The following is a 55,805-nucleotide window of genomic DNA, read 5'->3' as shown; positions in this document are numbered from 1 at the left end:
ATATGTGTGGCGCGAGGAATCCGCCTTGGCCGGTGCGAGCAGGTCTTTACCTGGGCGTCGAGCACGATTCGCCATACGGGCCGCGAACGGCCCGACTTCCCCATTCTCGTGCGGTTCCCGTGAGCTCGCCGCGTCCGGTCGAAGCCGCGCCGCTCGACGGCTCGCTGCCCGCAACGCAAGGCAGATTCGAGTCGGCTCCGGTACGCAAGAGGGCGTTGCCGGTTGAGCTGAAAGAAGGTCCTGCATGTACGACGTGAGAGCATCGGCGCTCGCCGACACACAGGCGGGCGGATTCCCGGACGGCGGACCCCCGGACGGCGGAGCGCGATGAGCACCGCCGACAGAGCCATCACCTTGCGCACGATGCCTCGCTGGTACCTGACCTTGTTCACCAGCGACGCACTTGAGCGCTTCGGCTTCTACGGCCTGCAGGCCATCCTCGTGCTGTACGCGTCCGCTCCCGCCTCCCGCGGCGGCCTGGGCCTGCCGGCCACCGATGCCGCGACCTTGTTCGGCGCGTGGATCGGCTTCATGTTCATGCTGTCGATCGCGGGCGGCTGGCTCGGCGACCAGGTGCTGGGCAACTGGCGGGCGTTGGTCGTCGGCTGTGTGGCCGGCATGGCCGGTTACCTGTGTCTGGCCGTGCCCACGGGCTGGGGCGCCGCGGTCGGCCTGCCGCTGGTGGCCGTCGGCGGTGCCGTGTACAAGCCGAACCACCAGGCCATGATCAACCTGATGTTCGGCGGGAGCCGCGGCCGCGAGGCGGGCATCTCGCTCATGTACGTCGCGACGCAGGTCTCCGCGCTGGCGGCGCCGCTGCTGGTCGGCTACCTGGGAGAGCGCGTCAGCTGGAGCCTGGCCTTCGCGGTGGCCGCGCTGGTCATGCTGACCACCGCGATCCAGCTTCGGCTGAGCGCCGGGCGGTTCGGCGATGTGGGGAAGCGGCCGGTGCGGCCGCTGCCGGTCGACGAGCGTAGGGCCATCGCGCGGCGTTCCGGGCTGGCCATCGCGGTGGCCGTCGCGGTGGTGCTCGCGCTGGGGCTGGCCGGCCGGCTCAGCGTGGGTATGGCGATCGGTCTGGTCGGCGTGTTCAGCGTGATCGTCCCGATCGTGTGCTACATCGCGATCTACCGCAATTCGGGCCTCGGCCCGCACGACCGGCGCCGACTGCGTACCTTCCTCGCGGTCCTCCTGGGCTCCACGCTCTTCTGGATGATCATCGCGCACGCCGCGTCGCTGCTGAACCTGTTCGCCCGGGACCATGTGGACCGCGACGTGCTCGGCATGGAGATCCCGGCGAGCTGGCTGCAGGCCGCGACTCCGCTGTTCATCCTGCTGCTCGCGCCACTGATCGCGGTCGTGCTACCGGCGCTCGCCGGGCGGAACCACGTCCCGGTCAAGCTGGCCGTCGGCCTGCTCCTCGTCGGTGCGGGCTTCCTGATCATGTCGCTGACCACGGTGTTCGCCTCGTCGGGTGAGAAGGTGTCACCGCTGTGGCTGGTCATCGTCTACCTCACCCACGCCTGCGGCGAGATCATCGTCGCAGCGGTGATCATCTCGGCGGCGGCCGAAGTGCTCCCTCCGGGCTTCATGGGGCGCACGCTGGGGCTGATGTGGCTGTTCGCCGGGCTCGGCGGTGGGCTGGGCAGTGGTGTGATCAGGCTCGCCGAGGTGATTCCGGAGCCGCTGTACTACCTCGGGCTCGGAGCACTGGCGACGGTCTGCGGGCTCGCCTTCGCGCTCGGCCGCCGCGTCCTGGCCAACGGGCTGAGGTCCAGTCTTGATTCCCCCGCGCCGCGGCCCGCGGGCGACGCCGTCAGGGAGAGCAGCGCATGAACACAGCGCACATGGTGGACAGGCCGGTGGTGACGGGCATCGGGATCGTCGCGCCGACCGGGATCGGGACCGAGACACACTGGCAGGCCACACTGGCCGGAAAATCGGGGATCGGCAGCATCACGCGGTTCGACGCGACCGGCTACCCGGTGCGGCTGGCCGGGCAGGTGCCCGGATTCGTCGCCCGGGAGCAGCTGCCCAGCCGATTGATCCCGCAGACCGACCACTGGACGCACATGGGCATGGTGGCTGCCGAGGCGGCGCTGGCGGATGCCGGCGTGGTGCCCGCCGAGTTGCCCGAGTACGAGATGGCCGTGGTGACCGCCAGTTCGTCGGGCGGCACCGAGTTCGGCCAGCATGAGATGGAGCGGCTCTATCTCAACGGCCCGTCCTGGGTGGGCGCCTACCAGTCGATCGCCTGGTTCTACGCCGCCACCACCGGTCAGGTGTCGATCCGGCACGGCATGCGTGGTCCGTGCGGGGTGCTCTGCTGTGAGCAGGCCGGCGGCCTGGACGCCCTCGGGCAGGCGCGCCGGCTGATCCGGCGGGGGTCACGCATTGTGGTGGCCGGGGGCACCGACGCCTCGCTGTGCCCTTACGGCCTCGTCGCGCAGCTTTCCAGCGGCAGGTTGTCCACAGTGGACGACCCTGAGCGAGCGTACCTGCCGTTCGACGCGGCCGCCGCCGGCTACCTGCCCGGAGAGGGCGGCGCCATGCTCATCGTGGAGAACGCCGAGAGCGCCCGGGAACGCGGCGTCGGCACGATCTACGGTGCGATCGCGGGCTACGCGGCGGGCTTCGACCCCGCGCCTGGCTCGGACCGGCCGCCGGCCCTGCGCCGCACGATCGAGCGCGCGCTGGCCGACGCCGGAACGGCGCCGTCCGAGGTGGACGTCGTGTTCGCGGACGCCTGCGGCACGCCGGCCGACGACCTCGCCGAGGCACAGGCCATCACCGCGGTGTTCGGCCCGCGGGGCGTCCCGGTCACCGCGCCCAAGACGCTGACCGGCCGGCTCTACGGCGGTGGCGCCGCCCTCGACGTCGCGACGTCGCTGCTGGCGCTGCGCGACGGCGTCATCCCGGCCACCGTCGGCCCCACCAGGCTCGCTTCTGGATGTGACATCGACCTGGTCCTAGGCCAGCCGCGCGACGGCGGGCTGCGGACCGCGCTCACGCTGGCTCGGGGGCACGGCGGATTCACCGCCGCGCTCGTGCTCAAGAAGTGAAGGAAGGGAACACCATGGATCTCGGCTTGAGCGGCAAGCGGGCGCTCGTCACGGGCGGCACCCGCGGGATAGGCCGCGGCATCGTCCTCGCGCTCGCCGAAGCGGGAGTGGACGTCATCACCTGCTACCGGCAGGAGGGCGAGCACGTCGTCTCACTCGAGCACGAACTGAAAAAGATCGGCGGCCGGCACGCGCTGCTGCGTGCCGACCTGACTGATCCCCAGCAGATCGCCAACCTGCTGGAGCAGTGCGGTGACCGGTTCGACGGCCGGCTGGACCTGGTGGTGAACAACGCCGCCGCGATCACCCACGTCCCCTACGCGAAACTCGACCTCGCCGAGTGGCAGCGCATCGTCGACACCAACCTCACCGCCGTGCACCTGGTGATCCAGCACGCGCTGCCCATGCTGGGCGAGGGCTCCTCGGTCATCGGCATCAGCTCGAAGTCGATCGAAGTCGGCATCCCGCTGCGCGCGCACTACACCGCCACCAAGGCCGCGCTGCACGGGCTGTTCCGGAGCTTGGCGAGGGAGTTCGGCCCGAAGGGTATCCGGTTCAACGTGCTGGCCCTCGGCATGATCTACACCGAGGCGTTCGACCAGATGCCGGAGGAGCAGCGCGCGCAGATGGTCGAGCGGTACTCCGGCAAGACCTGTCTCGGCCGCCTGGGCACTCCCGCCGAGGTCGCGGATGCCGTGCAGTGGCTCGCCAGCGACCTGTCGCGGTACGTCACGGGCTCCGTCACGTCGGTGGACGGGGGCATCTCATGAGCGAGACCGTGTTCCGCGTCATGCTCCGCCTGCAGATCAAGCCGGGCATGGAGCGCGAGTTCGAGCGGGTGTGGCTGGAGGTCGGTGACTCCGTCACCACGCACCCGGCGAACCTCGGACAGTGGCTCGCCTCTGACGGCGAGGAGAAGGGGATCTACTACATCATGAGCGACTGGGTGGACGAGCCGCGCTTCCGCGAGTTCGAGACCAGCGACCGGCACCTGGATCACCGCAAGAAACTCCACCCCTACCGCGTGGGCGGGACCATGAGCACGATGCACATCGTCGCCCACCTGCCGGGGGCGGTCGGCTCCGCGCTCGTGGAGGCACCCACGCACCAGGCATGGGAGGCGCGGTGACGGACGAGGGCGTGCGGGTGCTGCTCTATCACGCGACGACCGACGTCGCCGGCATCGAAGCGGCCTATCACGAGGCGAGCAACCGGCTGGCCGGGGTGCCCGGCCTGTTGTCCAACGAGCTGCTGCGGTCGGTCACCGATGACGGCGACTTCGTGGTGGTGAGCGCGTGGCGCAGCCTGGCGGATTTCCTGGAATGGGAGCGGGGGCCCGATCACAAGCGCCAGACGGCGCCGCTGCGCCCGTTCAGGGATGACAGACTGCCCCGGCCGTTCGCCGTCTATCAGGTAACAGCGTCCTACTAGCCTAGGAGATCTGCTGGTGAAACCCGTTCCGAATGGGACCACGAAGACCACGAAGACCACGATGGATCTGACGGACTGGCTGTCCTGCGCGGGCTGCGGGATGCTTGTCTACCGCAAGCGGTTCGATCGCCTGTCCATGGTGTGCCCCGACTGCGGCCGGCACGGGCAGCTGACCGCCGAGCAGCGGCTGGAGCAGCTGCTCGACGCGGACTCCGGCACGCCGGTCGAGCCCGCCCCTTCGGTGCACGACCCGCTCCGGTTCGAGGACCTCGTCTCCTACGCCGACCGGCTGGACAAGGCGCGCTCACGTACCGGGATGGACTGCGCGATCCGCGCGGTGCGCGGCACCGTGCGCGGTCGCGGCGCGGTGGTGGCGGTCATGGACTTCCGCTTCCTCGGCGGGAGTATGGGCGCCGCCGAGGGCGAGGCGATCGTGACCGCGGCCGAGGAGGCGCTGAAGCACCGGTTACCGCTGCTGATCGTCACCGCGTCGGGCGGCGCGCGCATGCAGGAGGGCGCCTTCTCCCTCCTGCAGATGGCCAGGACGAGCAACGCGATGGCGGCCCTCGACGAGGCGGGCCTCCTGACGATCACCCTGGTGACCGACCCGACCTACGGTGGGGTGGCCGCGTCCTACGCGACGCTCTCGGACGTGATCCTCGCCGAGCCCGGAGCCAGGATGGGATTCGCGGGGCCGCGGGTGATCGAGCAGACCATCCGGCAACAGCTGCCGGAGGGCTTCCAGACCGCCGAGTTCCTGCTCGGTCAAGGCCTGCTCGATGGCGTCGTGCCGCGCGGGGAACTGCCGCAGGTCCTCCAGTCGCTGCTCGCCGTGGGAACGCCGCCGGACCCGGGCTGGGGCGCGGCCGTGACCGACCCGGTGATCCGCGATCCGGAGCTGCTGCCCGGCAGGTCGGCCGACCAGGTGGTCGGTCTCGCCCGCGACCTTGGCCGGCCGACCACGCTGGACCATGTCGTCGCCTGGGGCTCGGAGTTCGTCGAGCTGCGCGGCGACCGGGCCGGCACCGACTGCCCCGCCGTGGTGGGCGGGCTGGCCGACCTCGACGGCCTGCCGGTGATGCTGATCGGCCATCAGAAGGGCCACACCACCCAAGAGCTGGTACGGCGCGACTTCGGCATGCCGTCACCCGCGGGCTACCGCAAGGTGGTGCGCCTGATGCGGCTGGCCGCGAAGCTCCGGGTGCCGGTGGTCACGCTCATCGACACCCCGGGCGCCCACCCAGGCCTCGAAGCCGAGCGGCACGGCCAGGCGCATGCGATCGCCGAGTGCCTGCGGGTGATGGGTTCCCTCGACGTCCCGGTGGTCAGCGTGATCACAGGGGAGGGCGGTAGCGGCGGGGCGCTGGCCCTCGCGGTGGCAGACCGCCTGCTGCTGTGCGAGAACGCGATCTTCTCGGTGATCAGCCCGGAGGGCTGCGCGGCGATCCTCTGGCGCAGCTCGGAGGCCGCGTCCGCGGCCGCCTCCGCACTCGGCGTCGACGCGGCGACACTGCTCTCGCACGGCATCGTGGACGGGGTGGTGCCGGAGCCCGTGGGCGGTGCGCACCAGGACCCGGTGGTGGCGAGCGAACTGGTGCGCGACGCGGTGGTGTGCGCGCTTCGGGAGTTGCGCGAGCAGGATGGCGCCGCGCTGAGGGAGGCCCGGCGGCGGCGGCTTCGCTGGTTCGGGACCTACAGGGAGAAGGTGGCCATATGACGGAGGCGCAGCAATCGAGCGCGTGGGACGGAGCGCTGGCCGAGCTGGGCGTGCGGGACGCGGTGGCGGTCCTCTGCCAAGGGCTGGCCGACGCCGTCCACGCCGCGTCGCGGCCACCGAGCAGGGCATGCGTACGGCTGGGGGGCGCGAGCATCGAGGTCGAATGGCCGCCGTTCGCGGCGGCGGAGCCGGCCTACGCGCCGCCTGAGGAGCCCGCTCCGGAGACGACGGGTCACGTGCTGCGGGCCGAGCTGGTGGGCATGTTCTACCGGCAGCCCGAGCCGGGCGCGAAGCCGTTCGTGCAGGTCGGCGATTTCGTCGAGCCGGACCAGCAGGTGGCCATCGTCGAGGCGATGAAGCTGATGAACCCGGTCATCGCGGACGTCGGCGGTCGGGTTACGCAATTCCTGGTCGGCGACGCCGAGGGCGTCGAGTACGACCAACCGCTGATCGTGATCGAGCCGAGAGCTGAGGAATGACCGGGAACACGCGTCGGCCGTCACGGCCGTTCGACACCGTGCTGGTGGCCAACCGCGGCGAGATCGCGCTGCGCATCGTGCGGACCTGCCGCGAGATGGGGATCAGGACCGTCGTCGTCCACTCGTCAGTGGACGGCGACTCGGCCGCCGTGCGGGCCGCGGACGTCGCGGTGCGGATCGGCCCCGGCCCGGCGAAACGCAGCTACCTCTATCCACCGGCGATCATCGAGGCCGCGCTGCGCACCGGCGCGCAGGCCGTGCACCCCGGCTACGGATTCCTGTCGGAAGACCCCGACTTCGCGGAGATCTGCGCGAGCAACGGGCTGGTCTTCGTCGGCGCCAGGCCAGAGGTCATGGCCAGCCTCGGGGACAAGGCGCTGGCCAGGAGCATGATGGCGGACGCCGGCCTGCCGGTGCTGCCCGGCACGCCCGAGCCGGTGAGCGCCGCGGCCGACGTGCTCGCCGCCGGACAGCGGATCGGCTTCCCGTTGATCATCAAGGCGTCGGCCGGCGGCGGCGGGCGCGGCATGGCGGTGGTGCGCCGGATGGAGGACCTGGCGGCCACGTCCCGTGCCACCAGCGCGGCCGCGCGGGCGGTGTTCGGCGACGGCCGGGTCTACCTCGAACGGTTCATGGAGCAGGCCAAGCACGTGGAGGTCCAGGTGCTGGGCGACGAGCACGGCATGGTCGTGGCCCTCGGCAACCGGGACTGCTCGGTGCAGCGGCGGCATCAGAAGCTGATCGAGGAGACACCCGCCCCCAGCGTGTCACCGGCGCTGGCCGACCGGCTCGCCGAGGCCGCGATCGCCGGGGCGAAGGCTGCGGGTTTCACCGGCGCGGGGACGTTCGAGTTCCTGGTCAGCGGTGAGGAGTTCGCGTTCATCGAGGTGAACTCGCGCATCCAGGTGGAGCATCCGGTGACTGAGGCGGTGACCGGGATCGACCTTGTGCGCGAGCAGCTCTGCGTCGCCGCGGGCTGGCCGCTGTCCGTCAGGCAGGAGGACATCAGCCCGCGCGGCGTGGCCATGGAGTGCCGGATCAACGCTGAGGACCCAGATCGCGACTTCGTGCCATGCGCGGGAGAGCTGACCGAGTTCGTGCCGCCGGGCGGCGCGTTCCTACGTGTGGACACCCACGCGTACGCGGGCTACCGGGTACCGCCCGACTACGACTCGCTGCTGGCCAAGGTGATCGCCTGGGCGCCGGACCGCGAGCAGGCGATCGCCAGGATGGAGCGGGCGCTGGCGGAGTTCCGCATCGTGGGCCGCGGTATCCGCACGACCAAGGAACTGCTCCGGTCCGTGCTGGCCGATCCGGCCTTCCGCGAGGGCACGCACACCACGTCGTTGCTGACCGAGGGGGCTTCCCGCTGACTTGGATGTCGAGCGACCGTGCCACATTCTCGGAAGCACTCCGTAAGGCGTAACCGACGGAAGGCCGGACCAGCGGGGGCCGGATCAGTAGGACACCGGCGCCCGCCCGGCGCCCAGCTCATTGAGGAACCCATCGCCCCTGGCGCCACGCGACGCGGGGACGGCCTGGTAGACCGAGCTGAAAAGGGCGTCGCCCTCATCGGCGGGCAGCTGGCGGGCGGCGGCCCGCACGCTGGGCAGGAAGCGGTACTGGAGCACATCCGATTCCCCACCGGGCTCCGCCATCATGAGCTGGAACTCCACGAGCTCGTCCAACAGGCGCTCTGCCTGGATCTCGGAGATCCGCAGCAGGTGCGCGGTCAGGTGCGGCGAGAAGGTCGAGACGTCGAGCCGCGTGAGCATGCGGAAGGCGGACTGGACGGCCGACGGGGTGAGCCGGTAGCTCAGCTCCACGCTCGGGTAGAGGAACAGCTCGTGATGGCTGGTGCCCGGTTCGGCCGTCTCCCCTTTGATCCCCTTGACGAGCTTGCTGAGCGGCCAGTGCGGTCTGAGCTGAAGCCGCGCGGCGGCCGCCTGCAGCGCGGCGGGCAGGCCGTCGCACAGGCGGACGAGCTCGTGGGCGGCCGCCTCGTCCTGGGCGATGCGGTGCTTGCCGAGCACGTTGGTCAGCAGCCGCATCCCTTCCTCGACATTCAGCGGGCCCAACTCGACGGTCGCCGTGACCTCGGGCGCGGACAGCTGCCTGCGGGCAGTGACCAGGACGCCGCAGTCGGGGCTCGCGGGCATCAGCGGGAGCAGCTGGTCGGTCTGGACCACATCGTCGAGGGTCACCAGCACGTGCCGGTCCGCGGTCCAGGTGCGGAAGAGCCTTGAGCGCTCGCTCAGAGTGGCGGGGATGCGGTCCTCCGGCACATCCATGGCGCGTAGGAACTCGGCGAGGACGTCGCGGGGGTCGGCCGGGCGGCCATGGGCGTCCAGTAGGCGCGCGTAGAGCTGGCCGTCGGGATAGGGGCCGTTGGCCCGGTGCCCGACCTGCGCGCACAGCGCGGACTTGCCCGAACCGGGCGGGCCGGTGATGACGACGACCGGCGGCGCGTGGTGCTGCCGGGCTGACAGGGCGGCGAGCAGAGCGCCGACCTGCGGCTGCCGGCCCATGAGCGCGGAGCCCTCGGGTGGGAGCTGGCGCGGCGGACGACTGCGGTTCAGTCGAACCGGGGTCCGGGGGCGCGGCAGTGCGAGGCTCTCGTCCGCGTCCAGCACGGCGCGGTGTAGTTGCTCCAAGTCGTTGGACGGATCGAGGCCCAGCTCCGTGGCCAGAGTGCTCCGGGTGCGCTGGTAGATCTTCAGCGCCTCGGAGCGGCGGCCCGCGCGGTGCAGCGCCAGCATCAGCTTTGCTTGGAATCCTTCGTGGGTGGGCTGCTCGGCGGCCAGTCGGGTCAGCTCGCCAAGCAGCTCATGATGTCGGCCCAGGTGCAGGTCCGCCTCGATGCGGCGTTCCAGCGCGTTCTTGAGCATCTCCTCCAGCCGCAGGCTCTCCGCGCGCAGCACCGGCCCGTGGCCGACATCGACCAGCGCGGGCCCGCGCCAGAGCCGCAGGGCACGGGAGAGGGTCTCGGCGGCGGCGTTCGTGTCACCCGCCTCCAGCTCCCTCCTGCCTTGGTCGGACAGCCGCTCGAAACGAATGGTGTCGAGCATGTCCGGGTCGAGGACCAGCGCGTATCCGTAGGGAGAGGTGCGCAGGGCGGCGTCCGCCGGCGTGTCGCCGGCGCTGTCCACGTTCGGGGACGTGCCCAGCCGTAACAACTTGCGTAATTGGTAGATGTAGGTCTGCAAAGTGGTAGTGACACTCGCCGGTGGGTTGTCCTCCCAGAGCTCCTCAATGATCTTGTCGGTTCGGACGACTATCCTCGCTTGAACGGCCAGCAAACTGAGCACAGTGCGCAGTTTGGGAGCCGATGGCGTCAAAATAACGCCATGCCTGAACACTTCCATCGGACCGAGAAGGTTGATTTCCACCACGCACCCCGTCCCCAGCGTCCCTCGAGTCCCTTTCGTCCGCGTCGCGCCGGACGTCGGTCGTCATGCGTCGGCTTGTCCGAGAAATGGGCCGTCTGTGGCGACGAGAACTCACCCGGCGTCTCTTCGGCCATCATCGGACGATCGCCTCTAAAAGAACTTAGCAGACGCAGGTAATTGGATCTTGAAAATGACTCGAAGATCGCTGGGTCTACGGAGTATGACGAATGCTTGACTGACGGTATCACTCACTCCGGATACCACGCCTCAGGGAAAGCCCTGAATTAAACCCTTAGCCATCCGGCGTGGCTGATGGCTAAATATTCCATCGGCAAGAATGCTTTCCTGATTGACAGGCCGGTGATCTGCTAAGACGCCACCTGCCCGAACCCGGGTCCCCCTGGCGGGAGCGGAGCGCCCCTGATTTCATTGATCTACCTATCCGTAATCTTGACAGGATCCTGAAATTCTACTAGAGGTGTCAGATGGCATTCCTGAGTGATGAGTCAGGATGGATAAGCCGCTACGCGGGGCGCGCGAGAACCATGGCGCTCTGAAAGCCGCCGAAACCGCTGCCGACGCTGAGCACGACGTCCATCTCGTGCTCCCGGGCTGTGATCGGCACGTAGTCGAGGTCACATTCGGGGTCGCGGTGTCGCAGATTGGCCGTCGGCGGCACGACCTGCCGTTCCAGGGCCAGGGCGCACGCCGCGACCTCCAGGGAGCCGATCGCGCCGAGCGAGTGGCCGACCATCGACTTGATCGAACTGGCTGGGATCTCATAGGCGCGTTGACCGAGGCTGCGCTTGAACGCCGCCGTCTCGTGCCGGTCGTTCTGCCGGGTGCCCGAACCGTGCGCGTTGATGTAGTCGACGTCCGCCGGGTCGATCCTGGCCTGGTCCATCGCCACACGGATGGCCTCGGCCATCTCGCGCCCGTCGGGCTTGAGCCCCGTCATGTGGAAGGCGTTGCTGCGGCTGGCGAACCCGATGAGGCGGGCGTAAACCCGCGCGCCGCGCCGCCGCGCGCTCTCGGCCTCCTCCAGAACCATCACGGCGGCGCCTTCGCCGAGCACGAAGCCGTCCCGGGTCGCGTCGAACGGCCGCGAGGCGTGCTCGGGGTCGTCGTTGTTCGGGGAGGTGGCCCGGATCGCGTCGAAGCACGCGGAGGTGATGGGCGACAAAGGCGCGTCCGTCGCCCCCGCGATCACGACGTCCGCCGCGTTCTCCTCGATGAGCACGGCCCCGTGGCCGATCGCGTCGAGGCCCGACGTGCAGCCGGTCGAGATCAGCGCCGCCGGGCCCTCCGCGCCCGCCTCCCAGGCCACCTCGACGGCCAGCGTGCTGGGCACCATGTACCCGTACAGGTGGGGCACCCCGTAGGTGTGGTCCACCAGCCAGCGGCGACCCTCGTCGGCCAGGACCGTGTACTCCGCCTCCAGGCCCATCGTGCAGCCCACGGCGCTGCCGATCGCGACGCCGACTCGGTCGGGCTCGAAGGCCGCCAGGTCGATGCCGCTGTCGGCGACCGCCTCCCTTGTGCAGACCGTGGCGAACTGGGCGGCCCTGTCCATCCGCCGGATCTGCTGCGCCGACAGCCCCGCGGCCTTGGGGTCGAAGTCCACCTCGGCCGCGATCTGCGAGCGGAACTCGCTGGGGTCGAACAGCGTGATCCGCCGGGTGGCGGTGCGCCCGTCGGTGAGGAGCCGCCAGAACGCCTCGCGCCCGATGCCGCCGGGCGCGACGACGCCTATGCCGGTGATCACCGCCTCCCGGCTCACCTGGAGCCCCCGACCTGGGGGTTGGGCTCCTGCGGGGCCGGTAACTGCTCGGTGTCCACATGACCCAGGTCGGGGCGGGGAGCCAGCGGCGAGAGGTGGAACACCACGTGCGCCTCTTCCTCGCCGCCGTTCACCAGGCGATGGCGTACGCCGATCGGCACCAGCAGCGAGTCACCGGGCGAGAGCCGGACCGGCTCGCCGTCCAAGGTCATCTCCAGCTCGCCGGCGATCACGTGCAGGAACTCCTCGGAGTACGGGTGGTAGTGCTCGGCCACATGCTCGCCGGGCTTGAGGTACAGCACGCCGCCGAACCCAGAGGTGCAGCTGACCGTCTTCGGGCTGAGCGTGACCCGGATGTCGCCGCCGCGGCGGCGGTTGGGTGCCACGTCCGCGGCGTTCACCTTGACGGCCTTCACTTCGGCGGGGGCGCTCCCGCCGGATGTCTCGGCGGCGGTCACTGCAGCCTCCCCTCCTTGTCGCTCCACACGTAGAAGGGCGTGGCCATCGCGTCCTTCGGCTCCTGCCAGTTCGGGTCGTACGGTGCGACCAGCTTGGCCAGCCGGGCGTTGATGTCCTCGTAGAGCGGGTGGCTGCGTGCCTTGTACAAGTTGGGGGAGATGTCCTGGTCGGCCTCGACGAGGTGGAAGTAGAGGTCGTGGAAGTGGAACAGAGTTCGACGGCTCACGCCCACCATGTGGGGCAGTTCGGTCGCGTCGGACTCGGCGAACACCTCGGCTATCGGCCGGGTGTCGGCATTCCTCAGCTTGGCGACGATCAGAGTCCGGTGCACGTTTTCGCCTCCTGCGAATAAGTCGAAGGGCTGCTTCGATGGTTGCCGCGGTCGGTGGAAGGATGCTCGAAGTCAGCTCCAGCGCGGTTACCAGCCCATCTGACGGTCGCCGCGGAGGAACACGCCCGTCGGCCCATCGTCAGGGAGCGTGGCCGCGTCGGCGATGTCAGCGGCGGCCTCGTCCGGCGTCCGGCTGGCCGTGGGCACCATCCTGGTCCTCGTCTGTCCGGGGTTGACCGCGTTGACCAGGACGCCGGTTCCCTTGGTACAGGTGGCGAGCATGGTGGTCAGCCCGTTGACGGCGGTCTTGGACACCGAGTACGCGGGCGCCCCGGTCCACAGCCCGACGCTGAACGACCCGGTGCCGCTGGAGACGAAGAGCACCCGCCCCCAGCCCCGGGACACCATCCCCGGGACGAAAGCCTGGGCCACCCGCCACCCGCCGAGGAGGTTGACCCTCAGTGTGCGCTCCACCCGTTCCAGCGGCACCGACAACGGGTCGTCGCCGGCGTCGAGCAGCACGCCCGCGTTGCACACGAGCACGTCCACGGGCCCGAGCCGGGCTGCCGCCCGCTCGACGCCGCCGGGATCGGTGACGTCGAGCGGATGGGAGCGGACGTCCGGGCCGATCCGCGCGGCCGCCTCCGCGGCGTCGTCCGCGTCCCGCGCGGTCACGATGACACGGAGACCCCGGCGATGCAGCTCGGCGGCGGTCGCGTGTCCTAGTCCTCGGTTGGCCCCGGTGATCAGGGCGATGCGTGGTTCGCTCACACCGTCACGATGGTCGCTGCTGCTCGACGCGCGATCGAGACGGTGTCGCGCTCCAGCGATCCTCCAGGAGACGGTGCCATCGTCGGCGCAGGAAGGCGCGCCGACGAGCCGCGAGGCGTGCCGACGAGCAGCTGAGGAGGATACGCCCCATGCGTGTGCTGTTCACGACCTGGGCCTGGCCCTCGCATCTGTACGCACTGGTCCCCCTGGCGCGAGCCTGCCGCGCCGCCGGGCACGAGGTGGTGTTCGCCAGCGAGCCCGGCCTCACCCGCGACGTCATGCGGGCGGACCTGCCGGCCGCGGTCGTGGGGACGGACGTCGACACGCCCGGCATGGTCCGGGACTACCTGATCCCCCTGCCCGGCGCCGCCGGGCCGCCGCCCAGGCGTGACGGGAAGGGCCCCCGGGTGCTGCGGATGTTGCTGGCGCACGCGGAGTCGATGACCGCCGACCTGATCCACCTGATCAGGGACTGGCGGGCCGATCTTGTGGTCTACGACCAGACGACGCTGGCCGCCCCGCTCGCCGCCGCGGTCACGGGGATTCCGGCCGTGCGCCAGCTTTACGGCGTCGACCTGCTGCAACGGGCCCGCGCCGTGCTGCCGGACGCGCTGGCGCCACTGGCCGGCCGGTTCGGCGCGGGGCCGGTGGACCCGTTCGGCGCGGTGACCGTGGACCCGGTGCCGGCCAGTGTGCAACTGCCCGGCGACCACCGGCTGCTGCCGATGCGCTATCTGCCTTACAACGGCGCGGAGACCACGCCATGGCGGCCGGCCGAGCCATCCGCCCGGCGGGGCCGCCCCCGCGTGTGCGTGAGCTGGGGACACACCATCGCCAAGGTGGACCCGGTCCGCTTCATCGCCGGGCGGATCACCGCCGCCCTCGCCGAGACGGAGGCGGAGGTGGTGCTGGCGGTCTCGGCCACGCAGCGGGACCTGCTCGCCGAGCGGCGGGACCTGCCCGGCGAGCTGCCCGGCACACTGCCGGCCAACGTGCGCGTCGTGGTCGACGTGCCGCTGCGGCACGTGCTGCGCGACTGCGACGCCTTCATAGGGCACGGCGGCGCCGGCGGCATCCTCACCGCGCTCTCCTTCGGCCTGCCCATGCTGCTGGTGCCGCAACTGCCCGACCACGCCGGGCACACCGGGCGGGTTGCGGCCCGGGGTGCGGCGCAGGTGCTCAGCCTGGCCGAGCTGGCGCCGGCGGCGGTGCGGGAGGAGACGGCCAGGCTGCTGGCCGACCCGGGGCCCCGTCTGGTCGCCGGCGAGCTGCGGGAGGAAATGCGCGGCCAGGCCGCGCCGGCCGAGGTGGCGGGCGCGCTGGCCGAGCTACGTCCCTCCCTCGCCCGTCACTGACGCCCGTCACTGACGCCCGTCACCGGGGCCCGGCACGGACGCCGGTCGAGCCCGCCAGGTCGCTCACGCGCCGGTGATCTGGCGGACGGCGCCCAGCTCCAGGTTGAGCAGCGCGTCCGGACCGAACTTGGTGAACCGCTGCTCCGCGCGGCGCATGCTGCGCTCGGCGGCCTGCCGCAACGAGGGGTCGGCGCGCAGCCGGCTGTCCACCGCCTCGAACGCGGCCGCCGCCTCCTCCTCCACCCGCAGGTCGAACTTCTCGCTCAGGGAGAGGTCGAGGAACAACACGTGCAGGTACAGCTCGGGCAGGCCGTGCGGGTTCAGCTCGGCGTGCACGGCCTGGGCCCGGCTCTCCGTGATCTCGGTGAAGGGTTCCGTCGTACGCGGGTACGGCCCGTCCGCCGGGTAGGAGTCGAAGTTGCGGAAGGCCACCCTGCGGCCGTTGAAGTAGCCGACGCTGATCCTCCTGCGCAAGCAGAAGTTGATCGCCTCGCGGATCGTGTCGATGATCGGCTCGCCCTTGTCGTTCAGCGAGGTGTTGCAGAGCATCGGCACGCCGGTGTGCCCATGGAAGGCGGTCAGCAGCGCGTGCAGCCGCGGGTTCTGCTCGGCGTTGAGCGACTGGACCCTGGCGGAGTAGTCGAGGTGCGCGACCGCCGGGATGCGGGAGCGGCGGTCCTCACGGATCGTGAAGGTCTCCAGCATGTACGGCGAGGGCCTGCTGTCCTCGAACCACTTCTCGAGGTGGTCCTCCAGCACCACCGGCGCGACCGGCCGCCACCACTCGCGTAGCTTGAACTGGTTGAGCGCGTCCTTGGCCGCCCGCGAGGTCGGGTCGCCGATCAGGCTGCGGTTGCCCAGCGCCCGCGGCCCGATCTCCGAGCGCCCGTCGAACCAGGCCACGGGCTCGGCGAGGATGTCCCGCACCGCGGTGTCGTAGTCGAGGTCGGAGACGTCGGCCACGAACTCCTCGAACTCCGCCAGGGCGCCGTCGAGACCGTTGTCCGAGCGCCCGAGGTAGGCGCCGGGGAAGCGGAAGGAGAACCGCCGGCCTTCGCTCTTCTTGTGGAAGGCGGCCAGGCCGATGCCGACGGCCTGGCCGCCGTCGTCCACGCACGGCGGCGCGAGCAGCCCGCGAAAGCCGTACTTGGCCATCAGGTGACTGTTGGTCGGGCAGTTCAGGGCGTAGCCGCCGGCCAGCGCGAGGTGGGTCCCGGCCGGGTCGAGACGGAACTTCTCCAGAGCGGTGTCGATGTTCCGCTCCATGCTCATCACCGAGACCGCCTGGACCTCCTTCATCACGGCGCTGACGAAGCTCTCCTCCTCGGTGAAATCCGGGTCGACGGTCGACGTCGCGCGTACTTCGGAGACGATCTCGTCCAACGCGAGGGGCGCGTTCTCCAGCGCGGCCAGGCCGGTGAACTCGAACTTGTCGAGGATGCTCTCGCGGTCGCACTGCCCGGTCGCCGTGGTGGCCGTCGCCAGTGCCATCAGCGTGCCCTCGCGCATCTTGAACCGGTTCTTGGCGGTGCTGTAGAGCAGGCCGGGCGAGGCGACGGGGAAGGTCTCGACGACGCCGCGGCGGCTCACCGCGCCGGTGAACCAGAAGCGCTTGTACCGCTGGTCGAGCAGGCGGTCCGGCCCGCCGTCCACGGCGAGCCCGAGGATGTCGCCCTCGAAGAACGTCTCGCTGTCCAGGAGCATCGCGCTGTAGAGGTGCGCCACGCTGTGGAACGAGATATCCGGATATTCGGCGACAAAGTGGTAGTCGTCGGTGGTGGCGAGGCCCGGAGTGCCCCACACCTCGTTCATGTCGTCGAGCGACACCCCGAAGGCGCCGATCAGGCCGTTCACGAACCGGCGCAGATCCTCCATGCCGAGGAACGGTGTCCGATGATGTTTCAAGCCGCTCAGCCGCTCGAACTCCCAGTGACCGAGGAGCTTGATCTCCGATCCCTCCTTGTGCCACAGCGATACGTTGTTGTCGTGCCGGTAGGACACCATCGCCAGCCGGTGCAAGCCCGGGATGGTCAGATAGCTCGAAAGGTAGTAGCCGTCTCGCATTTTTCCTCCACTGGTCACCAGGTGACGGGAACCTCGACGAAGCCGAGTTCGAGTGGGTTGTCGTGGTGCCTGAGCTCGGCGGCGTCGACCGCGAGCCGCAGGTCCGGGAAGCGCTCGATCAGCGCGGCGAACGCGATCCGCAGTTCGAGCCTGGCCAGCGCCGCGCCCAGGCAGTAGTGCGGGCCGGCGCTGAAGGCGATCTGGTCCCGCGCGTCCCTGGTGATGTCGAGGCGCAGCGGGCTGGGGAAGACCGACTCGTCGAAGTTGGCGGACTCCAGCACCGGCACCACGCCGGAGCCAGCCGGTACGGTGACCCCGCCGATCTCGATGTCCTCCGTGACGTACCGCAGCATCGACAGCGAGTGGCCGGCCACCTGGAAGCGGAGCAACTCCTCCACCGCGTCAGGGATCCGCTCCGGCTCGGAGCGCAGCAGGGCGAGCTGGTCGGGGTGCCGCATGAGGAGCACCGCCCCGCTGCCGATCTGCGCCGCGGTCGTCTCGTGCCCGGCCATCAGCAGCACGGTGCACCAGACGTGCAGCTCGTGCGTGCTCAGCCGCCCGTCCTGGTCGTCGTGCACCCCGATCAGCTCGCTGATCAGATCGTCGCCCGGGTTCGCCCGCTTGACCTCGATCAGCTCGCCGATGTACTGCCACGCCTCGCCCAGCCCGGTGCGGAAGCGCTCCTGGTCGGCCACCGGGACGCCGAGCAGGCGGCAGATGACCCGCAGCGTCAGAGGGAGGGCGAACTCGGCGACGAGGTCCACCGGCGGCTTGCGCCAGCGGTCCAGCAGCTCCGCCACCACCTCCTCCACATAGGGGCCCAGCCGCTCGATCCGCGCCGGGGTGAACGCCTTGGTCATCAGCCGGCGCATGCGGGTGTGCTCGGGCGGATCCCGGTCGATCTTCGGGTTCTGGAACATCTTGGTCCGCGCCGCCGCGGTCATGCGCGGCGCGCCGGGGCGCTCCCGGTTGCGGCTCAGGCGCTGGTCCGACAGCACCGCCCGGACGTCCGCGTAGCGCGTCACCAGCCAGACCGGGTCGCCGCTCGGCATGACCGCCCGCACCACCGGCTCGTCCCGCAGCGTGGCGAGTTCCTCCGGCGGTTGTGCCCCGGGCGGCCAGTCGAACGGGAACTTGAGAGTCATCGGTGGTCTCCTGCTCTCCGAGATGTCGTCACCCATGACGATGGGCGGGGTGGCTCAAGGCGCCCGCAAGCGGCGCTGGACTCTCGTCCTGGTCTCGCTCCGCGCTCGAGCGGCCAAGCACAGCATGAGCGAGCACATCGACCACACCGGGTGGTGAGAGGAAGCGGAAATGAGCAGCAGCATGGAATCGTCTCCCGCGGCCAGGGTTCGCCGTCTGTCCAACTCGGTGCACGACGCCGCGATCGTGCGGGCAGCGGCGGAGCTGGGTCTGGCCGACGCGGTCGGCGACGGGCCCACGCCGGTAGTCGAGATCGCCGCGCGGGTCGCGGCCGAGCCGAAGGCACTGGCCCGCCTGCTGCGCGCGCTCGTCGCGTACGGCATCTTCGAGCAGGTGACTCCGGACACGTACGCGCACACGGACATGTCCCGCTCGATGCGCAGGGACGCCCCTGGCGGCCTGATCGACACCTTGCTCACCCCGTCCGACTGGGGCTGGGTGATGTGGGGCAAACTCGCCGACGCGGTCCGCGCCGGCAAGTGCCTGTTCCCCGACGTCTTCGGCACCGACTTCTTCGGCTATCTCAAGGACCACCCCGAGGCGCAGGCGAGGATGTTCCGCGGGATGACGTCCTGGTCGGACCAGATGAACCCGAAGCTGGTGCGCGCGCTGCCCCTGGAGGAGGCCCATACCGTCGCCGACATGGGCGCGGGGGAGGGGACGCTGCTGCGCGCGATCCTGGAGCACGCCCCGCGCCTGTCCGGAGTCTGGTTCGACACCGAGGCCACGCTGGCCGTGGTCGACGACGAACTGCTGTCCGGCCCGTTCTCCGACCGCTGCGCGCTGGTGACCGGCGACTACTTCCGCGAGGTGCCCTTCAGCGCCGACCTGTACGTGTTCAAGCTGACGCTGCACATGTACGAGGACGACGACTGCGAGCAGATCCTTCGCAACGTGGCGGCCTCGGCGAAGCCGGGGGCGCGGATCGTCATTGCCGACCCGTTGCTGCAGGACCCGCCGGAGAGCAAGTTCGTGCCGTCGATGGACCTGCACATGCTGCTGGTCATGGGCGGCAAGGAGCGCACCGAGCAGGACTACGCCGCCCTGTTCAAGCGAGCCGGCCTGGAGTTCGCCGGCATCACGCCGACGGGGACCGACTTGCATCTGGCTGTGGGGCGGGTTCCGCACTGATGGCCCGGGCCCGCCCGTTCAGGTAGGAGCCCAGCGCCGCGAGCACCACGCTCGCGGCGCAGACCAGCAGCGTGAACCTGACCGCCGAGCCGAACGCGGCCCCGTACGCGGCCTCGGCGAGCGTCCGCATCCGCTCCGCCGTCTCGCCGGGCACGCCGGGCGGCACCACGATCGCGGCTCCCTCGCCGCGGGCGGCCGCCCCGGCCACCGCCTCGGCGAACGGGCCGCGGTACTGGGCGGGCAACGGCCCGGCGGCCTGCCTGACCGCCTCCCCGATGCCGCCGTTCAGCCGGGCCTGCAGCACCGTGCCCAGCACGGAGACCCCGATCAGCGTCCCGGTCTGGCGGATCGTGTTGAACACCCCGGAGGCGGCCCCCGCCAGGTCGGCGCCGACATCCCGCATCGCTAGCGAGGTGATCGGGCCGAACGCCGCGGACTGCGACAGGCCGGCGACCGCCAGCGGCACCATGAGCAGGTGCCCGCCCACGCCCGGCCGGCAGAGCAGCCCGACGGCGGTGAGGGCGGCGGCGTACACGGTCAGCCCGCCCAGCAGCACCCGCTCGCCGCCGAACCGGTCGACCAGGCGGCTCGTGACGGGGAACCCGAACGTCATGCCCAGCGCCCACGGCGCCAGCGTGAGCCCGGCCTGCGCGGCCGGCATGCCGAGCACCGTCTGCAAGTAGAGCGTCATGGTCAGCGAGAGCGTGATCACGCACATCGAGACGGCCGCCATGGAGACGGTCATCAGCGTGAACGTCCGGTCGGCGAACAACCTCGTCGGCACCAGCGGCTCCCGCGCCCGGTGCTGGTGGATCACGAACCCGGCCAGGAGCAGGCATCCCACCACGATGACCATCGGCACGGTCACGAACGACACGACCGTGCCCCAGCCGTAGTTCCTGCCCTCCAGCAGACCGAACGTGATCGCGCCCAGCCCCGCGCCGGCCAGGGCCGCCCCCATCGCGTTCAGCCGCCTGGCCCGCCGGGCGTGCCCGGGCGGGACCACCAGCAGGGTGAGCACCACGATCAGCACGCCGACCGGCAGGTTCACGGCGAAGACCGAGCGCCAGCCGGCGGTGGAGACCAGCAGGCCGCCGAGCGTCGGACCCGCCACGCCGGCCAGCCCGGCGGTCACACCCCACACCGCGCTGGCCCGCCCCCGCCGCTCCGGCGGGAAGACGAGGGTCATCATCGTGAGCGTCTGCGGGATGATCAGCGCGGCGCCGACGCCCTGAAGCAGGCGGGCGGCGATGAGCTGCCACGGCGACTGGGCGAACCCGCACAGTGCCGAGGCGATGGCGAACACCACCATCCCGGCCAGGAACACGTTCCGAGGGCCGGCCACGTCTCCCAGCCGGCCGGCGGTGACGGTCAGCACCGCGAGGGCCAGCACGTAGCCGCCGACCACCCACAGCACCTCGCTGAGACTCGCACCGAGGCCGGTCTGGATCTCCGGGACGGCGATGCTGACCGATGTGGAGTTCAGGATCGTGATGAAGTATCCGAGGCAGGTGGTCGTCATGACCGCCCAGGGGTTGCCGCGCAGCCCGCGCAGCGCGGTCCCCCACCGGCTCTTCTCGCGGGCGCCCATGGCGGTCAGGCCGCGAGGCCGGCTAGGCCGAGCGCCGTCGCGGCGATCCGCAGGATCTGGATCCGCTCGGCCGTCGTACCGCCGAAGGGTGAGATCACCAGGGTGGTGATGCCCTGCTCCGCGTACGCCCGCATCCGGGCGGCGATCCGGTCCGGGGTGCCGAGGAGTGAGATGCGGTCCACCAGGCCGGCCGGCACCGCCGCGGCGGCGCCGTGCGGGTCGCCCGCGGCCATGCGTTCGTGCACGACGCCGGTCTCGCGGCCGTACCCCATCCGCTCGAAGAGCGACAGGTAGACGTTGCGGCTGCGGCCGCCCATGCCGAGGAAGTGCGACAGGTAACCCCGGATCGGCGTGGCGGACGCCTCGACGTCGGCGCCCAGCGCCATGGGGATCCCGCAGAGCACCTCGAACCCGGCGAGCGGCAGCCCGGCGCGCAGCCTGCCGGCGCGCAGCGACTCGATGGTCTTCGGCAGCTCGTCCGGCGGGGAGAACGCGCCCAGCCAGCCGTCGGCGATCTCACCGGCCAGCTCGAGGCCGCCTGGCGCGACGGCGGCGAGATAGATCGGGATCCGCTCGGCCACGGGCTCGCTGTACAGCCGCAACGGCGTCGCCGTGCACCCCTCGGGCGGGAGCCGGAAGTGCGCGCCGTCGTGGGTGACCGGCTCGCGGGCGAGCGTGCGGCGCACGATGTCCACGTACTCCCGGGTACGGCCGAGCGGCCGCCGGAACGGGACGCCGTGCCAGCCCTCTGAGATGTCCGGGTTCGACACCCCGAGCCCGAGCCGGAACCGGCCTCCGGACAGGGCGTCGAGCGTCGAGGCGGTCAGGGCGGTCATCGCCGGCGTGCGGCCGGGAATCTGGAAGACGCCGGAGGCCAGGCCGATCCGCGTGGTCGCGGTGGCCACGGCACCGAGGACGGTCGCGCCGTCCGCGCGGAACCCCTCCGGGACGACCGCGACGTCGTACCCGAGCCGTTCGGCCTCCCGCGCGACCTCCACCGAGTCGAGGTAGGAGAGATTGACACCGAGCTTCATGCCAAGGCTGTCCCTTCTGTGAGGCCTCATCAGTGCGGCGGGCCGCGCCCGCGCGCTCAGGCTCACAGGTCCGCCTCGAGGACCGAGCAGGCAGCGGCCGAGCGGCGGCCGATCCAGGTTGGACCGCCGCTCGAGCAGCCCGCCGGATAAAGGAGAGCCTCAGAGTTCGGAAGGAGTTCGCATGAGAACGGAACTGAATCGACGTAGCCTGCTCAGCCGCGGCGGGACCCTCGCCCCGCTGGTCGGCCTCGGCCTGCTCGGAGGGGCGACGGCCGCCACCGCCGACAGCAGCACGAAGGAGGGGCGGCTCATCCCGCTGCTCGGCACCTGGGCGGTCCAGGTGACCTTCCAGTCCCCGAACATTCCGTCGGAAGCGGGCTTGTTCGCCTTCGTCGCCGACGGCATCTTCTTCGGGACGACGACCGGGGCGGGCCACCTCAGCCTCGGCTCGTGGCACCTCACCTCCGGTGGCTTCCAGTACGCCTTCCGCCATTTCATGTACGCCGACGACGACGGACGCTGGGTCGGCGAGGTGCGCGTGCAGCAGAACGGCAAGTTCACCTCCGCCAACTCGTGGGAGGCGTCGGGGACCGGCACCGCCTTCGACACCCAGGGCAACCAGCTCCAGGTGGTCCAGAGCGCGACCGCCGGGACCCGTTACTGACGCCATGCGTACATCGCCCGCTTCAGCCGGATTCGAGCAGACATCGACGCCCGACCGGGACGCTACACACTGAAGGGAGCCAGTATGGAACTCGGACTCGCCGGCAAGGTCGTCCTGGTCACTGGAGGCAGCGGATCCATCGGAGCCGCCATGGCCGAGGCGTTCGCGGCCGAAGGTGCCCGCGTCGCGCTGACCTTCCGGAACAATGCCGGACGCGCGGAAGAGCTGGCGCGCGCCATCGGCGATCGAGGCGGCCAGGCACTGGTGGTGAAGTACGACCTCACCGACCCGGCGGCCATCCGCTCGGCCGTGGGCGCCGTGATCGACGAGTGGGGGCGGCTCGACGTCCTCGTGCTCAGCGCGTCCGCGCAGGACGGCACCCGCACCACCCCCGTGCCCTTCGAGGACGTCCCGCCCGAGGAGTGGTCGCCGCTGCTGCGCGCGGACGTCGAGGGCTCCTTCCACACCGTGCAGGCCGTCCTGCCGGCCATGCGGCGCCAGGGATGGGGCCGCATCATCCTCATCTCGGCGAACATCGTCACCCGCGGGGCCACCGGCGACGAGGCGTTCGTGTCGAGCAAGATGGCGCTGCACGGTCTCGGCCGCACGCTGGCCACCGAGCTGGCCCCCGACGGGATCCTCGTCAACGTGGTGGCTCCAGGGGCCACCGTGAGCAGGGGCTTCCTGCGCCGCTTCCCGGAGGAGAAGCAGGCGAGATTCGCCGGCCTCGACGACGTGCGGATCAAGCGGATGCTCAACCAGGACCGCCCCGTCGGCAAGGTGTCGACACCCGCGGACGTCGCCAACACCGTGCTGTTCCTGGGGTCGGAGGCCAACGGGAATGTCAGCGGCCAGGTGATCTACGTGGCCGGGGGACATTGATGCGCCCGCCGGCCGGTTGTTCAGGACACGAGCAGGAGCAGCGATGACCACAGCACCGCCCGCCTTCCCCCAGGCCCGCGTCTGCCCCCACCTTCCACCTCCGGCGTACGCGGAGCTGCGGCAGGGCCCGGCGCTGCGCCGGGTGACGACCCACGCCGGGCAGCTCGCGTGGCTGGTCACCCGATACGACCAGGCCCGGACGCTGCTGAAGGACCCGAGACTGTCCTCCGACCGCAGGCGTCCGGGCTTCCCGGTCATCTCGGTGCAGGTCGTGCTGCTGACCGAGCGCAAGCGCCAGGCGCTGATCGGGATGGACCCGCCGGAGCACGACATCCAGCGGCGGATGTTCCTGCCGGACTTCACGCTGAAGAAGGTGCGCGAGCGGCGGGCCGACATCGAGCGCATCGTGCATGAGGCGCTTGACGAGATGATGGAGCACGGCCCGCCGGCCGACCTGTACCGGGAGTTCGCCCTGCCCGTGCCCTTCCGGGTCATCTGCCGCCTGCTCGGCGCCCCCTGGGAGGACCGCGACTTCTTCCAGGACGCCATCCGCCGGCTGGTGCGGACCTTCGACACCGCGGAGGGCCGACAGGCGGGCGCCGAACTGCTGGCCTACTTCGAGCACCTGGTCACCGAGTACAAGAAGACACCGGACAGTGCCGGCCTCATCGGACGACTGGCCGGCACCGGCCAGATCTCCGACGACGACCTCGCCCTGGCGGCCATGTCGCTGCTCATCGCGGGACACGAGACCACCGCGGCCATGATCTCCCTCGGCGCGGTCACGCTGATGGAGAACCCCGACCAGCTCGCCGCGATCCGGGCCGACCCCGAGGCGATCACGCCCGCCGTGGAGGAGCTGCTGCGCTTCCAGTCGATCGCCGACAGCGCGAACCTCCGGGTCGCCACCGCCGACATCGAGATCGACGGAGTGGTGATCAAGGAGGGGGAGGGCATCCTGATCCCCGGCTCGCTCGCCAACCGGGACGCGGAGGTCTTCGAGAATCCCGACACGTTCGACGCCGGCCGCGACGCCGGCGGTCACATCGCCTTCGGCTACGGCCGCCACCAGTGCCTCGGCCAGAACCTCGCGCGGCTGGAGCTGCAGATCGCGCTTACGGCGCTGTGGCAGCGGATCCCGACGCTGCGCATGACCGTGTCCGCGGAGGAGCTGACCGCCCGCCCGCCGGGCGCGATCCAGGGCATCGACGCGCTGCCGGTCACCTGGTGAGCGCGGGGGAGGAGACCTCGGAAATGGGTGTGGAGGGAGACCAGCGGGTGTGCATCGGCGCCGGCATGTGCGCGCTGACCGCGCCCGGCGTCTTCGACCAGGACGAGAACGGGTTAGTGGTGGTGCTGACGGAGGCGCCTTCCGGAGAGGCGTGGGACAAGGCGCTCCGCGCGGAGCGCCTCTGCCCGTCCGGAGCGGTGCGTGTCGGCCGCTCTTCCGGATGAACCGGTCCGATTGCCTGGAGATAGGGATCAGATGCGTATTCTCCTGCTTGGTGGTACGGAGTTCGTCGGCCGCGCCGTGACCGAGGCGGCGGTGGCCAGAGGCTGGGAGGTGACGGTGTTCCACCGGGGGCGGCACGAGCCGCCGCCCGGCGTGAAGGCGCTCAACGGCGACCGGAGCCTCCCGGACGGCATGGCGCCCCTCGCGGAAGGCGAGTGGGACCTGGCGGTGGACACGTGGTCCGGCGCGCCGCGGGTGGTCCGCGACACGCTGCGACTGCTGGACGGCCGCATCGGCCACTACACCTACATCTCCAGCCGCGGGATCTACGACTTCCCCGTCCCCGCGCCGCTCACCGAGGAGCGGCCGGTGGTGGCCGGCTCGCCGGACGACGGCGACACCGACTACCGGGATGCCAAGGCGGGCGGGGAGGTGGCCGCGGAGCAGGCGCTCGGCGACCGGGCCCTGCGCGTGCGGCCGGGGCTGATCTTCGGCCCTCGGGAGAACTCCGGGCGGGTGCCGTGGTGGCTGCGCCGCGCCGTCCGCGGCGGCCCCCAGCTCGCGCCGGGGCCGCGGACCGCCTCCCTGCAGTACATCGACGTCCGCGACCTGGCCACCTGGATCCTGGACGCCGCCGGGCGGGGCCTGCACGGCGCCTACAACCTGGTGTGCCCGCCGGAGCACGCCACGATGGAGGACTTCCTCACCGCCTGCGTCGAGGTCACCGGAGCCGGCGCCGAGCTGCGCTGGATCGACCCGGAGCCGATCCTGGCGGCGGGTGTCCGGCCGTGGACCGGCCTGCCGGCCTGGCTGCCGCCCGGCGAGATGTACGAGCTGCTGCACCGGACCGACGTGTCCAAGGCGGTGGCCGCCGGGCTGCGCTGCCGCCCCATCGAGGAGACCGTGGCCGACACCTGGGCCTGGCTGCGCGAGGTGGAGGGGGACACGCCCGAGGGGTCCCAGCAGGGCTACCGCGCGGCCCACGAGCTGGCGGGGCTGGACCCGGACGTGGAGGCGAGACTCCTGGTGGGCTGAGCACGGGCCTGACACGAAGAAGCCGCCGGCGGTCGATCCGCCGGCGGCTTCTTCGAGCGGGCATCAGCTCACTCGTCTTCTTCGTGTGGGCATCGGCTCACTCGTCGTCGAGCAGCCGGATCGTCCCGGTCGGGCAGCGCCGGGCCGCCTCGCGGACGAGGTCCGCGAGCGCGGCCGGCGGCTCCGGCTCGTTCACCACGACGACTGTCTCGTCGTCGTGGCCGAACACCTGCGGCACGGCGACCACGCACAGGCCGCTGCCGCAGCAGGTGTCGCGGTTGACCGTCACGCGCATGCTCACCACTCCACAGGGACTTGGAGCAGCCCGCCGATGAGCGTGCCCTCGCTGCGCCCCAGCTCGTTCACGGGCACGGCCAGTCGCAGGTCGGGGAACCTGCGCAGCAGCGTCTCCAGAACGATCTGCAGCTCCGAACGGGCCAGCGAGGCGCCGATGCAGAAGTGCGGCCCCACGCTGAACGTCAGGTGATGGTTGTCCGCCCGCGCGACGTCGAACTCGTGCGGACAGGAGAACACGTTCTCGTCCCAGTTGGCCGACTCGACAGCCGGAATGATGCTGGTTCCCTTCGACACCGTCACCCCGCCGACCTCGATGTCCTCGGTGACGTAGCGCAGCATCGACAGCGAGCCGTTGAGCAGCTTCCAGCGCAGCACCTCCTCGACGGCGAGCGGCACCAGGGACAGGTCCGCGCGCAGCCGGGCGAGCTGGTCGGGATGGGCCAGCACCTTCGCCACCATGTAGCCGATCTGGCTGGCCGTGGTCTCGTAGCCGACCAGCAGGAGCAGCCGGCACCACCAGTGCAGCTCGTACTCGCTCAGGCGGGTGTCGTCGTCCTCGTGGACCTGCGTCAGCGCGCTGATCAGGTCGTCACGGGGATGCGCCCGCCTGGTCTCGATCAGCTGACCCATGTAGGCGTTGATCTCGGCCATCGCCGCGCCGATCTCCGGCCCGGAGTACTTTCCGGTGGACAGGAACCGGTCGGTCCAGCCGCGGAAGCGGTCCTGGTCCTCCGTCGGCACGCCCAGCAGGTCGCAGATGACCCGGATGGAGAGCGGGAACGCGACGGCCTCCGACACGTCCGCCGGGCACGGCCCGTTCTCCATCTTCGTCACCAGCTCGTCCACGATCTCCTGCACCTTGGGGCGCAGGTTCTCCACCATCGTGGCCGTGAACGCCTTCATCACCAGCCGCCGGACCCGGGTGTGCTCCGGCGGGTCCGGATCCATCTTCTCGTCCTGGAACATCTTGTTGTTCGAGGTCATGCGGGCCGCGTCCGGGCGGTTGAGGTTGCGGCTGACCGCCGGGTCCGTCAGCACGGACCGCACGTCCTCGTACCGTGTCACCAGCACCGCCCGGTCGCCGCTCGGCAGCACCACGGGGATCACCGGCCGATCGCGCAGGGCCCGCAGCTCGGCCGGCACGTCGAGCGCCCCCGGGCGGGGGAACGGGTACGGGATGGGCTCTTCGGTGCTCATCTTCCTCGCCTTCCTGCTCACACGCTGCTCATACGCTGCTGCTCATACTGGGCGGGCCTCCACGATGCTGTGCGGCGGCTCTGTCGGGTGGATCGCGACGACCTCGAAGCCCGACTCCTCCAAGAGGCCCGTCCAGTCGGCGACGGTCCGCTCGCGGCCCCCGTTGGTCACCGCCATCGAGATGTCCATCAGCTTGATGTAGTGGGGTTCGTTGCCCTCGGGGACCACCCCGTCGACGATCAGCACGCGGGCCTCGGCGTCGTCGCCGATCGCCTGCCGGATCCGGCCGAGCACCTTGCGGCACTCGGCGTCCGCCCAGTCGTGCATGACGGCCTTGAGCGTGTACGCGTTCGCGCCGCTCGGCACCTGGTCGAAGAAGCTGCCGCTGACCAGCTCGACCCGGTCGGCGACGCCCTGCGCGGCCAGGACGGGCGGCGCCGACGCGATGGCGGTCTCGATGTCGAACAGGATGCCGCGCGAAGCGGGGTAGCGCCGCAGGATCGCCGACAGGAACCTGCCCTGGCCGCCGCCGATGTCGGCGATCTTGGCGAACCGCCCGAAGTCGAAGGAGTCGGCGATCTTCGGCGCGCGGCTCTCGTTCAGCTCGGACATGGCCTTGTGGAACGCCGCGGCGAACTCCGGGGCCTCCTGCTCCAGGTACTCGAAGAAGTTCTTGCCGTCACGCAGCTTGCGGCCGTTCGGCTCGCCCGTGCGTACGGTGTCGATGGCGTAACCCCAGCAGTTCCAGACGGTGGTCTCGCCGTAGAAGTAGGCGAGGTACCTGAGCGAGCCCGGCACATCACTGCGCAGGTACTGCGCCTTCGGCGTCAGCTCGAAACGCTTGTCCGCGCGTTCGGCGAAGACGCCGACGGACGCGGCGGCGCGCAGGAACCGGTGCAGCGTCGGCGCGTGGGTGTCCGTCTCGGCGGCGAGCTCGTCGACGCCGCGGGGACCGTCGGCGAGCAGGTCGGCGACGCCGAGGCGGGCGAGCACGTTCAACGTGCCGGCGACCCACTTGCCGGCCAGCATCATGAGCAGCTCCTGCTGCTCCTCGCCAGGACCCTGCGACTCCGGGACACGGTCGGTCGAGTTCATGGTCATCCCGAATCCTCCTTTGGGTGACAGGTCGCTTCGGCCGCCTTTGCGCCGGTCAGGGTCCTGCCGTTCATGGCAAGCTCCCACCGGCGGCTCAAAGGCGAATCAAGTCGGCATGGAGTGGGGGCCGCGTCACGACCGAGCGGTTCGCGAGGGCGTTTCGAGCCCCGGTGCGCATCCTGGGGCGACGTTCGCGATCCCGAGGAGTTGCCATGCCGTACACGGCGATCACTTATGACATCAAGGGCGGATGCGAGGACGAGGTCGCCGAGGTGTTCAACAACTTCCGGCGGCCTGCGGGGAACGTGGTCTCCGGGGCCGACGGCGCCCAGGCGGGCCGCATCCTCGCCACGGCGGTGTTCATCCGGGACAGCACGCTGGTGCGGTTCATCGAGTACGAGGGCGACCTCGACGCGGTGATCCGGTTCATGGCCGCCCAGCCGGGGGTGGCGGAGGTCGAGCGCAAGCTCGCCCCCTACCTGAACAAGCCGCGCGACACCGGCACGGTGGAGGGGTTCCTGCGGACCTTCCACGCCAGCCGGCTGCGCTGCGTCACCCAGTTCGCGGTGCCCCGGCACCCGGAAGCCTCAGCCTCTGCGGCAGATCAATAGGGTGTCGAAGTCCCCAAGCCGCTTCTCCTCCAGCGAGGTGAAGCCGGCCAGCGCGGCGTGCTGCCGGAGCTCCTCGACCGGGTACTCCGAGCCGCCCTCGGTGACCAGCAGCATGTCCAGGCTGATCACCAGGTTCTCCACCTGGGCCGGGCCCTCGTCCAGCATCCGGTCGTAGACCACCAGCGCGCCGCCGGGCCGGACCGCCGCGCCGGCCTTCTGCACCAGGGAGCGGCGGCTGTCGGCGTCGTAGTCGTGCAGCACGTGACCGATGACCACGACGTCGGCCTGCGGCAGCGGGTCCTGGAAGAAGTCGCCGCCGTTGAAGTGCACCCTCCCGGTCAGGTCGAGGCCAGCCATGTGCTCGGTGAAGAACGGCTCCATCTGCGGCAGGTCGAACACGTTGCCGGTCAGCTCCGGGTGTGCCTTGACGATCTGGCCGGCGAGGTTGCCCCGGCAGCCGCCCACGTCGAGCAGCGTCGCGTAGCCGGAGAAGTCGAACGCCTCGATGAGCTGCGGCCCCAGGACCTGGGTCAGCGCGTCCATCATCTGGATGAACCGGCCGAGCACCTTCGGCTCGCGCAGGACGTCCTGGAAGTCGCCCCGCGCCTGCGGCAGGCCGGTGCGCAGGGCGTCGGACAGTCTGCCCCACGCCGGGTAGAGGTTGTCATTGGCCCGGCGCATGAACCCGCCGATGTAGGTCGGCTGCTCCCGCACCAGGTACTGGTCGGAGCCGGGGGCGTTGCGGTAGCCGTCGCCCTGCCGCTCGAGCAGGCCGAGGGCGGTCAGCAGGAGCAGGAAGTCGCGCAGGCCGCGGCCGTGCAGCCCGAGCCGCTCCCGGATCTCCTCCTCGGTCGCCGGGTTGTCGTGCAGTTCGGTGAACAGGTCGAGTTCCACTGCGGTGAGCAGGGCTTTCGCCTCGCAAAAGGCGTTGCACAGCCGGATGAGTCCGGTAGGGGTGGTGACGTCCGGAGCGATGCCCGTCATTCGTGACTTCCTTTCTCGCACCCGTCGCCGACGGTCGTGCCGGGTCGCTGGCGACGCTTCCACCAGGGGGTGGAGACAGGCTCGAAGCCGGTTGGAGGCAGGGGCCGGGGCCGCCGGCTCTCGACCGGGGCTCGAGGGGCGGACCAGCCGGTGCCTGCACGATGGGCCGAGCCGTACGACGCAGCGAGAGGAATGGTCTGGTGGATCAAGGACTACACGGCAAGCGCGTGCTGGTGACCGGTGGCACCAGGGGCATCGGCCGGGCCACGGTCCTCGCCTTCGCGCGGGCCGGCGCACACGTTCTGGCGTGTCACCACACCGGGGGCGAGGACGCCGACAGCCTCGCCACGGAGCTGAAGGAACTCGGCGACCGCAACCGGGTGGTGCGGGCGGACGTGACCGACTCTGAGGACAACCGCCGACTGGCCGGCACCGTGGAGGCCGAGCTCGGAGGCCTCGATGTCCTGGTCAACAACGTCGGCGTGGACGGCGCCGCCCCCTTCGCGGAGATCTCGGGCGAGGAGTGGCGGCGGCTGCTCGACCACAACGTCACCTCCGCCTACCTGGTCACACAGGCGATGCTGGGCCTGCTGGCCTACGGCGCCTCGGTGGTCAACATCGGGGCGTCGGCGGCGCTCCGCGGGCGGGTCAACGGCGTGCACTACTCCGCCTCGAAGGCGGCGCTGATCGGGTTCACCCGCGGGCTGTGCAAGGAACTGGGCTCCCGCGGCATCAGGGTCAACCTGGTCGCGCCCGGGCTCACCGAGACTGAGCCGGGGGCGGGACTGCCGCCGCAGGTGGTGGAGCGCATCGTCGCGATCACGGCGCTGGGGCGGCTCTGCCGGCCCAACGACGTGGCCGGCGCGGTGCTGTTCCTGGCCGGGGACACCTCCCAGTACATCAGCGGCGTGACGCTGAACGTGGACGGCGGGATCTGAGCCGTCGTCGGCGTCGGGGCGGCCGAGACGATCGAAGGCGCGGACAGGAGGCCACATGGACATCGGAGTCGGTTTGCCGAGCACCGTCCCCGGGACGGACGGCCGGGAGCTGGCCGAGTTCGCCCGTCGGGCCGAGCGGCTCGGCTTCAGCACGCTGGCGGTGCTCGACCGGCTGGTCTACGACAGCTACGACACCGTGGTGACGCTGGCGGCCGCCGCGGCCGTGACCGAGCGCATCACGCTGGCTCCCACGATCCTGTTGGCCGCCTACCGGCCGAGCGCGGCGCTCCTGGCCAAGCAACTGGCCAGCGTGGACCGGCTGGCGAACGGCCGGCTGGTGGTGGGGGTCGCCGCGGGCGGGCGGGAGGACGACTTCGTCGCGACCGGCGTGCCCTACGGCGGGCGCGGGCGCCGGCTCGACGAACTGCTGGAGGAGATGGAGCGCGTGTGGTCGGGTGAGGGCGCGGTCCCCGGCATCGGCCCCCGCCCGGACCGCGGGCGGATCCCGCTGTGGGTCGGGGGCAACTCGGCCGCCTCGATGACGAGGGCGGCCAGGTACGGCATCGGCTGGATCTCCGGAAGCACCCCTCTGCACCGGTACGCGGAGGTGGCCGCCGCGGTGCGGCAGGTCTGGACGGACGCGGGCCGGACCGACACGCCGAGGCTGGGCGCTCTCGCCTACGTCGCCCCCGGCGCGGACCGTAAACAGGCCGGCACCCGCTACCTGCTCGACTACTACGCCTACACAGGCCAGAAGGCCCGCTTCCTGGCCGACAGCCTGATCGCCGACGACACCCGGCTGCGCGAGACGATCGACGGCTACGCCGCGGCCGGATGCGACGAACTCATGCTGATGCCCTGCACGTCCGATGCCGATCAGCTCGATTCGCTGGCCAAAGTGGCCTTCGGTTGAGCCCTTTTCGACGAGTCAAGGAGGACGCCATGCCGTACGCGGCGATCACCTATCGGGTGAAGCCCGGGCACGAGGACGAGATAGCCGAGATCTTCGCCGGCTTCCAGCGGGTGGACACCCCGGTGTTCACCGGAGACGACGGCGCCGCGGCCGGCCGGCTGCTCGGCACGGCGGTCTTCGTCAAGGACGACGTGATGGTGCGGGTCATCCACTACGAGGGCGACTTCGCCGCCATCGCCCGCCACATGGCCGGCCAGCGCGGGGTGCACCTGATCGAGCAGCAGCTCGCCCCCTACCTTCAGGAGCAGCGGGACACCGGTGACGAGGCCGGGTTCAGCCGGTATTTCCGCGACGCCATGATGCGCTGCGTCTCGCAACTGTCCATCCAGACCCATCCCGCGGAGAGGTGAACGTGCAGCCCAAGTCGATCGCCGTGCTCGGGCTGGGCGGCATGGGGGCCGGGATGGCGCGTGCCCTGCTCGCCGCGGGCGCGAGCGTCACCGCGTACAACCGCAGCCCGGACAAGGCCGTGCCGGTGGGCGAGGCGGGCGCCACGATCGCCGCCTCGGCGGCCGAGGCGGCGGCCGGCGCGGAGGTCGTGCTGCTCAGCCTCGCCGACGAGGCCGCCGTGGAGCAGGTGCTGTTCGGCGAGCTCGACGGGCGGCTGCCGCCGGGCACGATCGTCGTGGACACCTCGACGGTCACGCCGGCATTTGCCGTGGCCGCCGCCAAGCGGCTGGCCGAGGCCGGGGTGCGCCGCGTCGAGGCGTGCGTGCTGGGCAACCCCGCCATGGCGGCCAAGGGCGAGCTGCGCGTCTTCGCCGCCGGCGAGGAGTCGGCGGTGGAGGACGTGCGCGAGGTGCTCGACGCCATCGGCCAGGACGTCCGCCGTCTCGGCCCGACGGGCAACGCGAGCGCGCTGAAGCTGGCGTTCAACCTGATGCTGGGCGTCCAGATCCTCGGGCTGGCCGAGGCGGTGACGTTCGTCGAGGCCATGGGCATCGATCGCGGCCTGCTGCTGGACGTCTTCGACAGCAGTGGCTGGCGGTCGCCGGTGCTGTCCTTCCGCGCGCAGTTCATGCGTGGGCGGACGTATCGGCCGGCGGCCTTCCGCGCCGCGCTCATGCACAAGGATCTCGACCTGGCCCGCCGGGAGGCGCTGGCGCACGGGGCCGAGCTGCCGGTGACCGGTTGCGCCCTCGAGCGGTATGCCGCCGTGCTGGCGGCCGGCCACGGCGACGACGACGCGGCGACCGTGGCCGAGCCGCTCCCGCGCGGCGAGGGCCCGGCGCGATGATCACGGATCTGCTGTCCATAGCGGCGCTGGTGGGCAGCGGCGTCGTGGCCGGGGTACTGTTCGCGGTCGCGTTGAGCGTCCTGCCCGCGCTCTTCGCCATGCCGGCCGACCGCTACGTCTACACCCACCAGCTCGTCGGCCGCCGGTGGGATCCCACCATGCCGATCATCGTGCTCTCGTCGATGACCATCGACGTCGTGCTCGCCGTGCTGACGAGAGCCGAGCCCGCCGTACTCTTCGCCACGGCCGCCGTCCTGCTGCTCGGCGTCTCGGTGGTCTCGCACTTCTGCAACGTCCCGATCAACCGGGTGGTCAAGTCCCTCGATCCGGACGAGGTGCCACCCGGCTGGCGGGACCCCAGGCCGCTGTGGCGGCGATGGCATCTGCTACGTACCGCGCTCGCCCTGCTGGGGGTGACGGTGAACGCCGTCGCCGTGGTGCTCGGCTGAGGTGTCGAGCGCGAATCGAGAAGCTCTCCAGACGGAGAGACGAACCTTGTCCGAATCGCCGGAATCCGGCGCGGTTGACGGAATGGAGAAACCTGGAATGAGCGCCTTCGACTTGGACGAGCTGCGGGACATCCTGCGCCGCATGGGAGGCACCGACGAGGCGGATCTCGACGGCGACATCGCGGAGAAGGGGTTCGGCGACCTCGGCTACGACTCGCTGGCCCTGCTGGAGCTGTGCAACCAGGTGGAACGCCGCTACGACATCCAGATCAGCGACGACGCGGTGTCGAACATGCCGACGCCGGCCAAGGCGGTCGCGTACATCAACTCGCTGCTGACGGCGAAGGCGGGGGCGTGACGTGGCCGGGCACACCGACAACGAGATCGTCATCGCCGCGCCGATGCAGCTCGTCTGGGACATGACCAACGACATCGAGTCGTGGACGGAGCTGTTCAGCGAATACTCCGAGGCCAAGATCCTCTCGGACCGGGACGGCACGATCCTCTTCAGGCTCGCGCTGCACCCCGACGAGAACGGCAAGGTGTGGAGCTGGGTGTCGGCGCGGCGCCCGGACGAGGCCACCCGGACCGTCCGCTCGCAGCGGGTGGAGACCGGTCCGTTCAAGTACATGTGGATCTACTGGGAGTACCTGCGGGAGGACGACGGCGTGCGCATGCGCTGGGTGCAGGACTTCGAGATGAAGGCGGAGGCGCCGGTCGACGACGCGACGATGCAGGAGCGCCTCAACCGCAACACGCCCATCCAGATGCAACTGATCAAGCAGAAGGTGGAGGCCGCCGCGGCGCGTCGCTAGGCGGTACCGGAACGTGGGTTGGTGGCAGGCTGACTGGAGGGGCCCGTGCTGGAGATCGTCGTCTCGCTCGTCCTACTGGCCAACGGCTTGGCCGCCGGGGTGCTGCTGGGCACCCAGATGGGCGGCTGGCCGCTGCTGGACAGCCTGCCACCGGACCGCTACGTGCACGCGCACGCGTTCTTCTCCACCCGTTTCGACCCGTTCATGCCGGCCTGCCTGCTCATCACCACGCTCGGCGACCTGGCTCTCGGCCTGCTGGCCGGGAGCACGGTGGCCCGGGTGCTGTACCTGGCGGCGGCCGTGCTCTGCCTGGGCACGATCACGATCTCGCTGACCCAGAACGTGCCGGTGAACCGGTGGGTGCGGGCCCTGGACCCGGACAACCTTCCCGAGGACTTCGCCGAACGGGATCCGCGGCGGCGCTGGGGCGCCTGGAACCGCGCCCGCACCGCCCTGTCCGTCCTCGCCCTGCTCATCAACTGCGCCCTTGTCGGCCTGACCCTGTGACGAGGGCCGGACGCGTGACCCTGTCACGAGGTCCGGACGTGTGACCCAGGACCGGCTCCCTGTCCGCCGGAGACGGTCCTGGGTCACGCGCCCGCGGTGACTCACTCCGCCTTGGCGGCCTCCAGGACGGGCACGCCCGCCGCCCGGCGCGCGGGCAGCGTCGAGGTCGCCAGCGTCGCCACCGCCGCACCCGCCGCGAGCGTCAGGAACAGCCACCACGGCGGGGCCGGCCGCAGGTACGAACTGCCGCTCGTCACATGCAGCAACCCCAGCGCGCCTATCGCGATCACGAGGCCGAGTATCGTGCCGAGGACGACCACGGTGGCCGCCTCCCAGCGGACGATCGAGCGGACCTGCCTCATGGTCGCGCCCACCGCGCCCAGCAGCCCGAACTCACGGGTGCGTTCGACGACGCTCATCGACACCGTGGTCGCCATCCCGAACAGCGCCAGCAGCAGCGCCATGCCGACGAAGCTGTACGTCGAGCGCAGGGCCCGGGTGAGCGACTGCGACGCCGCGTCCACGTACGCGTCACGGTCGAGGACCCGCACACCGGGCACCCCGGCCACGGCCCGCGCCAGAGCCTCCGGCGAGCCGCCCCGCATGAGCACTGCCAGGGTGGCGGCGTTGGCGTCGAGCCGGTCCATCGTCGCCGGGGCCACCAGCGCCTGATCGGCGAACAGGTGGGACGGGTCGTGGTACGAGCCCGCTATGGTGAGCGTGGCGCGGCCGTGCGTGCCGCGTACGACGATGTCCTGACCGCGCCGGAGCCCGCGTTCCTTCATGACGGTCGACGACAGCGCGATCTCCCCTGCGCCCAGCGCGGGTGGCCGGCCGCCGAGTCTGAGGACGTCACGCAGCCCGGTCTGCTCAGCACCACTGACCAGGAAACGGAACGGCTTGGCCTCCTTTTCCGCCGATTGAGGCGAAACCAGCATGACCTCGGTCTGTGTCAGAACGGTCGTCCGGGACACCCCCGGCGCGCCCGTCACCTTCGCCGCGACATCGCGGGCCAGCGGCGCGGGCGCACCCTCGGCGGTCCTGGCGGTCGAGGCGATCGCGTGCTCGGCCACCATCACCTCCCGTCCCGCCTCACGGAAACGGTCGTGCACGGACATCGTCACCAGCACCACGGAGGCGACCAGCGCGACACCGAGCATCAGCGACGAGGCGGCCGAGGAGACCCGGCGCGGGCTGCGCGTGATGGTGGCGTGCGCCAGCCGTCCGGTCTCCCCGCTGACCAGCGTCCCGACGCGGCCCACCAGCCCGCCCAGTGGCCCGACGAAGAAGGGGGTGAGCACGGACAGCCCGATCACGCCCAGCATCGTCGCGAAAAGGATCATCAGTGTGATCGCGAACGTGCGGTCTGAGCTGGGCGGTTCATTGACACGGACCGCTACCGCCACCCCGCACCAGGCGCACGCGCCGATGAAGATCGCGGCTGCGGACAGCAGGCGTGGCCAGCGGCGTTCCCGGGGTTCGGTGACCGTGCTGCGCAGCGCCTCGATGGGCGAGACGCCCGCGGCGCGGTACGCCGCCCGCCAAGCGGCGGCCTGGGTGACCAGGATCCCGGCCGCGGCCGGGACGGTCAGCGCGATCCAGCCGAGCTGAGGGTCGGAGGCGGAGACGTCGAAGCCGTCCCGCGCGAACAGCCGGATGATCAGCTCAGCCACCGGGAAGCCCGCCGCCACGCCGCCCACCGAGGCGATCGCGCCCAGAACCAGCGCCTCCAGCCGGATCAGCCGGCCGATCTGCCGCGGAGTGGCGCCGATCGCGCCGAGCAGCGCTAGCCGGCGGGTGCGCTGCCGGACGAGGGTGCCGAAGGTGTTGGCCACCACGAACAGCCCGACGAAGATCGCCACGGAGGCGAGCATGCCGACGACACCGGCGATCGAGGCGCCCTCACCCGAAGCGGCGGCGGTCTGCGCGTTGCGTACGGACTCGGCGGTGCGCACCGTGGCCGCGCCGCCCAGTTCGCGGGCCAGCTCGCCGCGCAGCCGATCGGCGGACACGCCCGGAGCGGCCTTCAGCCAGACGCTCTGCCAGCTGCCCGCGGGCAGCATCGCGGCCCGCTGTACGGTCTCGGGCGGGGCCAGCACCAGGTCGCCGGCCGCCACCGCGCTGCGGCCCTGGGCACTGACGACCCCGGCGATCCGCACCTGGCGCGTCTGGTGGGGCAGCGTCAGCGTCATGGTGTCGCCGACGCGCAACTCCCCGGCGCGCGACATGTGCCGGAAGATGGCCACCTCGCCGTCGGCGGTGGGGGCGCGTCCCGCCTCCAGCTGGTAGGGGTTCAGCCGCGGGTCGGCGACCCAGGGACGGAGCAGCGTACGGCCCTCGGCCGCCGCCATGATCGCCTGCCCGTCGGACCGGGAGGCCGTCACCGCCACCGTGGCGTCCCCGGTGGCCGCCGCGACCCCGGCCCGGGAGGAGATCTGATCGAGCCGTATCCGGCCGTCGGGTGGCGCGAACGCGTCGCTCGGATCAACCGTCCCGCCCTGCACCAGCACGTCCGCGTGGACGTACTCGCTGGCGTCGCTGCCGGCCACCGCCTCCTGAGCGCGCAGTGCGAACTGCAGCGAGCCCGCGATGAGCGCGATCGATCCCAGTGCCGCCAGCAGCGTGGCGGTCAGCCGCAACCAGCCCTCGGCGAACGTTCGGCGCGCGATGAGCCACAAGGGGTTTCCCACGGCGTCACCCTTCGATCTTGCGCATGCGGGCGTGCACGCCGTCGATGGTGGGCGCGGCCAGCTCGTCCACGATCGCCCCATCGGCCAGGAACAGCACCCGGTCGGCGTACGCGGCGGCCTGCGGATCGTGCGTCACCATGACCACCGTCTGCTGGTAGTCGTCGACGGCCGCGCGGAGGAAGCCCAGCACCTCCGCACTGGAACGGGAGTCCAGGTTCCCGGTCGGCTCGTCAGCGAACAGCACTTCCGGCCTGGTCAGCAGCGCCCGCGCCACGGCCACCCGCTGTTGCTGGCCGCCGGACATCTCCGCAGGCCGATGGGCCAGCCGCTCGCGCAGCCCCAGCGCGTCCACGACCGTGTCGAACCATCCCGGCTCCACGTCACGGCCTGCCAGCCGCCCGGTGAGCCGGATGTTCTCCTCGGCGGTCAACATCGGGAGGAGATTGAACGATTGGAAGACGAAGCCCATCCGATCGCGGCGCAACTCGGTGAGCCGGGTGCGCGACAGACCGGTGATGTCGACCTCACCGACCACGATGGTGCCGGACGTGACGCTGTCCAGACCGGCCAGGCAGTACATGAAAGTCGACTTCCCCGATCCCGACGGCCCCATGATCGCGGTGAACTCGCCTCGAACGAACGCCACCGAAACCCCGCGCAACGCGCTCACCGCACCAGGGCCGGCACCATAGGTCTTGACCACATCCGCCGCGGTCATGACCTGGTCTGGGACGCGTTCGCCGGACTGAGTCCCGATCATCGCTGTCCTCCCGCACGGCGGGGGAGCGGGTGCGTCGCGTCGTCCCAGGCGATGGCCGGGCGCGTGCGGTGGTCAAGCGCCCATCGCCGCATCCCGCGCGGCACGGTGTGGGGGTGAATGGTGATCCGGGCGTATGAGGGCCGGTGCGGGCTCAATGCCGCATCGCGCACCGGCGGCGGCACGGGCGCGACGACGGTCGCCGCCATGCCGGTCGCGGCGGTCACCTTGCGCGCGCGCCGATGGGTCAGCTCGGGCATGGGGATCTCCTGGTCGATGACATATGGACCTGGCTGAGATAATCTCACTGTGAGATTGTATCAGGCGGTATTATAATGAGCGCATGCTCCAAGATCTGCTCGAACGCTTCCTGACCGGAGACGGCGGCCCGGCCGCCGATCATGTGGGGCTCGGCATGCTGCTTGCCGAGGTCCACAACCAGAGCCGGGAGCGGCTGAACCAGGCGCTGCGCCCGCTGGGCATCAACGTCCGCGGATTCGCCGTGCTGCTCGCGCTGCCGATGTACGGCCCGGTCAGCCAGCGGGAGCTGATCGACCGCATGCGCATCGACAAGTCCGCGATGGTCCGGCTCATCGACGAACTCGAGGACGGCGGGCTGGTCTCCCGCGAGCGCGCGCCGCAGGACCGGCGCGCGTACTGCGTCGTGCTGACGCCTCATGGCGAGGAAACCCTGGCCAAGGCGCGGCGGGCCACCGAACAGGTGGGCGAGCACATCTTCGGCTGGCTCACCGAGGCCGATCGCCGGCACCTCGTCGACCTGCTACGGAACCTGGCCGAGCACGCCGCCCTACCCCGGCCCGAGGCCTCCGGCTCACGATGACACCCACGCCGGCGAGGTCGGCTGGGCGTGCTCGGGGTCGCGGCAGCGGACGTGATGAGTTTCCGATCGTGCGTGCAGTGGGACAGACCTCGCATGGACGACATGTGGGACGTGGCGATCGTAGGAGTGGGACCGGCAGGCTCGGCGGCGGCGCTGCGAGCCGCGCAACTACGCCCGGAGCTGCGGGTGCTCCTGCTGGACAGGGCCGACTTTCCCCGTGACAAGCCGTGCGGCGACGGTATCGCCGCCCACGGGCGCGACTAACTGGCCCTGCTGGGGCTGCCCGCGCTCATCGACGACTACCGGCCCACTTCCCGCCTGACCGTGGTCTCGCCGGGCGGGGTGCGGGTCTCCGCCGAGGCCGCGCGGCCCAATCACGTGGTGCCGCGACGGGTGTTCGACGCTCGCCTAGTGGCCGCCGCGCGGGCCAGGGGCGTCGAGGTACGCCGCCACCGCGTCAAGGGTCTCGTCTTCGACGGGTCCGGGGTGGTCATCGACGGGCGGCTGCGGGCCCGTACGGTGGTGGCCGCCGACGGGGCCGGCTCGGTCGTGCGCCGCCTGATCGGCCTGGCCGCCGCGGCCGAGAAGCACACCGCCATCGCCGTGCGCGGCTACGCCGACGTGCCGGAGGACGACGACGTCCAGCTCATCGCCATGCAGAAGGCGGGCTGGCCGGCCTACGCGTGGCGGGGGCGCCCGGACGTCTGCCCGACCGGCCCGCCCGCGAGCTGCGCGCCCACCATCTGCCGCTCTCGACCGGGCGGCCGATGCCCGGCGCCGGCCGGGTCCTGCTCGCCGGTGACGCCGCGGGGCTGATCAACCCGCTTACCGGCGAGGGCATCTACTACGCGCTGCTGTCCGGGCGGCTGGCGGGCGAGGCGGCGGTGGAGTCACCGGACGATCCGCTGACGCTGTACCGGGGCAAGCTGCGCGGGGCGCTCGGACGGCACCTGCGCACCACTGACGTGCTGGCCCGGCTGGCCCAGTTCCCCGGTTTCATCGACGCGGCGATCGAGACCGCCGTTCGCCGCAAGGAGGTGTTCGACCTGCTGGTGGAGGTCGGGCTCGGGGCCGGGACGGTGCCCGGGCCGCTCGCACTGGCCGTCGGGACGCGGTGGCTGCGCGGATCCCTACGCGCCAGGCGGTGAGCACGGCGTGGGCCACGCGGGTTACGCGGTGAGCGAGGCCCCGCCGGCGACCAGGAGGATCACGTCCACGGCCGCAACGGCGACGGCGGTGACGAACGGCACCCGTGAGGACCTGGCGGCCAGCAGCAGCCCCGTGGCCGCGAGGGCCGAGGCGGCGGCAACGGCCAGCCAGCCCGACACGCCGGGGGCGGCGCCTCCAGGACCGAAGACGAGCAGGCAGGTGGCCGCCAGCAGCGGCACGGGGATCAGGAGCCGTACGCGGGTGGCACCCATGCGCTGCGGCCAGCCGCGTACGCCGGTGTCCAGGTCACCCGCGATGTCCGGCAGCACGTTGGCCAGGTGCGCGCCCACACCGAGCAGCGCGGCGGCCAGGACCGCCCACCACGCCGGCCACGGCTCACCGGGCAGGCCCAGTGTCACGAAGGCCGGCAGCACGCCGAACCCCACGGCGTAGGGCGCCCACGACAGGAGTGTCGCCTTCAGCCCGAAGTCGTACCCCCAGGCGGCCAGCACCCCAGCGAGGTGCAGCGCGCCCGCCCGCCAGCCGGAGGCCAGCGACAGCGGCATGCAGGAGGTCAGCGCCACGAGCGCGGCGATCCAGACGGCACGCGCGCTCACCGCGCCGCCCGCGACGGGCTTGCCCGCGCGCCCGGCCGCCGCGTCCCGCTCGGCGTCGATCGCGTCGTTGCACCAGCCGATCGAGAGCTGCCCCGTCAGCACGGCCGCGCCCGCCAGCACGCACCCGGCCGCGTCGCGCCCCGTGGCCACGGCCAGCGCGGTGACCAGAGCGGTCACGGCCGCGGTCGGGCCGGAATGGCACGCGCGCGCCAGTCCGACGGCCAATCGCCCCGGCCCATCGCGTACGACGGCGGCGGCCGCGGGCTCCGGGTCAGTCACAAGATGATCGTAGACCGGGCGATCGCCGCAGAGAATTCCCACGCTATGCGTGGCTTAAATGACCATTTGGACGGGAAGCGTGCGGGGGAGCGAGAGTTGTCGGCTGCCGAGGGAGAACAGCATGACCCGTATCGCCGCAGTCCGTTGTGCTTTCCCTCCCCACCGGTACCCACAGTCCGAGCTCACCGACATGGCCGCCACACGTGTGCCTGCCGGAGAACGCCGACCGGCGCCTCCTCGACCGCCTGCACCGCAGTGCCCGGGTGGACTACCGCAACCTCGCCCTGCCCATCGAGCAGTACGGGAAGCTCAACGGCTTCGGCGCCGCCAACGACGCCTTCGTCTCGGTCGCCGTGGACCTGGGGCTCGAGAGTGTGAAGGCCGCCCTGGACGCGGCCGAACTGGAGCCGACCGACGTGGACATGATCATGTTCACGTCGGTGACCGGCATCGCCGCGCCCTCCATCGACGCCCGGCTGGCGGCGGCGCTCGGCCTGCGGCTCGACGTCAAGCGGGTGCCCGTCTTCGGCCTGGGCTGCGTGGCCGGCGCGGCGGGCATCGCCAGGATCCACGACTACCTGCGCGGCTGGCCGGACCACGTGGCCGTGCTGCTGTCGGTGGAGTTGTGCTCGCTCACCGTCCAGCGGGGCGACTCGTCGCCCGCGAACCTGGTCGCCAGCGCGTTGTTCGGCGACGGCGCGGCCGCCGTGGTGGCCTGCGGCGGCGGACGCGCGGCCGCCGGTCCCACCGTGGTGGCCACGCGCAGCCACCTGTATCCGGGCTCCGAGCACGTCATGGGGTGGCAGGTGGCCGACACCGGGTTCCGGGTGATGCTGGACGCGAGCGTCCCGGCGGTCGTGCGGCGGTACCTGGCCGACGACGGTTCGGCGCACTCCTACGTCTGGCAGGAAGCCCGAAAGCTCGCCCTCAGCCCGGCGCAGGTCGCTTCATCGCTGGCTGCCCGACCGTACGACCTCCGCCATGCGGCGGTGTCACTCTGGCTGAACGCGGGCGTCCCGGCCCCGGAAGTCGCAAAACGGGCCGGACACAGCGTGGACGTCCTGCTGCGGGTTTACGCAAAGTGCATGGACGGTCAGCAAGAGCAGGTCAACGGCAAGATCAACGACGCTCTGGACACATAGGCCCCATGTATCCATCCCCGGCCCTGGTCGCCCCGGGGCCGGTTCCAACTGCACTACTCGTGATGCCAAGTCGTTCCCGCCGGATGCGGCCGCGCTGCGGCACGCTGGCAGGAACGGGTAGTGAGAAGGGAGGATCATGCACGGAGATCAAAACCACCCCACCCCCTCACCCGGAGAGGCCCGTCCGGTACGGCGGCGACCGTACGACCTACCGCTCCGCGACCGGCACCGGCTCCTCACCGCGTCCGACTCCTTCAACATGCGAAGGTACTCGACACCGGCCCCACCAAGGCGATCGGCATTGCGGAATCGGGATCGCCTGGCCCGGCCGGCACTCATCGCTGGCTTTCTGGCCTGCGTAGCCCTCGGCATCTGGTCGACTTCATGGGGCACAGACAGCACCTCACCTCGAATGGATGCCGCCTCGAAGCCGACGCCTGGCCCGAGCATTGCCGGGCACTCGGTCGTGCCCATCTGGCTGGCGACATCCACGCCTACGCCCCGGGCGCTGCCCTCGAAGACGCCCAGCTCAAGTTCCAGGGTGTCGAAGCGCAGGGCGATACCGTCGCGAAACCCTCACCGATCAGCGACCTCAGCTGTGCCGCGCCAGCGTCATCAGAAGGTCCCGGCGGCTACGCATAGGAGGACGACAATTCCCGTTGATCGTTCGAGACGGGTAAGAAACAAGGAGCCAAAAGGCAACGCCAGGAAGCGGTCAATCTCATTGATCGGTACGAAGTGCGACGAGTTGTTTCCGCCTTCCCGCCCCGAGTTTCGCATTCGTAACCAGGCCTGCCATCAGATCTACGGGTAGTGTCGGAGTTTCTACTCGAGGCCTATGTCGACGGCTTCAGCTACGGCTGGAGCCGTTTTTGGGCGAATGCGGTTCCGCATGTGGTGCTGAAATTGGATGGTCACTTGAGGAGTAGCGGTCTCAGTTGTCGTACGAACTCGACGACGTCTGCTTGGTGATCCCGGCCTGGTGCCCCTTGGATGATTTGGATGTCAAGCATTTTAGTGCCATCTCGCGTCCACGCTAACGCTTTAGCTCCAACGCTGTTCCCATCCTTGTCTTTTATGGGTGCACTATAGCCAGGCCCGAGGCCATTGGGCAGATCGGCTCCCTTGTCCGCTACCTTCGTGTCTTCTAGGCTCTGCAATGTGGAACTAAACGGATCGTGCAGTTCGATGAACATTCGCGCCTTGTCCGCGATACTCGGAGACCTGGCGACAATGCAGCGTGAAAAGTCCGTCGATGATGCGGAACCACTTGCATAGAAGTTGCCGAGCCCGAGGGCACGAGATATTGCTTGGCTGGAAACTAATCCACATTCTACGGGGGGTGTCGTCACACTGCCCAATGGACGCCGATCGGCCTGGGGAGGAGGCGACGAACACGCTGTCGCGGCAGCAAGAGCCATAGCCAGTAGGGCTGGCGCATGCCAAACCTTCATTCCTCCGCCTCCGGGTATGAAGGGACAGCACGTTGGAATCCCTCCCAGACAGACTGATCGGTCTTGCGGAAGATGCCTGAGGCCGGCGAGCGCTTCAGCCACTCGTCGTAAGCATAGGCCTTCGTCGAGTCCATTTGGCTTCGCGGGATGATTCGACCGTCTACGACGAAGTCTCCTTCCGACTTTTTTGCGTAGTTCGCGAACGCGTGAGGATGGGCGGTACCCAGAGTTGATTCATCTCCGAACAGTCCATGTCGCATCATCGCATTGGCTGTTAGGTCTTTGAAGAGATTCTGACTCTCGACAAGTGTGTCCACCGACTTGCTGCGGGTCGCCTTCCCTTCGGTGAACTTGATATTATCGCTGATATTTTCTTCTGCATACTCATAGCCCGCGACGACCCAGTCTCCGGCGGGTGTGAGTGCTAGTTTGAGTGTTCTGGTAAACGCATCCTTGAGCGCCTTGTTGGCCTCATCTCTCCGGTCCGCCTCCTTGATGTTTGCGAGGTTTCCGGAGTCGATCGCGAAGTGAAGCGATTTGCTCAGGTCGTACACTCGGGCATTGAAGAGATCTCCGATACTGCCTGCCATGCCATCCGTCAGCAGCTTCTGACGGTATGCGCGCTGTTCGGCTTCCGTCGCGTTCGGGTGACTGCTACGCCATTCGGTAAACGCAGTATTGATTTTGTCTTTGATCTGCGCTCCTTGGGCGTCGAAGACCTTCACGCTGTACTCGCCATGCGCTTCGACGACGGTCTTGAGCGCATGTGGATCCTTGAACGCCCAGGTCATCGCGTTCTTGGCTGTTTCGCGGTCGAACAGAGCTCCATAAGGCTGGCTGCCGGGAAGGTTCGGATCGGTGTCCTTTAGCGGAGTCACGCCCATCGACTCCCTGTTGCTGCTCCCAGAGATTCGATGAACGTCACTCATGTAGGCAGCGAAGACGTGCGCGGCGCTCTGTCGCGTATCGGGGAGGAAAGCCTGCGCTCGTGGATCCGCCCAGAAGTGGACGGCCCAGGACGCGATCAAGGCCGACTTGTACCCCCGGGAACTGCCTGGAGGCTGGCCGTTGTCGCGATACGTTGTGGTCGCGGCTTCGATCGCGCGGCCGAGCCCCCGGCTGCCGCTGCCCCAGTAGTTTTCCCGCATCAGGAAGGCCAGGGGCTTGCGTGCGGGGTCGGTGAAGAAGTCCTGAGCCACTCTGGGGTTGTTCGCAAGGGCGGCGGCGAGCCCGGACCTGAAGTCGATGATCTGCTGTTGTTCGGCCTGGGGCTTGTGCGCGTTGTCGAAGACCTTGTTGGCGACGTCGAGGAGGAAGGCATCGTCGAAGGTGCCGTACCGCAGGAGCTTGTCAACCATGAGACCGGTCGCCACATCGCCATCGGTTGCGATCAGCTCGTCGGCATACCCCTTGGACAGCTTCATGTCGCCGACTCCCCGCGATGCCGTTCCCAAGGTCACGCTCAGAGCCACCGCCAAGCGGTCCAGGTCCGAGGACGGTGGTCCTTCTCTGTCCTTCTGAAGAGAATGGCGTACCGAGAAGTAGAGATCTCCTAGGAGCGCCTTGAGCTCCTGGGGTGGCACCTCCTTGGCGAAGGCGACGGCGAAGTAGGGATCGTTCTGGTGTTTTTCCAGCAGATCCAGGGTCTCGTGAGTGAGGGCCTCCTGGCCGCCGATAGTGGCAGTGTCCGTTCTCGCCTTTCGAAGCTGATCGGCTATGGACTTGGCCGCTGCCGCGCCGCTCGCCGGCGAGGACGACACCCAGAGCGTCTCGTCTGCCCAGACCACTCCCTTGTCGAGTCCGATCTTCTGGGTGGCGACGATGAGATCCAGACGCCGCTGTAGGTCGGGGGCCTGCTGCCCGATTTGGAAGCCGATGTCCTTCAGCAAACCCGGCCCGGACATGCTCGCGCCGATCGATCTCAACGCACTGCTGATCTGGGTGTCCACCTCGGACCATGACGGCTCCAGGCGCTTGATCTCGCCGATCAGCTGAGTCATCAGCGTGGGATCTATGCCGATCCGATTCGAGGGTGGGCTCATCGGCGAAACCCCTCGGGGAGCGAAAACGGCGGTGGCTCCCAAGGCCTGTATGGCTCCGTGGAGGGCTTCTCAGCCTCGGGACGTACAGGCGTGGATGCGATCAGGGCGAGCGCCCGTTGGAAGACGCTCTTGTAGGCGGCCTCCCAGGCCTGGCAGTCCTTGATGAGCTTGTCCGCGGCCTTGCCCTTCATCGCGCCGCTTTCGAGCAGGCCGATGAGCTTACGCACGTCGTTGGCGTGCTGATCTCGTAAGTGCTCGATCGTACGCCGCGCAGCCTCAATCTGTTCCTGTGTCGCCATCATCCGGAACCTTGGATCTTTGGGGACGACAATCTGTGGGATCAATGTGAAGATAAGGGACAGTCGGAGCGCCGTCGAGTCGAACTGCGGAAGCGGCATGATCTCAAGTGAAGGTGTGGTGCATGCTCGCGGTGATACCCGGACGGTGCGCACGAATTTGGCGCGATCACTTGAGAGGCAATAGAGAGCCGAGGCGATGCCAGGGCTCTTTTGTGGCGCTGTGATGTGGGCGCTGTTGTCGGCAGGTTTGCGCCTTGCCTGATAGATCCCTTTTGGTGGCTATTGAGGATCTTTCGCTCAATCAGCATACATGTAGCCACCTTGAAGATTCTGTCGCTTTCTCCCACGGGTGGCTGGCGCGCGGCGACTGTAGTCATATGTCATAGATATCCCGACCTGGGATGGTTGTTCTCTGCTACCGTCTCCCGCGTTCGCAACGCCCGGAACGAGACAAGGGGTCTCAGGTGGATCCGTTCGTCGGCAAGTTGGCCAGATACCTGCGCATCGAACGCGGCCAAGAAACCTACGGCGAAGGCAGCCCGCTGGAGCAGTCGATTGCGTTCTACGTGGACCAGTTGCTGAACGAGACGGTGTCGCGGGCGTTGTCGAACAGCGGACGTCGGCCGAAGGAGGCCGTCGGACTTCTAATCAGTCTGTCCGGATTCTCGCCGCTGACGACGATCCTTACGTACGAGATCTTGCAGCCTCGCCGCCTCCTCATCCTCTCGTCCAGTGATGCCGTGGACAGCATCAATGTGATTAACAAGCACGTCTACGAGCGTCGCCGCATGCGCTACAGCGACGCGACTTACCGGACGTGCAATCCGACCGATCCTCTGCAGATCTACCGCATCATCAAGGGCGAGCTGGACAGGATGCGAGGACCCGGCGGCGACTCGCCATACGCCGTGATCGACATCACCGGGGGACGCAAGGTCATGAGCGCGGCGGCGGCACTGGCCGCCTGGCAGCTCCGGCTCGACCTCTGCTACATCGACAGCACGTACGACCCCGTGACTCGGCGCGCCATTCCCGGCTCCGATCGTCTGCTCCTGCTCGACAACCCCACCTCGCTCTTCGGAGAGCAGGAGATGCATGCCGCGTTGCAGACTTTCAATAGCGGCGCGTTCGCGGAGGCACAACGGCGCTACGACGAGCTGGCCTCAAGCATTGCCGAGCCGGGCAGGGCGCGCCTCATGAAGGTGGTCGCCGATCTCTATCGCGCATGGTGCGACCTCGATCTGACCGCGCTGGCCGCCTGTATCGAGGCCGTTGAAGCAGCGCTCGACCAGGGCCGCGGCCTGCTGAGCGAGGACAGTGTCAAGCAGCTCGAGGGCCAGCTCGACTTCCTCGGGAAGCTCCAACACGGCGACAGGCAGGCCCTGCTCGTTTGCTTCTTCGTGCTCGGCATGCACTACCGCGAGGTGGGTCGACACGACTTCGCGGCACTGCTCTTCTACCGGACGATTGAGGGTTGCCTGGCGCATCGGCTCGAGTCGCTGGCCGCGGGGTTCACTTGTGACGCGCCCGATTACACGCTGCTGACTCCCGATCCAGCGTCGCTGGGCGTGGCCTGCCAGGCTGTGCTGCGTTCGATCGGCCGGGCGAACGCCAGCGCCTCGCTTCCTCCCGTCATCGGGTTGATCTGGGGTGCCGTGCTACTCACCGCCTTGGATGACGAGCTGGTCGCCGCGACTGGCCTGAAGGGCGCGAAGGCGCTGTCCCACCTGGACCGCCTGATCAAGGCCCGGAACAAGTCTGTGCTGGCGCACGGCGAATTGCCGGTGAGCGGCGAACAGAGCAAGGAGTTCCAAGCCAAGGCCCAGCTCGTCCTACGGGCCTTCTGGCGGCTGAACGGCCCCGGCGACCGAGTAGACGAGCTGTGCGCCACCCTGAGGTTCATCCGCACGGACCACTGACCCTTGAAAGGTTGAGGGTGAAGCGTAAGGAGCGGGAGTCCATCCTCGTCGTCCCGCGAGACTGGGAGGGGGATCTCAGGGACCAGCGAAGCGCCGTCGCCGCCGCGCTCTTCGGCCGCATCGAGCTGAGCCACTATCCCAGTCTCGACATCGATCCGGCTGAGCTGGCCGCAGACCTCAGCCAGGGAGCCGTGCTCCACGGCAGCGCCCGGGGCAGCAAGTTCACGCTCATCGGGGAGGGGTTCACCGTCGAGCTGAACAGCCGTCCGGGTATGAATTCTGGGCAGCCGATGGCCGTGATCTCCAGCGCCCGCTCCACCGACCTGATGCTGCCCAAGGCGGGCTGGTTCCGTGCCGAGATCGACGTGCGGCCTGTGTACGACGAGGCACGGTGCGATCTGCGCCGCCTCTGGCAGGTTCTCGGAGCCAACGGCCCCGGACAGCGTAAACCCGAGTGGGGCGCGCGGACACGCCCTTTCGCCGCCCTGCTAGAGCGCCAATACGGAGCTCTGCGACAGCTGCTCGAACTCCTGCGTGCGCGGGCCGAGAACGAGCTGGTCACCTCGGACTGCACGGTCGACAAGGTGCTGCCAGGTCGCCCGAGCCGGTTGCTGGTCCGGATGCAAAGGCATGCTTCTGAGTTCGAGGACGCGCGGGTGAAGGTTGAGGGCGGCGGGCTCTCCTGGGAGACGAAGGTGGAGGAGATTCACGGAGACACCGCCATCATCGGCAGCCCAGGAGGCGAGCCTCCCACCCAGCTCACAATGACAAAAGCGTCCCGCTTCGCCATGCGGCAGAACGCGCAGGCGCTGCGCGGCTTGATGGACGGAGACACCGCCGGCCACTGGGCGGACCTGGCGGCACTCATGGTCCAGTCCGACGCCCTGAAGAGCACTCCGCCTACGCCGCCCGTTCGGTTCTTCGCCGACGAAGAGGGGCTACCGCTCAATCCGGAACAGCAGGCGGCCGTGACCAGCGCGCTCTCCTCTCCGCACGCGTTCTTTATCCAGGGGCCTCCGGGCACCGGAAAGACTGCGGTGACGTGCGAGCTGATCCGCCAGCTCGCCGCGCGCGGCGAGCGCGTCCTGCTCCTGGCTCCCAGCCACGTGGCGCTCGACGAGGCATTGCGCCGCGTGGGCGACAAGCCGGGAATTCGCGCGTTGCGCCTGAGCTGGAACGATCTCAAGGTGGACGAGGTCCTTCGCCGGTTCCTTCCCGACCGCGTGGCGGCCCATACCCAGCTAAAGATACGGCGCGCGGCGACGAGCCGGGCGCAGGCGTGGGCCGCCGAGTCCGTCGGAATTGACCGCACCCTCGCATTGATCGGCGACTTGGGCCGTGTTGAGAGCCGGCCGGAGTCTCTACTGGAGTGGGAGCTGGAGCTCGCGGAGTCGGCCGCGGTCGAAGCCGATAAGCGCCTACGCGCCGCCGACGCCGCGTACCGGACCAAGACAGCGGAGCTGACCAGCCAGCTGCGCTCGCTGAACGAGCGGGCCGCCACCGCTGCCGAAGAAGGGCGGAAGATCCACGCTGCTATCGCAGACGCTGAGGACGCCATCCGGCGCGACGCCTCCGCCTTCGACGAGCTGCGACGACTCAGCGACGGCATCGCACAAATACGAGCGGCGCTGGATCGGGCGAACGCGGACAACGCGCGGGCCAGGGAGGTCGACGTCCAGTTGTCCAACCAGCTCAGCGGTGTGGAGGGGCGCATCGCCGTGGTCCAGGACCGCCTTGCCGAAGCGGAGGCGGGCATCGCCCGTGACAGGTATTGGGCGGAGCAGTTCAGAGCCGAGCTCGACCGCCTCGGCGCGCGTACGGTCCGGGGCCTGGTGAAGCAGAGCATCCAGCCCGATCCTCGGGTGGACATGGTGAAACGGCAGCTGAAGGGGACCGAGCGGTCTTGGATGGAGCACCTGTCTCAGCTGCAAGCGCATCGGCGTGAGTTGGATGGGCTTCATCCCAGACGCCACGCCATGCTGCCAAGCCAGCAGGCCGCGCGCGCCCGGGTCCAGGAGATCGAGTACTTCATCGGGCGCACGTCTGAGGAACTGAAACAGCTCACCGGTAGGTGGCGGGACCGCATTGTCGCTCTGGGCGGTTCACCGGATGTCCTACCGGGCACGACGTTACTCCCTACTACGGTGGCGATCTTGAACGGTGCCCCCCTGCCGAACTGGCTCTACGGGTCCCCACTAGCCAGCGCTCGCACGACGCTTGTAACGGCCCGGGAAGTCCTCGCCGAGCTGGACGCGCTGCCAGAACGCCGCGCCGAGACAGAAACCCAGTTGCTCCAGCTCGATGCCGAGGCGGTGGTGGGGCTTGCCCGGTTGCGTACCGGAGTCGAGGCAGCCGCCAGTACGCACGACCGGGCTCGCCGCGCCTTGGAGGACCGCCGTGCCCGGGTGAACGATCTCACCGCTCGCCTGAAGTCAGAGGCGCCAGGCGCGATACGTGATCCCACTGCCTACGCTGACGAGATCACTGACCGCAAAGATCTGCTGTCCGTGATGACCGAGCTCGAGCGGCGATGGTGCGACGTGACCGGCGAACTCAGCGACCAGCGGATAGCTGAGGACATTGACGTCGCCTATACGCGCTCTGCCAATCTGGTATGCGCGACGACGGCTGGCATCGCGGGTCGGGGCAGCGAAGCGGTTCGCTACGCGGACTTCGACACGATGATCCTCGACGAGGCTAGCCGAGTCACCGACTCCGAATTCCTCATAGGCGCGCTCCGCTCCCGCCGCTGGGTCCTCGTCGGTGACGAGCGGCAGCTGCCTCCGCACGTCGACAACCAGGACGAACGATTCCTGCACGCGCTAGTAGCACTGGAACGGCACGAGCGTGGGCAGGAGGCCGACCTTCGCGTATCCGTACGGCACCTGTCCACGGTCTGGAAGGAGGAGGAAAAGCTACGCGGCTACCGTATCGATGGGGTCACCGAGTACGCTCAAGCGCTTCTGGATTCCGGCGACTGGGAGAGGCTCTACCGGAAGACTTTCAAGAACGCACGGCGCCAGGCCAGGCGTGTGGAGGCCAGTGATGGTGACGACGACGTGGACCGGCGCGTGTTGGGCAGCATCCGCGACCACCTCGTACACAGCCTTTTCGAGCGCTGCGTGGCTCGGTACCCCGACCTTCGGGTGCGTCTGGTCACCCAGCGCCGAATGATCGAGCCCATCGCCAGGATCGTCAGGGACTCCGTCTACGGCGGGGAGTATCTCTCGCCCTCGACCGAAGACCTGGCCGGGCACGGGATCGTCCCGCTGACCGTGCCAGGGTTTACCGCCCCCGTCGTCTTTTTGGACACCAGCGCGCAGGGGGAAGCCGCGTACGAGACGGAGTCCGGTGGGACAGGCTTCGTCAACAAGCTGGAGGCGTCGTGGATCGTACGTGCCTGCCAGGCGTACGAGAACCATCTGCGCGAGAGCGACCCCGATGGGCCGCGCGTCACGGTGAGCGTTCTCTGCCTGTATAAAGCACAGGCTGACCTGATCTGGCGCAAGCTCGGCGGGCCGCTCTACCCGAAATTCAAGAGGCTGGATTTCCGGCTGGTCGCGCCCGTCGACCGGAGCCAGGGCCAGGAGAGCGACCTCGTGGTGATCAGCTTCACTCGCGGTGTGGCGAGCGCTGGGCAGGGGTTCGCTCTGTGGCTGCAGGACTTGCGGCGGCTCAATGTCGCTTGTACGCGCGCCCATCGCGCCCTCGTACTGACCGGCCATCGCCAGTCGCTCAGCCGGTTGGGTGCAACCGACGCGCGCGGCTTCTACCAGGGACTGTTCGAACTTCTCGATTCACCCGATCCCAACTACAAGATCATCAAGGACCTGAAGTGAGCTACACCGTCGAGTGGACCGACCACGTGAACGGTGGGGGCGAGGGCGTCGTCGCGATCGTGGCCGAAGCTCTTGTGCCGATTGTGTTCTGGCCTCGCGTCACGATCGTCCGGGCCATCGACGAGGAACTCACGGTCGTGGAGAGATTCTTGCTCGAGGCTGCCGTGCAGCTCGGCAAGGTCACGAACGAGATGATCGAAGAGATCACGGACCTGCCCTCTGAGGTGCTGGACGCGCTGTTCGGCGGGCTGGTGTCGTTTGGGCTGCTGGTCAAGGAAGGCGGCGCCCATGTACCTCAAACCGAGGAGGTTGAGCAAACGCTGGCGACGGGGTCGCTGCGCCGCCACAGTCAGGACACGTGCTCGATCGCCTTTCTTCCACAGACGGACGAGGCCGTTGCTTACGGTGGGCCGCTGAACGGACGCAGACGGCGCAGTCCTCCCGCGCCGTCGCTATCGGTGGCCACCGACAAGGGGTACTTGCCGGTTGGGGCGAGGACGGCGGGTAGGCGGCCGTCGGAGATCCTGGAGGACCTCCTGGTACGCCGGCGCATCGCCGGCCTGCCCACAGACATCGTCAAGATTGCGAGTGACTCAGAGGAACAGCCGCTGCCGGAGACCTGCCCGGTTTACCGTGTCGACGGAGTTATTCGCGATGGCACGCCGCGCCTCGACCTACGCACGGCCACCGGCGATCAGCAAACGAAGATTGATCTAAGTGGCGCGGACGTTCTCGCCGCCCGCTGGATGTACCTGGCCCGATTTATGGAGGACCCCGAGGGGCTCGAGCGCGCCGCGGCCGCGCTCGGCTGCGTGGCGCGGGACATGGTACTGGGTCCCAAGGGCGCGGGACGCTTAGAGGTGCGGCTCAACGAGCGGGCGGCGGCGACTGCCTCCGCTCAGCACAGCCTCGCGCTGCCTGGCGGCTTCAACGTCATCGACGCCCAGAGCGTCATCACTGTTCAGGTGGAGCTGCGTCCAGGAGACGATGCGGCGGCGGCTCTGTTCGCACTGGACCGTGCCGCCGCACGGCTGCGGAGCGACGGCGCAGAGGCGGTCGCGGAGATCCTCGCTGCGGCGGCCCGCGAGTTCGGCGTGCCGGAGACCCTTCTGGCTGAGGATGCCCTTGTCGGACGGCTCTGGGCGTTAGCCCAGTACGACCTGGTCTACGCGCTGCGGGAAAGCGAGGACTTCGCTTATGGATGACCGGCTCGACCTGGGCGCCCTGACCGTCAATGGAGGGTACTTCCTGAGTCGGCCTGACTGGCGCGCCGAACCGTACCTCGAGCACGATCCCGACGCCACGTTCAGCCACTGCGTCACCTACCGGGACTCGCCGCAGACCATCAGGGCGGCGCTACTTGAGCTCATCGCCGCAGCCCGACGGAAGGTCTTCGTCGCGAGTTTCTTTCTTGGTGATGAGGAGCTTACGAGTGCGCTGCGCAATGCCGCCGAGAGGTTGCGTGGCGGCGTGTACGTGATCTCCGCCATCGACGACCGCAGCCTCAAACGCGGCCTCAAGGATCTGGAAGACAAGCCAGAGAGCGACGCGACCGAGCGCAAGCGGTTCGACGAGCTGTGTCGCGCCGGGATTTACGTGCGTGGCCACGAGAATTGCCACGCCAAGTTCGCGGTCGCTGACGACCGCATCGCTCTCGTCAGCAGCGCTAACTTCACCTACCGGGCGCTGAGCGTGACGGGCGAGTCTGGCGTCCTGATCCGCGATCTCGTGGAGACCGAGCGGCTCGCCCGCCTATTCGCCCGACTATGGCACAGCGGCTGCACCTGGGAAATTCCGCCGGTCCCGCCGGGCAGCGCTTACACGGCCGGCCCCCGAGCGGTCGAGCCGTGGCGCGCCGAAGTCCCCCAACCGGCTGCGGGACCGGACGCCCGCGTCATCTGGACCGACGATGGCGAGCAGCACGTACGGCGGCACCTGCTCGCCATCGTCGCGGACGCGCGAAAGGAACTCCTTCTGGCCACGTGGAGCCTCAACAAGATGACCAGTCACCCTCACCTGTTGCTCTCCGCCGTGCGCGCGGCCGCCGAACGAGGGGTACGCACGCGCCTGCTGGTCAGGACGTTCAACCATCGGCCAGGGCACCGGGCCGAGTGCGTCGCGTTCGCTGAGGCCGGAGTCGAGATCTGCGCCGACAAGGAGACCCACGCCAAGGGAGTGTTCGCTGACGCGAACGCCGGTGCCCTGTTCTCGGCGAATTTCGACGCCGACCACGGCTTGACCAGCGGCGTGGAGATCGGCTGTCGCCTGGACGGCACGGCTGCGCTTGCCTCGGCCAGGCGCTTCGTGCGGCACATGATGGATCACGGGGACGCGGTGTTCGTACGGAACCCGGCACAGCGCGACCTGCACGATCGGTTGCTGGGAGGTTGGCAGTGCGCCTGGCCGCTCCGCGAGCACGTCAACGTCATCGCGGCGGATTCAGATTGGCGGTTGCTTGCTGAGAACTGTGGTTCCGGCCCCGTCCTCTTCACGTTGGCCGAGGAGGGAGTCGTGGAGTTGATCGCGGGTATCCAGCGCTGGTCTCTGTCGCCGGATGATGATGCGAAGGCATATCGGCTGATGCTATCAAGCGCAGGGGAAGGAATTTCGGCAGAGACATATCTGGAAGACTGGATGCAGTGGAAGGGGAGTGGGAAGCGCGGCTTTTGCCCTGCTGTTCTGGCTCGTACGGCACGCTGAGGCGGCATTGAGGCCAAAAGTGGGCCGCGATGGCAGTCGTATTAGGCTTCTGTCGTCATTTAACATTGTTGAATGGAGTCGGTTCGTGGTCTACGTTAACCTTCAAATCCACTTCTATGGCCTAAAGTTCGAAGACCTATATAAGTTCGTCAACGCGGCTCGTGTCACAGGGGTCGATCCCTCGAGCAAGGTCCCACTATTAGAGCGTAATGATGATTATGAAAGGGAGCTGTTGGGTTTCCAGCTCGAACTTGATGACGAAACCTTCAAGGGCTTTCCTGAACCACTGACTCCCGATGAAGTACAGCGACTGGCGACCGTGCTGGATGAACTGCTTACTACAGAAGACCCGCACAAGCTCTTTTCTGAGCTTCTGCAATGGAGGGATCGTCTCCGGGAGTCCTGGCAACGGTCTGCCAAGCCTGCGGGTGCCGATTAATTATCCTTCCAGGTCAAGCTGCATATCGGCAATCGGTGTCACCGATGTCGATCACCTCTGCGGATCTCGAGGCGGGTGATCTGTACTCGGTCAGTGCTGGATCGAGGGGTGGACGCACTGAGCGCGGCACGGTACGGCCACATTTTAGGGGATGTTCCCAGTGTCGATGGTGCCTCTGACGTTCTCTACAGCGATGGTGCCGTCGCCTCGATCGCCCCGATGAGCGCGAACTTGAGATGGGAGGCTGCGGTGTCGCTGATGTACGGCTCGTCGAGGGGCCTGCGCCAGCCGAAAGGTCATCCGTAGAGGTCATGACCTTGCGGGTTTTCTCTTGGCCTGCGTGAACTTCGGCTATCCGGAGGAGAATCGCGTGCGGTATGATGATCGGCTGGGTTCCTTCGCTTGGCCTATCTCGCCGTCACGAATGCCTTGCACCGCTGCGGTTTCTGCCGATGGGCGATTGGGTGAGGATGTCGAGATTCTCGCCTTGCATCATCAGATCACTGTTCTTAAACGGCGTCTCGGCGCTAACACCAGGCTGAGATTCGCTCCCAAAGATCAGGCCCTTCTCGCTGCTGAGCAATCGTCAAGAGTTGTGGATCGATTGAGAGCAGGATTCTCAGGACTGGTCTGTCATGTCGGTGGCGACGAGTTCGACCTCGAACCCGTCCGTGTCCTCCAGATAGGCGGCGTAATGCTGTTCG

General features: G+C 69.3%; 55 protein-coding genes. 36 read left to right on the top strand and 19 right to left on the bottom strand.

Translation table 11 applies throughout. The features are described 5' to 3' along the window. Window positions 1-327: 327 nt before the first annotated feature. Genes LDL49_RS45950 through LDL49_RS45915 form a run of 8 tightly spaced genes read left to right on the top strand, consistent with a single transcriptional unit; the run spans window position 328 to window position 8,062 of the window. Complete coding sequence (locus LDL49_RS45950) at window positions 328-1,836, top strand: peptide MFS transporter (protein WP_225301252.1); 1,509 nt, start codon at window positions 328-330, stop codon at window positions 1,834-1,836. After that, window positions 1,833-3,062, top strand: coding sequence for a ketosynthase chain-length factor (locus LDL49_RS45945; protein ID WP_225301251.1), 1,230 nt, complete (start codon window positions 1,833-1,835; stop codon window positions 3,060-3,062). The genes LDL49_RS45950 and LDL49_RS45945 overlap by 4 nt, the downstream gene beginning before the upstream one ends. A gap of 14 nt (window positions 3,063-3,076) precedes the next feature. Beyond that, window positions 3,077-3,832 carry an SDR family NAD(P)-dependent oxidoreductase gene (locus tag LDL49_RS45940; RefSeq protein ID WP_225301250.1) on the top strand — a complete coding sequence of 252 codons (756 nt, stop codon included), beginning with the start codon at window positions 3,077-3,079 and terminating at the stop codon, window positions 3,830-3,832. Next, entirely contained in the window at window positions 3,829-4,191 is a 363-nt protein-coding gene (locus LDL49_RS45935; protein ID WP_225301249.1) for an antibiotic biosynthesis monooxygenase family protein, read from the top strand. The genes LDL49_RS45940 and LDL49_RS45935 overlap by 4 nt, the downstream gene beginning before the upstream one ends. Next, window positions 4,188-4,493 carry an antibiotic biosynthesis monooxygenase family protein gene (locus LDL49_RS45930; protein WP_225301248.1) on the top strand — a complete coding sequence of 102 codons (306 nt, stop codon included), beginning with the start codon at window positions 4,188-4,190 and terminating at the stop codon, window positions 4,491-4,493. The genes LDL49_RS45935 and LDL49_RS45930 overlap by 4 nt, the downstream gene beginning before the upstream one ends. A 16-nt stretch (window positions 4,494-4,509) precedes the next feature. Continuing rightward, on the top strand, window positions 4,510-6,210 hold the full coding sequence (gene accA, locus LDL49_RS45925; RefSeq protein WP_225301247.1) for an acetyl-CoA carboxylase carboxyltransferase subunit alpha/beta: 1,701 nt from the start codon (window positions 4,510-4,512) through the stop codon (window positions 6,208-6,210). Next, window positions 6,207-6,689: an acetyl-CoA carboxylase biotin carboxyl carrier protein gene (locus LDL49_RS45920; protein WP_225301246.1), complete on the top strand. Its 483-nt coding sequence runs from the start codon at window positions 6,207-6,209 to the stop codon at window positions 6,687-6,689. The genes accA and LDL49_RS45920 overlap by 4 nt, the downstream gene beginning before the upstream one ends. After that, a complete protein-coding gene (locus tag LDL49_RS45915; protein ID WP_225301245.1) occupies window positions 6,686-8,062 on the top strand; it encodes an acetyl-CoA carboxylase biotin carboxylase subunit in 1,377 nt (458 codons plus the stop codon). Before LDL49_RS45920 ends, LDL49_RS45915 begins: the two co-directional genes overlap by 4 nt. 84 nt (window positions 8,063-8,146) lie before the next feature. On the opposite strand, the gene LDL49_RS45910 is transcribed toward LDL49_RS45915, so the two are convergent. The 5 genes from LDL49_RS45910 to LDL49_RS45890 all read right to left on the bottom strand — a co-directional run bounded on the left by LDL49_RS45910 (window position 8,147) and on the right by LDL49_RS45890 (window position 13,419). Then, on the bottom strand, window positions 8,147-10,054 hold the full coding sequence (locus LDL49_RS45910) for an AfsR/SARP family transcriptional regulator (protein ID WP_225301244.1): 1,908 nt from the start codon (window positions 10,052-10,054) through the stop codon (window positions 8,147-8,149). Between the two features lie 547 nt (window positions 10,055-10,601). Next, entirely contained in the window at window positions 10,602-11,858 is a 1,257-nt protein-coding gene (locus tag LDL49_RS45905) for a beta-ketoacyl-[acyl-carrier-protein] synthase family protein (RefSeq protein ID WP_225301243.1), read from the bottom strand. Then, window positions 11,855-12,316 carry a cupin domain-containing protein gene (locus tag LDL49_RS45900; protein ID WP_225301242.1) on the bottom strand — a complete coding sequence of 154 codons (462 nt, stop codon included), beginning with the start codon at window positions 12,314-12,316 and terminating at the stop codon, window positions 11,855-11,857. The genes LDL49_RS45905 and LDL49_RS45900 overlap by 4 nt, the downstream gene beginning before the upstream one ends. Then, window positions 12,313-12,648: a TcmI family type II polyketide cyclase gene (locus tag LDL49_RS45895; RefSeq protein ID WP_225301241.1), complete on the bottom strand. Its 336-nt coding sequence runs from the start codon at window positions 12,646-12,648 to the stop codon at window positions 12,313-12,315. Before LDL49_RS45895 ends, LDL49_RS45900 begins: the two co-directional genes overlap by 4 nt. An 87-nt stretch (window positions 12,649-12,735) precedes the next feature. Next, a complete protein-coding gene (locus LDL49_RS45890; RefSeq protein ID WP_225301240.1) occupies window positions 12,736-13,419 on the bottom strand; it encodes an SDR family NAD(P)-dependent oxidoreductase in 684 nt (227 codons plus the stop codon). A 149-nt stretch (window positions 13,420-13,568) separates the two neighbouring features. Between LDL49_RS45890 and LDL49_RS45885 the strand changes: the two genes are divergently transcribed. Further along, window positions 13,569-14,774 carry a nucleotide disphospho-sugar-binding domain-containing protein gene (locus LDL49_RS45885; protein WP_225301239.1) on the top strand — a complete coding sequence of 402 codons (1,206 nt, stop codon included), beginning with the start codon at window positions 13,569-13,571 and terminating at the stop codon, window positions 14,772-14,774. A 63-nt stretch (window positions 14,775-14,837) separates the two neighbouring features. Here LDL49_RS45885 and LDL49_RS45880 read toward each other — a convergent pair whose 3' ends face one another. Together LDL49_RS45880 and LDL49_RS45875 are read right to left on the bottom strand one after the other, a co-directional pair. Beyond that, on the bottom strand, window positions 14,838-16,838 hold the full coding sequence (locus LDL49_RS45880) for a carbamoyltransferase C-terminal domain-containing protein (protein ID WP_225301238.1): 2,001 nt from the start codon (window positions 16,836-16,838) through the stop codon (window positions 14,838-14,840). 14 nt (window positions 16,839-16,852) lie between these two features. After that, complete coding sequence (locus LDL49_RS45875; RefSeq protein ID WP_225301237.1) at window positions 16,853-17,983, bottom strand: cytochrome P450; 1,131 nt, start codon at window positions 17,981-17,983, stop codon at window positions 16,853-16,855. A gap of 22 nt (window positions 17,984-18,005) precedes the next feature. On the opposite strand from LDL49_RS45875, the gene LDL49_RS57650 reads away from it, so the two are divergent. After that, window positions 18,006-18,140, top strand: a complete 135-nt coding sequence (locus tag LDL49_RS57650) for a hypothetical protein (RefSeq protein ID WP_263656372.1) — start codon at window positions 18,006-18,008, stop codon at window positions 18,138-18,140. Between the two features lie 24 nt (window positions 18,141-18,164). Continuing rightward, entirely contained in the window at window positions 18,165-19,172 is a 1,008-nt protein-coding gene (locus tag LDL49_RS45870) for a methyltransferase (protein ID WP_225301236.1), read from the top strand. Here LDL49_RS45870 and LDL49_RS45865 read toward each other — a convergent pair. Both LDL49_RS45865 and LDL49_RS45860 read right to left on the bottom strand, forming a co-directional pair. Then, complete coding sequence (locus LDL49_RS45865; RefSeq protein ID WP_225301235.1) at window positions 19,120-20,763, bottom strand: DHA2 family efflux MFS transporter permease subunit; 1,644 nt, start codon at window positions 20,761-20,763, stop codon at window positions 19,120-19,122. The two genes, LDL49_RS45870 and LDL49_RS45865, sit on opposite strands and share 53 nt — an antisense overlap. A gap of 5 nt (window positions 20,764-20,768) precedes the next feature. Further along, a complete protein-coding gene (locus LDL49_RS45860; protein WP_225301234.1) occupies window positions 20,769-21,797 on the bottom strand; it encodes an LLM class flavin-dependent oxidoreductase in 1,029 nt (342 codons plus the stop codon). Between the two features lie 181 nt (window positions 21,798-21,978). Between LDL49_RS45860 and LDL49_RS45855 the strand changes: the two genes are divergently transcribed. The 5 genes from LDL49_RS45855 (at window position 21,979) to LDL49_RS45835 (ending at window position 25,831) form a co-directional block, all read left to right on the top strand. Further along, window positions 21,979-22,461 (top strand): hypothetical protein, encoded by a 483-nt coding sequence (locus LDL49_RS45855; RefSeq protein WP_225301233.1) that lies wholly within the window; start codon window positions 21,979-21,981, stop codon window positions 22,459-22,461. A gap of 84 nt (window positions 22,462-22,545) precedes the next feature. Further along, window positions 22,546-23,343 (top strand): SDR family NAD(P)-dependent oxidoreductase, encoded by a 798-nt coding sequence (locus tag LDL49_RS45850; RefSeq protein ID WP_225301232.1) that lies wholly within the window; start codon window positions 22,546-22,548, stop codon window positions 23,341-23,343. Between the two features lie 43 nt (window positions 23,344-23,386). After that, a complete protein-coding gene (locus LDL49_RS45845) occupies window positions 23,387-24,574 on the top strand; it encodes a cytochrome P450 (RefSeq protein ID WP_225301231.1) in 1,188 nt (395 codons plus the stop codon). 23 nt (window positions 24,575-24,597) lie between these two features. Next, window positions 24,598-24,798 (top strand): ferredoxin, encoded by a 201-nt coding sequence (locus LDL49_RS45840; protein ID WP_225301230.1) that lies wholly within the window; start codon window positions 24,598-24,600, stop codon window positions 24,796-24,798. 31 nt (window positions 24,799-24,829) lie between these two features. Continuing rightward, the gene (locus LDL49_RS45835; protein WP_225301229.1) at window positions 24,830-25,831 is read left to right on the top strand and encodes an NAD-dependent epimerase/dehydratase family protein; all 1,002 of its coding nucleotides are present in this window, start codon (window positions 24,830-24,832) and stop codon (window positions 25,829-25,831) included. 97 nt (window positions 25,832-25,928) lie between these two features. Here the strand turns inward: LDL49_RS45835 and LDL49_RS45830 are convergent, their stop codons facing one another. From LDL49_RS45830 to LDL49_RS45820, 3 genes are read right to left on the bottom strand one after another with little or no spacing between them, the layout of a single operon-like run. Then, window positions 25,929-26,126 carry a ferredoxin gene (locus tag LDL49_RS45830; RefSeq protein ID WP_225301228.1) on the bottom strand — a complete coding sequence of 66 codons (198 nt, stop codon included), beginning with the start codon at window positions 26,124-26,126 and terminating at the stop codon, window positions 25,929-25,931. 2 nt (window positions 26,127-26,128) lie between these two features. Continuing rightward, window positions 26,129-27,325, bottom strand: a complete 1,197-nt coding sequence (locus LDL49_RS45825; protein ID WP_225301227.1) for a cytochrome P450 — start codon at window positions 27,323-27,325, stop codon at window positions 26,129-26,131. 42 nt (window positions 27,326-27,367) lie between these two features. Continuing rightward, complete coding sequence (locus LDL49_RS45820; protein ID WP_225301226.1) at window positions 27,368-28,426, bottom strand: methyltransferase; 1,059 nt, start codon at window positions 28,424-28,426, stop codon at window positions 27,368-27,370. A gap of 206 nt (window positions 28,427-28,632) precedes the next feature. Here LDL49_RS45820 and LDL49_RS45815 point away from each other — a divergent pair, with 206 nt between their 5' ends. After that, window positions 28,633-29,031 carry a SchA/CurD-like domain-containing protein gene (locus LDL49_RS45815; protein ID WP_225301225.1) on the top strand — a complete coding sequence of 133 codons (399 nt, stop codon included), beginning with the start codon at window positions 28,633-28,635 and terminating at the stop codon, window positions 29,029-29,031. On the opposite strand, the gene LDL49_RS45810 is transcribed toward LDL49_RS45815, so the two are convergent. Beyond that, entirely contained in the window at window positions 29,008-30,015 is a 1,008-nt protein-coding gene (locus tag LDL49_RS45810; protein ID WP_225301224.1) for a methyltransferase, read from the bottom strand. The two genes, LDL49_RS45815 and LDL49_RS45810, sit on opposite strands and share 24 nt — an antisense overlap. Window positions 30,016-30,215: 200 nt before the next feature. Here LDL49_RS45810 and LDL49_RS45805 point away from each other — a divergent pair, with 200 nt between their 5' ends. The 8 genes from LDL49_RS45805 to LDL49_RS45770 all read left to right on the top strand — a co-directional run bounded on the left by LDL49_RS45805 (window position 30,216) and on the right by LDL49_RS45770 (window position 34,934). Further along, a complete protein-coding gene (locus LDL49_RS45805; protein WP_225301223.1) occupies window positions 30,216-30,953 on the top strand; it encodes an SDR family NAD(P)-dependent oxidoreductase in 738 nt (245 codons plus the stop codon). 55 nt (window positions 30,954-31,008) lie between these two features. Beyond that, the gene (locus tag LDL49_RS45800; RefSeq protein WP_225301222.1) at window positions 31,009-31,866 is read left to right on the top strand and encodes an LLM class flavin-dependent oxidoreductase; all 858 of its coding nucleotides are present in this window, start codon (window positions 31,009-31,011) and stop codon (window positions 31,864-31,866) included. A gap of 29 nt (window positions 31,867-31,895) precedes the next feature. Further along, complete coding sequence (locus LDL49_RS45795) at window positions 31,896-32,276, top strand: SchA/CurD-like domain-containing protein (protein ID WP_225301221.1); 381 nt, start codon at window positions 31,896-31,898, stop codon at window positions 32,274-32,276. Next, window positions 32,273-33,163, top strand: coding sequence for an NAD(P)-dependent oxidoreductase (locus LDL49_RS45790; RefSeq protein ID WP_225301220.1), 891 nt, complete (start codon window positions 32,273-32,275; stop codon window positions 33,161-33,163). Before LDL49_RS45795 ends, LDL49_RS45790 begins: the two co-directional genes overlap by 4 nt. Further along, window positions 33,160-33,612, top strand: a complete 453-nt coding sequence (locus LDL49_RS45785) for an anthrone oxygenase family protein (protein ID WP_225301219.1) — start codon at window positions 33,160-33,162, stop codon at window positions 33,610-33,612. Before LDL49_RS45790 ends, LDL49_RS45785 begins: the two co-directional genes overlap by 4 nt. Before the next feature lie 97 nt (window positions 33,613-33,709). Beyond that, entirely contained in the window at window positions 33,710-33,970 is a 261-nt protein-coding gene (locus LDL49_RS45780; protein ID WP_225301218.1) for an acyl carrier protein, read from the top strand. A 1-nt stretch (window position 33,971) separates the two neighbouring features. Then, entirely contained in the window at window positions 33,972-34,427 is a 456-nt protein-coding gene (locus tag LDL49_RS45775) for an SRPBCC family protein (RefSeq protein WP_225301217.1), read from the top strand. Window positions 34,428-34,472: 45 nt separating this feature from the next. Beyond that, window positions 34,473-34,934, top strand: coding sequence for an anthrone oxygenase family protein (locus LDL49_RS45770; protein WP_225301216.1), 462 nt, complete (start codon window positions 34,473-34,475; stop codon window positions 34,932-34,934). 101 nt (window positions 34,935-35,035) lie between these two features. Here the strand turns inward: LDL49_RS45770 and LDL49_RS45765 are convergent, their stop codons facing one another. The 3 genes from LDL49_RS45765 to LDL49_RS45755 are packed head-to-tail and all read right to left on the bottom strand — an operon-like array spanning window position 35,036 to window position 38,689. Further along, window positions 35,036-37,624: an FtsX-like permease family protein gene (locus LDL49_RS45765; protein ID WP_225301215.1), complete on the bottom strand. Its 2,589-nt coding sequence runs from the start codon at window positions 37,622-37,624 to the stop codon at window positions 35,036-35,038. 4 nt (window positions 37,625-37,628) lie between these two features. Next, window positions 37,629-38,384: an ABC transporter ATP-binding protein gene (locus tag LDL49_RS45760; protein ID WP_225301214.1), complete on the bottom strand. Its 756-nt coding sequence runs from the start codon at window positions 38,382-38,384 to the stop codon at window positions 37,629-37,631. Then, complete coding sequence (locus tag LDL49_RS45755; protein WP_225301213.1) at window positions 38,381-38,689, bottom strand: hypothetical protein; 309 nt, start codon at window positions 38,687-38,689, stop codon at window positions 38,381-38,383. The genes LDL49_RS45760 and LDL49_RS45755 overlap by 4 nt, the downstream gene beginning before the upstream one ends. Window positions 38,690-38,724: 35 nt before the next feature. Here LDL49_RS45755 and LDL49_RS45750 point away from each other — a divergent pair, with 35 nt between their 5' ends. The 4 genes from LDL49_RS45750 (at window position 38,725) to LDL49_RS45735 (ending at window position 40,370) form a co-directional block, all read left to right on the top strand. Further along, complete coding sequence (locus tag LDL49_RS45750) at window positions 38,725-39,222, top strand: MarR family winged helix-turn-helix transcriptional regulator (protein ID WP_225301212.1); 498 nt, start codon at window positions 38,725-38,727, stop codon at window positions 39,220-39,222. A 93-nt stretch (window positions 39,223-39,315) separates the two neighbouring features. Continuing rightward, window positions 39,316-39,486, top strand: a complete 171-nt coding sequence (locus LDL49_RS45745) for a hypothetical protein (RefSeq protein ID WP_225301211.1) — start codon at window positions 39,316-39,318, stop codon at window positions 39,484-39,486. Between the two features lie 60 nt (window positions 39,487-39,546). Beyond that, window positions 39,547-40,038, top strand: coding sequence for an NAD(P)/FAD-dependent oxidoreductase (locus LDL49_RS45740; RefSeq protein WP_225301210.1), 492 nt, complete (start codon window positions 39,547-39,549; stop codon window positions 40,036-40,038). Then, window positions 39,990-40,370, top strand: a complete 381-nt coding sequence (locus LDL49_RS45735; protein ID WP_225301209.1) for an NAD(P)/FAD-dependent oxidoreductase — start codon at window positions 39,990-39,992, stop codon at window positions 40,368-40,370. The genes LDL49_RS45740 and LDL49_RS45735 overlap by 49 nt, the downstream gene beginning before the upstream one ends. Window positions 40,371-40,391: 21 nt before the next feature. On the opposite strand, the gene LDL49_RS45730 is transcribed toward LDL49_RS45735, so the two are convergent. Further along, window positions 40,392-41,267, bottom strand: a complete 876-nt coding sequence (locus LDL49_RS45730; RefSeq protein ID WP_225301208.1) for a UbiA family prenyltransferase — start codon at window positions 41,265-41,267, stop codon at window positions 40,392-40,394. 203 nt (window positions 41,268-41,470) lie between these two features. Between LDL49_RS45730 and LDL49_RS58780 the strand changes: the two genes are divergently transcribed. After that, window positions 41,471-42,409 carry a hypothetical protein gene (locus tag LDL49_RS58780; protein WP_308016275.1) on the top strand — a complete coding sequence of 313 codons (939 nt, stop codon included), beginning with the start codon at window positions 41,471-41,473 and terminating at the stop codon, window positions 42,407-42,409. Window positions 42,410-43,859: 1,450 nt separating this feature from the next. On the opposite strand, the gene LDL49_RS45715 is transcribed toward LDL49_RS58780, so the two are convergent. Continuing rightward, window positions 43,860-45,863: a hypothetical protein gene (locus tag LDL49_RS45715; protein WP_225301207.1), complete on the bottom strand. Its 2,004-nt coding sequence runs from the start codon at window positions 45,861-45,863 to the stop codon at window positions 43,860-43,862. Between the two features lie 38 nt (window positions 45,864-45,901). Next, complete coding sequence (locus LDL49_RS45710) at window positions 45,902-46,303, bottom strand: hypothetical protein (protein ID WP_225301206.1); 402 nt, start codon at window positions 46,301-46,303, stop codon at window positions 45,902-45,904. A 365-nt stretch (window positions 46,304-46,668) separates the two neighbouring features. On the opposite strand from LDL49_RS45710, the gene LDL49_RS45705 reads away from it, so the two are divergent. The 6 genes from LDL49_RS45705 to LDL49_RS45680 all read left to right on the top strand — a co-directional run. After that, entirely contained in the window at window positions 46,669-48,123 is a 1,455-nt protein-coding gene (locus tag LDL49_RS45705) for a TIGR02710 family CRISPR-associated CARF protein (RefSeq protein ID WP_225301205.1), read from the top strand. Between the two features lie 17 nt (window positions 48,124-48,140). After that, entirely contained in the window at window positions 48,141-51,962 is a 3,822-nt protein-coding gene (locus LDL49_RS45700; RefSeq protein WP_225301204.1) for a DEAD/DEAH box helicase, read from the top strand. Further along, a complete protein-coding gene (locus tag LDL49_RS45695) occupies window positions 51,959-53,167 on the top strand; it encodes a hypothetical protein (RefSeq protein ID WP_225301203.1) in 1,209 nt (402 codons plus the stop codon). Before LDL49_RS45700 ends, LDL49_RS45695 begins: the two co-directional genes overlap by 4 nt. After that, window positions 53,160-54,662: a phospholipase D-like domain-containing protein gene (locus tag LDL49_RS45690; protein WP_225301202.1), complete on the top strand. Its 1,503-nt coding sequence runs from the start codon at window positions 53,160-53,162 to the stop codon at window positions 54,660-54,662. Before LDL49_RS45695 ends, LDL49_RS45690 begins: the two co-directional genes overlap by 8 nt. An 85-nt stretch (window positions 54,663-54,747) precedes the next feature. Further along, window positions 54,748-55,101, top strand: coding sequence for a hypothetical protein (locus LDL49_RS45685; RefSeq protein WP_225301201.1), 354 nt, complete (start codon window positions 54,748-54,750; stop codon window positions 55,099-55,101). A gap of 340 nt (window positions 55,102-55,441) precedes the next feature. Next, window positions 55,442-55,805 (top strand): hypothetical protein (locus tag LDL49_RS45680; RefSeq protein ID WP_225301200.1); only part of this gene is annotated, 364 nt, incomplete at its 3' end.

The sequence above is a fragment of the Nonomuraea aurantiaca genome (assembly GCF_020215705.1).
Classification (GTDB): Bacteria; Actinomycetota; Actinomycetes; order Streptosporangiales; family Streptosporangiaceae; genus Nonomuraea; species Nonomuraea aurantiaca.
This window is presented reverse-complemented; position numbering and strand designations above follow the sequence as displayed.

Coding starts and splice junctions, on each gene's coding strand:
- LDL49_RS45860 (WP_225301234.1), bottom strand. CDS start 21,797: ATGAAGCTCGGTGTCAATCTCTCCTACCTCGACTCGGTGGAGGTCGCG.
- LDL49_RS45945 (WP_225301251.1), top strand. CDS start 1,833: ATGAACACAGCGCACATGGTGGACAGGCCGGTGGTGACGGGCATCGGG.
- LDL49_RS45690 (WP_225301202.1), top strand. CDS start 53,160: ATGGATGACCGGCTCGACCTGGGCGCCCTGACCGTCAATGGAGGGTAC.
- LDL49_RS45760 (WP_225301214.1), bottom strand. CDS start 38,384: ATGATCGGGACTCAGTCCGGCGAACGCGTCCCAGACCAGGTCATGACC.
- LDL49_RS45825 (WP_225301227.1), bottom strand. CDS start 27,325: ATGAGCACCGAAGAGCCCATCCCGTACCCGTTCCCCCGCCCGGGGGCG.
- LDL49_RS45935 (WP_225301249.1), top strand. CDS start 3,829: ATGAGCGAGACCGTGTTCCGCGTCATGCTCCGCCTGCAGATCAAGCCG.
- LDL49_RS45855 (WP_225301233.1), top strand. CDS start 21,979: ATGAGAACGGAACTGAATCGACGTAGCCTGCTCAGCCGCGGCGGGACC.
- LDL49_RS45845 (WP_225301231.1), top strand. CDS start 23,387: ATGACCACAGCACCGCCCGCCTTCCCCCAGGCCCGCGTCTGCCCCCAC.
- LDL49_RS45950 (WP_225301252.1), top strand. CDS start 328: ATGAGCACCGCCGACAGAGCCATCACCTTGCGCACGATGCCTCGCTGG.
- LDL49_RS45800 (WP_225301222.1), top strand. CDS start 31,009: ATGGACATCGGAGTCGGTTTGCCGAGCACCGTCCCCGGGACGGACGGC.
- LDL49_RS45710 (WP_225301206.1), bottom strand. CDS start 46,303: ATGCCGCTTCCGCAGTTCGACTCGACGGCGCTCCGACTGTCCCTTATC.
- LDL49_RS45910 (WP_225301244.1), bottom strand. CDS start 10,054: ATGGAAGTGTTCAGGCATGGCGTTATTTTGACGCCATCGGCTCCCAAA.
- LDL49_RS45865 (WP_225301235.1), bottom strand. CDS start 20,763: ATGGGCGCCCGCGAGAAGAGCCGGTGGGGGACCGCGCTGCGCGGGCTG.
- LDL49_RS57650 (WP_263656372.1), top strand. CDS start 18,006: ATGTCGTCACCCATGACGATGGGCGGGGTGGCTCAAGGCGCCCGCAAG.
- LDL49_RS45785 (WP_225301219.1), top strand. CDS start 33,160: ATGATCACGGATCTGCTGTCCATAGCGGCGCTGGTGGGCAGCGGCGTC.
- LDL49_RS45940 (WP_225301250.1), top strand. CDS start 3,077: ATGGATCTCGGCTTGAGCGGCAAGCGGGCGCTCGTCACGGGCGGCACC.
- LDL49_RS45840 (WP_225301230.1), top strand. CDS start 24,598: ATGGGTGTGGAGGGAGACCAGCGGGTGTGCATCGGCGCCGGCATGTGC.
- LDL49_RS45835 (WP_225301229.1), top strand. CDS start 24,830: ATGCGTATTCTCCTGCTTGGTGGTACGGAGTTCGTCGGCCGCGCCGTG.
- LDL49_RS45780 (WP_225301218.1), top strand. CDS start 33,710: ATGAGCGCCTTCGACTTGGACGAGCTGCGGGACATCCTGCGCCGCATG.
- LDL49_RS45885 (WP_225301239.1), top strand. CDS start 13,569: ATGCGTGTGCTGTTCACGACCTGGGCCTGGCCCTCGCATCTGTACGCA.
- LDL49_RS45735 (WP_225301209.1), top strand. CDS start 39,990: ATGCCCGGCGCCGGCCGGGTCCTGCTCGCCGGTGACGCCGCGGGGCTG.
- LDL49_RS45875 (WP_225301237.1), bottom strand. CDS start 17,983: ATGACTCTCAAGTTCCCGTTCGACTGGCCGCCCGGGGCACAACCGCCG.
- LDL49_RS45745 (WP_225301211.1), top strand. CDS start 39,316: ATGGACGACATGTGGGACGTGGCGATCGTAGGAGTGGGACCGGCAGGC.
- LDL49_RS45815 (WP_225301225.1), top strand. CDS start 28,633: ATGCCGTACACGGCGATCACTTATGACATCAAGGGCGGATGCGAGGAC.
- LDL49_RS45830 (WP_225301228.1), bottom strand. CDS start 26,126: ATGCGCGTGACGGTCAACCGCGACACCTGCTGCGGCAGCGGCCTGTGC.
- LDL49_RS45880 (WP_225301238.1), bottom strand. CDS start 16,838: ATGCGAGACGGCTACTACCTTTCGAGCTATCTGACCATCCCGGGCTTG.
- LDL49_RS45795 (WP_225301221.1), top strand. CDS start 31,896: ATGCCGTACGCGGCGATCACCTATCGGGTGAAGCCCGGGCACGAGGAC.
- LDL49_RS45920 (WP_225301246.1), top strand. CDS start 6,207: ATGACGGAGGCGCAGCAATCGAGCGCGTGGGACGGAGCGCTGGCCGAG.
- LDL49_RS45870 (WP_225301236.1), top strand. CDS start 18,165: ATGGAATCGTCTCCCGCGGCCAGGGTTCGCCGTCTGTCCAACTCGGTG.
- LDL49_RS45750 (WP_225301212.1), top strand. CDS start 38,725: ATGCTCCAAGATCTGCTCGAACGCTTCCTGACCGGAGACGGCGGCCCG.
- LDL49_RS45820 (WP_225301226.1), bottom strand. CDS start 28,426: ATGACCATGAACTCGACCGACCGTGTCCCGGAGTCGCAGGGTCCTGGC.
- LDL49_RS45915 (WP_225301245.1), top strand. CDS start 6,686: ATGACCGGGAACACGCGTCGGCCGTCACGGCCGTTCGACACCGTGCTG.
- LDL49_RS45850 (WP_225301232.1), top strand. CDS start 22,546: ATGGAACTCGGACTCGCCGGCAAGGTCGTCCTGGTCACTGGAGGCAGC.
- LDL49_RS45715 (WP_225301207.1), bottom strand. CDS start 45,863: ATGACTCAGCTGATCGGCGAGATCAAGCGCCTGGAGCCGTCATGGTCC.
- LDL49_RS45810 (WP_225301224.1), bottom strand. CDS start 30,015: ATGACGGGCATCGCTCCGGACGTCACCACCCCTACCGGACTCATCCGG.